Source organism: Streptomyces sp. NPDC045899 (assembly GCF_056431485.1).
Genome location: NZ_JBWKKP010000029.1, coordinates 1 through 55,227, shown reverse-complemented (window position 1 = coordinate 55,227; position 55,227 = coordinate 1). Strand labels below are relative to the sequence as shown.

Annotated in this window: 58 protein-coding genes (1 of these 58 only partly in view); 20 read left to right on the top strand and 38 right to left on the bottom strand. The window is 72.1% G+C overall.

Translation table 11 applies throughout. The annotated features are described in order from the left end of the window. On the bottom strand, positions 1-1,103 hold the 5' portion of the coding sequence (locus AC07FT_RS31435) for a rod shape-determining protein (protein WP_471203403.1). It extends 55 nt beyond the left edge of the window; 1,103 of the gene's 1,158 nt are visible here — the first part of the coding sequence; its start codon is at positions 1,101-1,103; its stop codon lies beyond the left edge, outside the window. A 532-nt stretch (positions 1,104-1,635) separates the two neighbouring features. Here AC07FT_RS31435 and AC07FT_RS31430 point away from each other — a divergent pair. Continuing rightward, positions 1,636-2,328, top strand: coding sequence for a hypothetical protein (locus tag AC07FT_RS31430; protein WP_479179378.1), 693 nt, complete (start codon positions 1,636-1,638; stop codon positions 2,326-2,328). 85 nt (positions 2,329-2,413) lie between these two features. Here AC07FT_RS31430 and AC07FT_RS31425 read toward each other — a convergent pair whose 3' ends face one another. The 4 genes from AC07FT_RS31425 to AC07FT_RS31410 all read right to left on the bottom strand — a co-directional run bounded on the left by AC07FT_RS31425 (position 2,414) and on the right by AC07FT_RS31410 (position 6,772). Then, the gene (locus AC07FT_RS31425) at positions 2,414-3,541 is read right to left on the bottom strand and encodes a GuaB3 family IMP dehydrogenase-related protein (protein WP_471203406.1); all 1,128 of its coding nucleotides are present in this window, start codon (positions 3,539-3,541) and stop codon (positions 2,414-2,416) included. A 90-nt stretch (positions 3,542-3,631) separates the two neighbouring features. Further along, positions 3,632-5,134 carry an IMP dehydrogenase gene (gene guaB, locus AC07FT_RS31420; RefSeq protein ID WP_479179377.1) on the bottom strand — a complete coding sequence of 501 codons (1,503 nt, stop codon included), beginning with the start codon at positions 5,132-5,134 and terminating at the stop codon, positions 3,632-3,634. A 126-nt stretch (positions 5,135-5,260) separates the two neighbouring features. Next, on the bottom strand, positions 5,261-5,872 hold the full coding sequence (locus AC07FT_RS31415; RefSeq protein ID WP_254743752.1) for a sigma-70 family RNA polymerase sigma factor: 612 nt from the start codon (positions 5,870-5,872) through the stop codon (positions 5,261-5,263). A gap of 288 nt (positions 5,873-6,160) precedes the next feature. Further along, on the bottom strand, positions 6,161-6,772 hold the full coding sequence (locus AC07FT_RS31410) for a response regulator transcription factor (protein WP_003948568.1): 612 nt from the start codon (positions 6,770-6,772) through the stop codon (positions 6,161-6,163). A 408-nt stretch (positions 6,773-7,180) separates the two neighbouring features. On the opposite strand from AC07FT_RS31410, the gene AC07FT_RS31405 reads away from it, so the two are divergent. Further along, complete coding sequence (locus tag AC07FT_RS31405) at positions 7,181-7,498, top strand: WhiB family transcriptional regulator (RefSeq protein WP_176181258.1); 318 nt, start codon at positions 7,181-7,183, stop codon at positions 7,496-7,498. Positions 7,499-7,550: 52 nt separating this feature from the next. Here AC07FT_RS31405 and AC07FT_RS31400 read toward each other — a convergent pair whose 3' ends face one another. Next, positions 7,551-8,459 carry a LysR family transcriptional regulator gene (locus AC07FT_RS31400; RefSeq protein WP_432587094.1) on the bottom strand — a complete coding sequence of 303 codons (909 nt, stop codon included), beginning with the start codon at positions 8,457-8,459 and terminating at the stop codon, positions 7,551-7,553. A 67-nt stretch (positions 8,460-8,526) separates the two neighbouring features. Here AC07FT_RS31400 and AC07FT_RS31395 point away from each other — a divergent pair, with 67 nt between their 5' ends. Continuing rightward, entirely contained in the window at positions 8,527-9,300 is a 774-nt protein-coding gene (locus tag AC07FT_RS31395; protein WP_471203412.1) for an SDR family NAD(P)-dependent oxidoreductase, read from the top strand. Between the two features lie 112 nt (positions 9,301-9,412). On the opposite strand, the gene groL is transcribed toward AC07FT_RS31395, so the two are convergent. From groL to AC07FT_RS31380, 3 genes are all read right to left on the bottom strand, one after another. After that, positions 9,413-11,038 (bottom strand): chaperonin GroEL, encoded by a 1,626-nt coding sequence (gene groL, locus AC07FT_RS31390; RefSeq protein WP_479179376.1) that lies wholly within the window; start codon positions 11,036-11,038, stop codon positions 9,413-9,415. Between the two features lie 94 nt (positions 11,039-11,132). Continuing rightward, positions 11,133-11,441, bottom strand: coding sequence for a co-chaperone GroES (groES, locus tag AC07FT_RS31385; protein ID WP_254743762.1), 309 nt, complete (start codon positions 11,439-11,441; stop codon positions 11,133-11,135). Positions 11,442-11,671: 230 nt separating this feature from the next. After that, positions 11,672-12,745: a polysaccharide deacetylase family protein gene (locus AC07FT_RS31380; RefSeq protein ID WP_479179374.1), complete on the bottom strand. Its 1,074-nt coding sequence runs from the start codon at positions 12,743-12,745 to the stop codon at positions 11,672-11,674. Between the two features lie 74 nt (positions 12,746-12,819). Between AC07FT_RS31380 and AC07FT_RS31375 the strand changes: the two genes are divergently transcribed. Continuing rightward, entirely contained in the window at positions 12,820-14,022 is a 1,203-nt protein-coding gene (locus AC07FT_RS31375; protein ID WP_479179372.1) for a class I SAM-dependent methyltransferase, read from the top strand. Here the strand turns inward: AC07FT_RS31375 and AC07FT_RS31370 are convergent. Further along, positions 14,012-14,491: an ATP-binding protein gene (locus AC07FT_RS31370; protein WP_471203420.1), complete on the bottom strand. Its 480-nt coding sequence runs from the start codon at positions 14,489-14,491 to the stop codon at positions 14,012-14,014. The two genes, AC07FT_RS31375 and AC07FT_RS31370, sit on opposite strands and share 11 nt — an antisense overlap. Positions 14,492-14,657: 166 nt before the next feature. On the opposite strand from AC07FT_RS31370, the gene AC07FT_RS31365 reads away from it, so the two are divergent. Both AC07FT_RS31365 and AC07FT_RS31360 read left to right on the top strand, forming a co-directional pair. After that, on the top strand, positions 14,658-15,509 hold the full coding sequence (locus tag AC07FT_RS31365) for a Scr1 family TA system antitoxin-like transcriptional regulator (protein WP_479179370.1): 852 nt from the start codon (positions 14,658-14,660) through the stop codon (positions 15,507-15,509). A gap of 66 nt (positions 15,510-15,575) precedes the next feature. Beyond that, on the top strand, positions 15,576-15,782 hold the full coding sequence (locus tag AC07FT_RS31360) for a DUF397 domain-containing protein (protein WP_479179369.1): 207 nt from the start codon (positions 15,576-15,578) through the stop codon (positions 15,780-15,782). Here AC07FT_RS31360 and AC07FT_RS31355 read toward each other — a convergent pair. Then, on the bottom strand, positions 15,745-17,259 hold the full coding sequence (locus tag AC07FT_RS31355; protein WP_479179368.1) for an MFS transporter: 1,515 nt from the start codon (positions 17,257-17,259) through the stop codon (positions 15,745-15,747). The genes AC07FT_RS31360 and AC07FT_RS31355 overlap by 38 nt on opposite strands. A gap of 92 nt (positions 17,260-17,351) precedes the next feature. Between AC07FT_RS31355 and AC07FT_RS31350 the strand changes: the two genes are divergently transcribed. The 3 genes from AC07FT_RS31350 (at position 17,352) to AC07FT_RS31340 (ending at position 19,506) form a co-directional block, all read left to right on the top strand. Next, on the top strand, positions 17,352-18,044 hold the full coding sequence (locus AC07FT_RS31350; RefSeq protein WP_479179366.1) for a TetR/AcrR family transcriptional regulator: 693 nt from the start codon (positions 17,352-17,354) through the stop codon (positions 18,042-18,044). Between the two features lie 120 nt (positions 18,045-18,164). Then, entirely contained in the window at positions 18,165-19,013 is an 849-nt protein-coding gene (locus AC07FT_RS31345) for an arylamine N-acetyltransferase family protein (protein WP_479179365.1), read from the top strand. Between the two features lie 142 nt (positions 19,014-19,155). Continuing rightward, positions 19,156-19,506, top strand: coding sequence for a WXG100 family type VII secretion target (locus AC07FT_RS31340; protein WP_479179363.1), 351 nt, complete (start codon positions 19,156-19,158; stop codon positions 19,504-19,506). 1 nt (position 19,507) lies between these two features. Here AC07FT_RS31340 and AC07FT_RS31335 read toward each other — a convergent pair whose 3' ends face one another. The 5 genes from AC07FT_RS31335 to tsaB all read right to left on the bottom strand — a co-directional run bounded on the left by AC07FT_RS31335 (position 19,508) and on the right by tsaB (position 22,905). Beyond that, positions 19,508-20,158, bottom strand: coding sequence for a hypothetical protein (locus AC07FT_RS31335; RefSeq protein WP_479179362.1), 651 nt, complete (start codon positions 20,156-20,158; stop codon positions 19,508-19,510). A 132-nt stretch (positions 20,159-20,290) separates the two neighbouring features. Then, positions 20,291-20,554: a hypothetical protein gene (locus AC07FT_RS31330; RefSeq protein WP_471203437.1), complete on the bottom strand. Its 264-nt coding sequence runs from the start codon at positions 20,552-20,554 to the stop codon at positions 20,291-20,293. Then, positions 20,551-21,675, bottom strand: coding sequence for a tRNA (adenosine(37)-N6)-threonylcarbamoyltransferase complex transferase subunit TsaD (gene tsaD / locus AC07FT_RS31325; RefSeq protein WP_479179360.1), 1,125 nt, complete (start codon positions 21,673-21,675; stop codon positions 20,551-20,553). Before tsaD ends, AC07FT_RS31330 begins: the two co-directional genes overlap by 4 nt. Next, positions 21,668-22,234 (bottom strand): ribosomal protein S18-alanine N-acetyltransferase, encoded by a 567-nt coding sequence (gene rimI, locus AC07FT_RS31320; protein WP_471203439.1) that lies wholly within the window; start codon positions 22,232-22,234, stop codon positions 21,668-21,670. The genes tsaD and rimI overlap by 8 nt, the downstream gene beginning before the upstream one ends. After that, positions 22,231-22,905, bottom strand: a complete 675-nt coding sequence (tsaB, locus tag AC07FT_RS31315; RefSeq protein ID WP_479179358.1) for a tRNA (adenosine(37)-N6)-threonylcarbamoyltransferase complex dimerization subunit type 1 TsaB — start codon at positions 22,903-22,905, stop codon at positions 22,231-22,233. Before tsaB ends, rimI begins: the two co-directional genes overlap by 4 nt. Before the next feature lie 221 nt (positions 22,906-23,126). On the opposite strand from tsaB, the gene AC07FT_RS31310 reads away from it, so the two are divergent. Further along, on the top strand, positions 23,127-23,684 hold the full coding sequence (locus AC07FT_RS31310) for a hypothetical protein (RefSeq protein ID WP_479179356.1): 558 nt from the start codon (positions 23,127-23,129) through the stop codon (positions 23,682-23,684). Between the two features lie 218 nt (positions 23,685-23,902). Here AC07FT_RS31310 and AC07FT_RS31305 read toward each other — a convergent pair whose 3' ends face one another. The 4 genes from AC07FT_RS31305 to alr form a co-directional block, all read right to left on the bottom strand. Continuing rightward, on the bottom strand, positions 23,903-24,097 hold the full coding sequence (locus AC07FT_RS31305) for a hypothetical protein (protein ID WP_471203445.1): 195 nt from the start codon (positions 24,095-24,097) through the stop codon (positions 23,903-23,905). Between the two features lie 238 nt (positions 24,098-24,335). Then, positions 24,336-24,836: a tRNA (adenosine(37)-N6)-threonylcarbamoyltransferase complex ATPase subunit type 1 TsaE gene (gene tsaE, locus AC07FT_RS31300; protein ID WP_479179354.1), complete on the bottom strand. Its 501-nt coding sequence runs from the start codon at positions 24,834-24,836 to the stop codon at positions 24,336-24,338. Positions 24,837-24,851: 15 nt separating this feature from the next. Next, entirely contained in the window at positions 24,852-26,066 is a 1,215-nt protein-coding gene (locus tag AC07FT_RS31295; RefSeq protein WP_432036578.1) for an alpha/beta fold hydrolase, read from the bottom strand. A gap of 2 nt (positions 26,067-26,068) precedes the next feature. Further along, on the bottom strand, positions 26,069-27,223 hold the full coding sequence (alr, locus tag AC07FT_RS31290; RefSeq protein WP_479179352.1) for an alanine racemase: 1,155 nt from the start codon (positions 27,221-27,223) through the stop codon (positions 26,069-26,071). Positions 27,224-27,306: 83 nt separating this feature from the next. Here alr and AC07FT_RS31285 point away from each other — a divergent pair, with 83 nt between their 5' ends. Together AC07FT_RS31285 and AC07FT_RS31280 are read left to right on the top strand one after the other, a co-directional pair. Next, positions 27,307-28,752, top strand: coding sequence for an NAD(P)H-hydrate dehydratase (locus tag AC07FT_RS31285; RefSeq protein ID WP_479179350.1), 1,446 nt, complete (start codon positions 27,307-27,309; stop codon positions 28,750-28,752). A gap of 394 nt (positions 28,753-29,146) precedes the next feature. After that, positions 29,147-29,914 carry a maleylpyruvate isomerase family mycothiol-dependent enzyme gene (locus tag AC07FT_RS31280; protein ID WP_479179349.1) on the top strand — a complete coding sequence of 256 codons (768 nt, stop codon included), beginning with the start codon at positions 29,147-29,149 and terminating at the stop codon, positions 29,912-29,914. Positions 29,915-29,930: 16 nt separating this feature from the next. Here the strand turns inward: AC07FT_RS31280 and AC07FT_RS31275 are convergent, their stop codons facing one another. The 3 genes from AC07FT_RS31275 to AC07FT_RS31265 all read right to left on the bottom strand — a co-directional run bounded on the left by AC07FT_RS31275 (position 29,931) and on the right by AC07FT_RS31265 (position 33,121). Beyond that, entirely contained in the window at positions 29,931-31,256 is a 1,326-nt protein-coding gene (locus tag AC07FT_RS31275; RefSeq protein ID WP_479179348.1) for an FtsW/RodA/SpoVE family cell cycle protein, read from the bottom strand. 75 nt (positions 31,257-31,331) lie between these two features. Further along, positions 31,332-32,231 carry a serine hydrolase gene (locus AC07FT_RS31270; protein WP_471203456.1) on the bottom strand — a complete coding sequence of 300 codons (900 nt, stop codon included), beginning with the start codon at positions 32,229-32,231 and terminating at the stop codon, positions 31,332-31,334. After that, positions 32,228-33,121: a LysR family transcriptional regulator gene (locus AC07FT_RS31265; protein WP_479179347.1), complete on the bottom strand. Its 894-nt coding sequence runs from the start codon at positions 33,119-33,121 to the stop codon at positions 32,228-32,230. The genes AC07FT_RS31270 and AC07FT_RS31265 overlap by 4 nt, the downstream gene beginning before the upstream one ends. Positions 33,122-33,283: 162 nt before the next feature. Between AC07FT_RS31265 and bla the strand changes: the two genes are divergently transcribed. Beyond that, on the top strand, positions 33,284-34,216 hold the full coding sequence (gene bla, locus AC07FT_RS31260; protein ID WP_479179345.1) for a class A beta-lactamase: 933 nt from the start codon (positions 33,284-33,286) through the stop codon (positions 34,214-34,216). Between the two features lie 30 nt (positions 34,217-34,246). On the opposite strand, the gene AC07FT_RS31255 is transcribed toward bla, so the two are convergent. Further along, positions 34,247-34,615 carry a holo-ACP synthase gene (locus AC07FT_RS31255; RefSeq protein WP_431775496.1) on the bottom strand — a complete coding sequence of 123 codons (369 nt, stop codon included), beginning with the start codon at positions 34,613-34,615 and terminating at the stop codon, positions 34,247-34,249. A gap of 10 nt (positions 34,616-34,625) precedes the next feature. Next, on the bottom strand, positions 34,626-36,473 hold the full coding sequence (glmS, locus tag AC07FT_RS31250; RefSeq protein WP_471203462.1) for a glutamine--fructose-6-phosphate transaminase (isomerizing): 1,848 nt from the start codon (positions 36,471-36,473) through the stop codon (positions 34,626-34,628). A 288-nt stretch (positions 36,474-36,761) separates the two neighbouring features. Between glmS and AC07FT_RS31245 the strand changes: the two genes are divergently transcribed. From AC07FT_RS31245 to AC07FT_RS31235, 3 genes are read left to right on the top strand one after another with little or no spacing between them, the layout of a single operon-like run. After that, complete coding sequence (locus AC07FT_RS31245) at positions 36,762-37,364, top strand: hypothetical protein (RefSeq protein WP_479179344.1); 603 nt, start codon at positions 36,762-36,764, stop codon at positions 37,362-37,364. A gap of 57 nt (positions 37,365-37,421) precedes the next feature. Beyond that, positions 37,422-38,429, top strand: coding sequence for a type I pantothenate kinase (gene coaA, locus AC07FT_RS31240; RefSeq protein WP_479179343.1), 1,008 nt, complete (start codon positions 37,422-37,424; stop codon positions 38,427-38,429). An 11-nt stretch (positions 38,430-38,440) separates the two neighbouring features. Then, positions 38,441-39,382 carry a DUF389 domain-containing protein gene (locus AC07FT_RS31235; RefSeq protein WP_479179341.1) on the top strand — a complete coding sequence of 314 codons (942 nt, stop codon included), beginning with the start codon at positions 38,441-38,443 and terminating at the stop codon, positions 39,380-39,382. Positions 39,383-39,460: 78 nt separating this feature from the next. Here AC07FT_RS31235 and glmM read toward each other — a convergent pair whose 3' ends face one another. The 4 genes from glmM to AC07FT_RS31215 form a co-directional block, all read right to left on the bottom strand. Beyond that, positions 39,461-40,819 (bottom strand): phosphoglucosamine mutase, encoded by a 1,359-nt coding sequence (glmM, locus tag AC07FT_RS31230; RefSeq protein WP_479179339.1) that lies wholly within the window; start codon positions 40,817-40,819, stop codon positions 39,461-39,463. Positions 40,820-40,971: 152 nt separating this feature from the next. Then, positions 40,972-41,475, bottom strand: coding sequence for a 30S ribosomal protein S9 (gene rpsI / locus AC07FT_RS31225; RefSeq protein ID WP_254743824.1), 504 nt, complete (start codon positions 41,473-41,475; stop codon positions 40,972-40,974). 41 nt (positions 41,476-41,516) lie between these two features. After that, a complete protein-coding gene (rplM, locus tag AC07FT_RS31220; protein WP_479179337.1) occupies positions 41,517-41,960 on the bottom strand; it encodes a 50S ribosomal protein L13 in 444 nt (147 codons plus the stop codon). Between the two features lie 276 nt (positions 41,961-42,236). After that, positions 42,237-43,856: an ABC-F family ATP-binding cassette domain-containing protein gene (locus AC07FT_RS31215; protein ID WP_479179336.1), complete on the bottom strand. Its 1,620-nt coding sequence runs from the start codon at positions 43,854-43,856 to the stop codon at positions 42,237-42,239. Between the two features lie 71 nt (positions 43,857-43,927). On the opposite strand from AC07FT_RS31215, the gene AC07FT_RS31210 reads away from it, so the two are divergent. Continuing rightward, positions 43,928-44,779 carry a hypothetical protein gene (locus AC07FT_RS31210; RefSeq protein WP_471203475.1) on the top strand — a complete coding sequence of 284 codons (852 nt, stop codon included), beginning with the start codon at positions 43,928-43,930 and terminating at the stop codon, positions 44,777-44,779. A gap of 59 nt (positions 44,780-44,838) precedes the next feature. Here the strand turns inward: AC07FT_RS31210 and AC07FT_RS31205 are convergent, their stop codons facing one another. Continuing rightward, positions 44,839-45,570 carry a hypothetical protein gene (locus AC07FT_RS31205; protein WP_479179334.1) on the bottom strand — a complete coding sequence of 244 codons (732 nt, stop codon included), beginning with the start codon at positions 45,568-45,570 and terminating at the stop codon, positions 44,839-44,841. Positions 45,571-45,861: 291 nt separating this feature from the next. On the opposite strand from AC07FT_RS31205, the gene AC07FT_RS31200 reads away from it, so the two are divergent. From AC07FT_RS31200 to AC07FT_RS31190, 3 genes are all read left to right on the top strand, one after another. Next, on the top strand, positions 45,862-47,796 hold the full coding sequence (locus AC07FT_RS31200) for a glycosyltransferase (protein WP_479179332.1): 1,935 nt from the start codon (positions 45,862-45,864) through the stop codon (positions 47,794-47,796). Beyond that, entirely contained in the window at positions 47,748-47,963 is a 216-nt protein-coding gene (locus tag AC07FT_RS31195) for a hypothetical protein (protein WP_479179331.1), read from the top strand. The genes AC07FT_RS31200 and AC07FT_RS31195 overlap by 49 nt, the downstream gene beginning before the upstream one ends. Before the next feature lie 106 nt (positions 47,964-48,069). Continuing rightward, complete coding sequence (locus tag AC07FT_RS31190; protein ID WP_471203481.1) at positions 48,070-48,717, top strand: hypothetical protein; 648 nt, start codon at positions 48,070-48,072, stop codon at positions 48,715-48,717. A 30-nt stretch (positions 48,718-48,747) separates the two neighbouring features. Here the strand turns inward: AC07FT_RS31190 and AC07FT_RS31185 are convergent, their stop codons facing one another. From AC07FT_RS31185 to AC07FT_RS31150, 8 genes are all read right to left on the bottom strand, one after another. Beyond that, a complete protein-coding gene (locus AC07FT_RS31185; RefSeq protein ID WP_471203483.1) occupies positions 48,748-50,016 on the bottom strand; it encodes a PP2C family protein-serine/threonine phosphatase in 1,269 nt (422 codons plus the stop codon). Further along, positions 50,013-51,038, bottom strand: coding sequence for a SpoIIE family protein phosphatase (locus AC07FT_RS31180; protein WP_479179329.1), 1,026 nt, complete (start codon positions 51,036-51,038; stop codon positions 50,013-50,015). Before AC07FT_RS31180 ends, AC07FT_RS31185 begins: the two co-directional genes overlap by 4 nt. Then, the gene (locus tag AC07FT_RS31175) at positions 51,035-51,466 is read right to left on the bottom strand and encodes an ATP-binding protein (RefSeq protein WP_471203501.1); all 432 of its coding nucleotides are present in this window, start codon (positions 51,464-51,466) and stop codon (positions 51,035-51,037) included. Before AC07FT_RS31175 ends, AC07FT_RS31180 begins: the two co-directional genes overlap by 4 nt. A gap of 25 nt (positions 51,467-51,491) precedes the next feature. Next, positions 51,492-51,902 (bottom strand): STAS domain-containing protein, encoded by a 411-nt coding sequence (locus tag AC07FT_RS31170; RefSeq protein ID WP_432011010.1) that lies wholly within the window; start codon positions 51,900-51,902, stop codon positions 51,492-51,494. Continuing rightward, positions 51,899-52,777: an STAS domain-containing protein gene (locus AC07FT_RS31165; RefSeq protein ID WP_479179327.1), complete on the bottom strand. Its 879-nt coding sequence runs from the start codon at positions 52,775-52,777 to the stop codon at positions 51,899-51,901. Before AC07FT_RS31165 ends, AC07FT_RS31170 begins: the two co-directional genes overlap by 4 nt. Before the next feature lie 203 nt (positions 52,778-52,980). Beyond that, a complete protein-coding gene (truA, locus tag AC07FT_RS31160; RefSeq protein WP_471203488.1) occupies positions 52,981-53,853 on the bottom strand; it encodes a tRNA pseudouridine(38-40) synthase TruA in 873 nt (290 codons plus the stop codon). 124 nt (positions 53,854-53,977) lie between these two features. Then, the gene (rplQ, locus tag AC07FT_RS31155) at positions 53,978-54,493 is read right to left on the bottom strand and encodes a 50S ribosomal protein L17 (RefSeq protein ID WP_471203489.1); all 516 of its coding nucleotides are present in this window, start codon (positions 54,491-54,493) and stop codon (positions 53,978-53,980) included. Positions 54,494-54,571: 78 nt separating this feature from the next. Further along, the coding region (locus AC07FT_RS31150) for a DNA-directed RNA polymerase subunit alpha (RefSeq protein ID WP_479179326.1) at positions 54,572-55,227 on the bottom strand (656 nt) is incomplete at its 5' end.

The following is a 55,227-nucleotide window of genomic DNA, read 5'->3' as shown; positions in this document are numbered from 1 at the left end:
GAGGCGAAGTCCTCCACACAGCGGCCGGTGCCGATGGCCACACAGTCCAGCGGGTCGTCGGCCACCAGCACCGGGATGTCCAGCTCACGGCTCAGCCGGACGTCCAGCCCGCGCAGCATGGCACCGCCGCCGGTCAGCACGATGCCGCGGTCCATGATGTCGCCCGCGAGCTCCGGCGGGGTCTCGTCCAGCGTGGAGCGGACCGCCGCCACGATGCTGTCCACCGGTTCGCCGAGTGCGTGCCGTACCTCCTCCGCGGTCAGTTCGAGCACCTTGGGGAGACCGGTGACCTGGTCACGGCCGCGGATGGTGCAGCGGTCCGGCGGCAACAGCGCCTGGGTGTCCTCGGGATCGCCGCTGTCACCCGGGAGGACGACCTCCACATTCCGCTCGGACTGCCGGACGGCGCCCCCGGGCCGGGGAGCCGGGAGCGAACCGCCCGGCGCCGCCGAGCCGATGCTCACCTTGATCTCCTCCGCGGTCCGTTCACCGATCGCCAGCGCGTAGTGCTTCTTCACATACGCGGTGATCGCGGTGTCCATGGCGTCCCCCGCCACCCGGACCGAGCGGGCGGTGACGATGCCGCCCAGGGAGACGACCGCGACCTCGGTGGTCCCGCCGCCGACGTCCACCACCATGCAGCCGGTCGGCTCGCTCACCGGCAGCCCGGCGCCGATCGCCGCCGCGATCGGCTCCTCGACCAGGTGCACTTGACGCGCACCGGCCTGGGTGGCGGCCTCCATCACCGCACGCCGCTCGACGCCGGTGATACCGGAGGGCACACAGACCACCACACGGGGCCGGGCCAGCCGACGGCTGCCCGCGACCTTCTTGATGAAGTACCTGAGCATCCGCTCCGCGATCTCGAAATCGGCGATCACGCCATCACGCAGCGGCCGGACGGCGACGATGTTCGTCGGGGTCCGCCCCATGGTCTCCTTCGCCGCCGAACCGACCGACAGCACATTGCCGTCGACCGTGTTGACGGCCACGACCGACGGCTCGTTGAGCACGATTCCCTTGCCCCGGACGTACACCAGCGTGTTCGCGGTGCCCAGGTCGATGCCCATGTCTCGTCCTGTGAACGACTTGTTCTGCGCCATAAGTTGACATTATTGCTTATGCCGGATTCTGTCCTGTCGCCGCTCCCCACCGTGGACTCAGCGGGAGCGTCCTGCACGGACCACGGGGAGCGCGGATCTCCGGGGAAACAATCGGCGTACCGCGCGCCGCGGTCCGCGCGTTCGCCGGGCAACTGATCGGCATCGCGACGCAGATGAGGGGGAGAGTTTCCGGGCTACGGCGGATACCCCGGTCGACCACTTCGGTCGGGTGGCCGATTACGAGAGGTCCCGGTGCGGAACGACACGGCACTCTCCGCCGTTACAGGTACGGAAAATTATCTCGTAGCGAAAAGGATCACCGGGAAGCACCCGGGTTGTCCAGGTATGCCGGGCGCCGTGTCTCCTTCCGGTCCCAGCCATGTCACGGACCCCAGACACAACTTGTCCCGTTGTCATGCCCTGCTGTTAGTTTAATGGCGCGAACTATTCGTCCGCGTTCCCAGCCCACCGCACCGCAGGTCAAGGCTGTCCCCGGAACGCGGATCTCCACCTTCATCCCCGGGGGATCACCATGAGCCAGAACTGGCAGCAGCCTCAGCAGCCTCAGCAGCCCCAGCAGCCCCAGCAGCCGGCCGGGTACGGCTACCCGCAGCAGCAGCCGCAGCAGCCGCAGTACGGTGGCGCTCCGCAGCAGCCCCAGTACGGCGCCCCGCAGCCGCAGTTCGGCGGCGGCTTCCCGCCGCCGGCGCCGCAGGGCCGCCCGGGGAACCCGCTCCTGGCCGTCGGTGCCGCCGTGGTCGCCGCGCTCGTGGGCGCCTTCCTCTACGCGTTCCTGCTGAGCGCGATGGCCGACACGGACGGCGCGGAGGTGGAGGTGACCCAGTTCGCCTACGCCGGTGTCGCGCTCGGTGGTCTGATCGGCTTCGTCGTCGCCAAGTTCGGCGGCCGTAACGTGGGCCTGTGGGTCGTCGGCGCGGTGCTCGCGCTGGCGGCCGTCTTCATGGGTGAGCTCCTCGGCTACTCCATGATCATGGCCGACCTGCTGGACAAGATGCCCGCCGGACAGCTCGAGGCGGCCGGGATCGAGCACACCTCCGCGCTGGAGATCTTCTTCAACCACATCACCGAGCCGCTGGTGCCGGCCGCCCCGGACAGCAGCATCCTCGATGCCTGGAAGGAGGACTCGGACGCGGTGACCTACATCTTCATGGCGCTCGCTCCGGTCGCCGCCATCGGTTCCGCCTTCCGCCTCAGCAACCGCTGACGCCCACGGCACACCACGCACATGGGGAAGGCCCCGACCGCATCGCGGTCGGGGCCTTCCCCATGCTGTGGAACGACTGGGAACGTCAGCGGTTGTCGTGCTGCGAGGGCGCGACCGTGACCTCGACCCGCTGGAACTCCTTGAGCTCCGAGTAGCCGGTGGTGGCCATCGCCCGGCGCAGCGCGCCGAAGAAGTTCATCGAACCGTCCGGGGTGTGCGAGGGGCCGAGCAGGACCTCCTCGGTGGTGCCCACCGCGCCCAGGTTCATCCGCTTGCCGCGCGGCACCTCGTCGTGGACGGCCTCCATGCCCCAGTGGTGACCGCGGCCGGGCGCGTCGGTGGCACGGGCCAGCGGCGAACCCATCATCACCGCGTCCGCACCACAGGCGATGGCCTTCGGCAGATCGCCGGACCAGCCGACACCGCCGTCGGCGATCACATGCACATAGCGGCCACCGGACTCGTCCATGTAGTCCCGGCGGGCGGCGGCGACATCGGCCACCGCGGTGGCCATCGGCACCTGGATGCCCAGCACGTTACGGGTGGTGTGCGCGGCACCGCCGCCGAAGCCGACCAGCACACCGGCCGCACCGGTGCGCATCAGGTGCAGCGCCGCGGTGTAGGTGGCACAACCGCCCACGATCACCGGCACATCGAGCTCATAGATGAACTGCTTGAGGTTCAGCGGCTCGGCGGCGCCCGACACATGCTCGGCGGAGACCGTGGTCCCGCGGATCACGAAGATGTCGACCCCGGCGTCCACCACGGCCTTGGAGAACTGCGCGGTGCGCTGCGGCGACAGGGCGGCGGCGGTCACCACGCCCGCGTCACGCACCTCCTTGAGGCGCTGGCCGATCAGCTCTTCCTTGATCGGCTCGGCGTAGACCTCCTGCAGCCGGCGGGTGGCGGTGTGCTCGTCCAGCTCGGAGATCTCCGCCAGCAGCGGCTCGGGGTCCTCGTAGCGGGTCCACAGCCCCTCGAGGTTGAGAACGCCGAGACCACCCAGCTCACCGATCCGGATCGCGGTCTGCGGGGAGACCACCGAATCCATCGGCGCGGCCAGGAACGGCAGCTCGAAGCGGTAGGCGTCGATCTGCCAGGCGATCGAGACCTCCTTCGGGTCCCGGGTACGACGACTCGGCACGACGGCGATGTCGTCGAACGCATACGCCCTGCGGCCGCGCTTGCCGCGCCCGATCTCGATCTCAGTCACGTGGGTGCCTTTCGCTGCCTGAATCTGCCGTACCAGTATCCCTGTCCCCCGCACGGACCCCGTGGGCCGGGGTCGCGCGGGGCACGGGCGTCAACGGCCGGAGTAGTTCGGCGCCTCGGTGGTCATCTGGATGTCGTGCGGGTGGCTCTCCTTGAGACCGGCCGCGGTGATCCGCACGAAGCGGCCCTTGTCCTTCAGCTCCGCCACATCGGCCGAGCCGACGTAGCCCATGGACGCCCGAAGACCGCCCACGAGCTGATGGGCGACGGAGGCCAGCGGACCGCGGTAGGGCACCTGGCCCTCGATGCCCTCGGGCACCAGCTTGTCCTCGGAGAGCACGTTGTCCTGGAAGTAACGGTCCTTGGAGTACGACCGGCCCTGGCCGCGCGACTGCATCGCGCCCAGCGAGCCCATGCCCCGGTAGGACTTGAACTGCTTGCCGCTGATGAAGACCATCTCACCCGGCGACTCCTCGCACCCGGCCAGCAGGCTGCCCAGCATCACGGTGTCGGCGCCGGCGGCGATGGCCTTGGCGATGTCACCGGAGAACTGGAGCCCGCCGTCACCGATGAGCGGCACACCGGCCGCGTGGCACGCCCGCGCGGCCTCGTAGATCGCGGTCACCTGGGGCACACCGATGCCCGCGACCACACGGGTGGTGCAGATGGAGCCCGGACCGACGCCGACCTTCACCCCGTCCACCCCGGCGTCGATCAGCGCCTGGGCGCCGTCCCGGGTGGCGACATTTCCGCCCACCACATCGACGGAGACATTGGACTTCACCTTGGCGATCATGTCGAGGATGCCCCGGCTGTGCCCATGGGCACTGTCCACCACCAGGAAGTCGGCCCCGGCCTCGACCAGCGCCTGGGCCCGGTCGTACGCCTCGTCGCCGACGCCCACGGCCGCGCCCACGACCAGCCGGCCCTCGGCGTCCTTGGCAGCGTTCGGGTACTGCTCGGCCTTGACGAAGTCCTTGACCGTGATCAGACCCTTGAGCACCCCGGCGACGTCCACCAGCGGCAGCTTCTCGATCTTGTGGCGGCGCAGCAGCTGCATCGCGTCCTCGCCGGAGATCCCCACCTTGCCGGTGACCAGCGGCATCGGGGTCATCACCTCGCGGACCTGACGGCCGCGGTCCACCTCGAAGGCCATGTCCCGGTTGGTGACGATGCCGAGCAGCTTGCCCGCCGCGTCGGTCACCGGGACACCGCTGATGCGGAACTTCGCGCACAGCGCGTCCGCCTCGTGGAGGGTGGCGTCCGGGCGGACGGTGATCGGGTCGGTCACCATGCCGGACTCGGAGCGCTTGACCAGGTCCACCTGGTTCGCCTGGTCCTCGATGGACAGATTGCGGTGCAGCACGCCCGCGCCGCCCTGCCGGGCCATGGCGATGGCCATCCGGGACTCGGTCACCTTGTCCATGGCGGCGGACAGCAGCGGAATGTTCACCCGGACGTTCCGCGAGACCCTGGACGAGGTGTCGACCGCGTTCGGCAGCACCTCGGAGGCGCCCGGCAGCAGCAGCACGTCGTCGTACGTCAGCCCGAGCATCGCGAACTTCTCAGGCACTCCGTCGACGTTGTCAGTCATGACACCCTTCCAATGGTCTTGCCCCAGCGCGGACTCCCATGCTAACGGCCATCCCGGGTGCCCCATCCCGCCCTGTGGACAACTGTGCGCACCCGCACAATGCCGCTGATCAGAGCCGGCGCGCGGTCACTGCTCGGCGAGCGCGCGCAGCCTGCTGAGGGCCCGGTGCTGTGCGACCCGTACCGCTCCGGGCGACATCCCGAGCATCTGTCCGGTCTCCTCGGCGGTCAGCCCGACCGCGACCCGGAGCAGCACCAGCTCGCGCTGGTTCTCCGGGAGATTGGCGAGCAGCTTCTTGGCCCACTCCGCGTCACTGCTGAGCAGCGCCCGCTCCTCGGGCCCCAGGGAGTCGTCCGGCTGCTCCGGCATCTCGTCCGAGGGCACGGCGGTGCTCCCCGGGTGCCGCATGGCGGCGCGCTGGAGGTCGGCGACCTTGTGCGCGGCGATGGCCACGACGAACGCCTCGAAGGGCTTACCGGTGTCGCGGTAGCGCGGCAGTGCGCAGAGCACCGCGAGACAGACCTCCTGCGCGAGGTCGTCCACGAAATGCCGGGCGTCCCCGGGCAGCCTGGACAGCCGCGTACGGCAGTAGCGCAGGGCCAGCGGGTGCACATGGGCGAGCAGGTCATGGGTCGCCTGCTCATCCCCCTCGACGGCGCGCCCGACCAGGGCGCCGATCGGCCCCGTGGCCGCCGGGGCACCGCCCGTGGGGGCCCCTGGCCTCTCGTCGTCGCGCATCCGTCCATGGTGCCTTGGGCCCGGAGGCTCCGTGGCACCGCGTCCTTGGTTGTGCGCTGAAGCGTTATGAGCAGGTGCGCCGGCTGTCGTCACGTCCTGCGCTCTCCCCTCACGCCCGACCGACTCGTCCCCGAGGAACTCCACACCATCAAGGATGCGGCATCGCGCGGGGAACTGATACAAGCCGCCGCCACAGCGGCCGCCGCACACGCTCTCGCCCCGCCCGCCACCAGGCGGGCGGGGACCGTCGCGCCCCCGCTGCGCTGCACGTCGATAGGGGCTGGTCCGCTAGCGGACCAGCCCCCAGCGGAATCCGAGGGCCACGGCATGGGCCCGGTCCGAAGCGCCGAGCTTCTTGAAGAGCCGCCGGGCGTGCGTCTTGACCGTGTCCTCGGAGAGGAACAGCTCACGGCCGATCTCCGCGTTGGAGCGGCCGTGGCTCATGCCCTCCAGCACCTGGATCTCCCGGGCGGTGAGGGTCGGGGCCGCGCCCATCTCGGCGGACCGCAGCCGCCTCGGCGCCAGCCGCCACGTGGGGTCGGCCAGCGCCTGGGTCACCGTGGCCCGCAGCTCGGCGCGCGAGGCGTCCTTGTGCAGATAGCCACGGGCACCGGCGGCCACCGCCAGCGCCACTCCATCGAGATCCTCGGCCACCGTGAGCATGATGATCCGGGCGCCGGGGTCGGCGGACAGCAGCCGCCGCACGGTCTCGACTCCGCCGAGACCGGGCATCCGTACGTCCATCAGGATCAGGTCCGAGCGGTCGGCACCCCAGCGGCGGAGGACTTCCTCGCCGTTGGCCGCTGTCGTCACACGCTCGACACCGGGCACGGTCGCCACCGCGCGGCGCAGTGCCTCTCGGGCAAGCGGGGAGTCGTCGCAGACGAGGACGGATGTCATGGCCGTCCTCCGCAGCTGATGCGCGTCACCTTGAGCCTCCAGGCTGGTACATATCGTCACCTGAGCGATTGACAGCCCCGGATATCTGTCCGAGAGCTTTACCCATCAACCGCCTCCGCACTCTCAACGACGGTCACCCGAAAGAGTTACGGGGTTCGGCGGCCACCTTCGACACTCTACGTGAGGGCTCGGATACAGAGCTGCTTCGTCGCGCCTGCCGCGCGCCAGCGCCTCTCCCCCATCGGTCTCCCCCAGGTCATCCCCTTCGGTGGCATTTGGCGACCTTGCTTCCAATTTGCCGACCTGTGTGGCTAGATTCGCAATGAGTCATATTTACATCTACTTACACCGTAGGTGCACAACCCAGGACACAGCGTCCGCAGTCGATCGCTTCGAGGAGATAAGGCAATGGCAGATTTCTCCCGTCTTCCCGGTCCGAACGCCGACCTGTGGGACTGGCAGCTCCTGGCCGCGTGTCGCGGGGTCGACAGCTCGCTCTTCTTCCACCCGGAGGGGGAGCGCGGCGCTGCCCGCAGCGCGCGGGAGATGTCGGCGAAAGAGGTGTGCATGCGCTGCCCGGTACGGGCGCAGTGCGCGGCTCACGCACTCGCCGTACGCGAGCCGTACGGCGTGTGGGGCGGACTGACCGAGGACGAGCGCGAGGAGCTCATGGGACGGGCGCGGCACCGCGCGGTGGCCACCTCGTCAGGGCCTCCCGGATCCTGACCGGATTCCGGGGCCGATCGATAGAAGAAACGTTCCATCCGCGAAGCGGACCTCAGCGGCGCGCCGCGGACTCCAGCCGGTCCAGCGTGGCCGCCACCGCGGGCACCCGCGCCAGGTCCGGCAGCGTCAGCGCCACCACCTCGCGCCGCACCGCGGGCTTGACCTCCAGCGTCACCGCGCCCTTGGCGCGCACCGACTCCAGCGCCAGCTCCGGCAGCACCGCGACCCCGAGCCCGGCCGCCACCAGCCCGATCACCGCCGGGTAGTCGTCCGTCGCGAAGTCGATCCGCGGTGTGAAGCCCTCGGACTCGCAGACCTCCACCAGATGACGGCGGCAGCGCGGACAGCCCGCGATCCACGGCTCCTCCGCCAGCTCCGCCATTCCGACCGTCCCGGCCCCGGCCAGCCGGTGCTCCCGCGGGACCACGACCACCAGCCGGTCGCTCAGCAGCGGCCGGGCCACCAGGTCCTCCCAGCCGCCGCCCGCCTCCACCGCGTCATCGGCCTGCGGATAGCGGAAGGCCACGGCGATCTCGCAGTCACCGGCCCGGAGCATCTCCACCGAGCGCGGCGGTTCGGCCTCCACCAGCGAGACCCGGGTCCCGGGGTGGGCGGCGCGCATCCCGGCGAGCGCCGTCGGCACCAGCGTGGAACTGCCGCTGGGGAACGACACCAGCCGCACCCGGCCCGCCCGCAGCCCGGCGATCGCCGCGACCTCCTCCTCGGCGGCGGTCAGCCCGGCCAGGATCCCCGCGGCGTGCCGCACCAGGGCCTCACCCGCCTCGGTCAGCCGCATCTCCCGGCCGGTGCGGATCAGCAACGGGGTGCCCGCGGCGCCCTCCAGGGCCTTCATCTGCTGGCTGACCGCGGGCTGGGTGCAGCCCAGCTCACGCGCCGCCGCGGAGAAGGAACCGGTGGCGGCCACCGCGCGCAGCACTCGGAGGTGACGGGCCTCGATCATGTCTTTGAGCATAAGCGCCCCTTGGACCCGGACCGGGATCTCCCGCCGCGGCCGATAACGTGCGGCTATGACGACTGCACTGATCACCGGAACCACCGCGGGCATCGGCGCCGCCTTCGCGAGCCGGCTCGCCGCCGACGGGCACAACCTCGTGCTCGTCGCCCGTGACGAGAAGCGGCTGCGCGACCAGGCGGCGGACCTGCACGACCGGCACGGCGTGGAGGTCGAGGTGCTGCGGGCCGACCTGTCCGAGGAGGCGGGCATCGCGGCGGTCGAGGCCCGGCTGGAGGACCGCACCCACCCGGTCGATCTGCTCGTCAACAACGCCGGGTTCGGCAACCGCGGCCGCTATCTGGAGGCGCCGCTCACCGACGAGCTGCGGATGCTGAGGCTCCACTGCGAGGCGGTGCTCCGGCTCACCAGCGCGGCCTGCGGGACGATGCGCGACCGGGGCCGCGGCGGGGTGATCAACGTGGCGTCGATCGCGGCGTTCTTCCCGCGCGGGACGTACGGCGCGAGCAAGGCGTGGGTGGTGCAGTTCACCCAGGGCGCGGCGAAGGACCTGGCGAGTTCGGGCGTCCGGCTGATGGCGCTGTGCCCCGGCTTCGTGCGCACGGAGTTCCACGCGCGGGCGGGGATCAAGCCGGACAGTGTGCCGAGCTGGATGTGGCTGGACGCGGACAAGCTGGTCGCGTCGGCGCTCAAGGACCTCTCGCGCGGGAAGTCGCTGTCCATCCCGGACCCGCGCTACAAGACGATGACGGGGCTGGCGAAGCTGGTCCCGAGGGCGGCGGTGTCGGCGGTCTCCTCCCGGGTCGGCCGCAACTACGCGCGCCGGTAGTCCACCGGGCCGGTGGACCACCGGCCGGCAGTCGCCTCAGCGGTCACCGCGCAGCGCGAAGGCGCGGCCGCCCCTCCCGGGACGGCCGCGCCTTCGTGGCGTCGGGCTCGCGTCAGTGCGCGTGGCCGTGGCCGTGGCCGCCGGCCTCGGCCTCTTCCTCGGCCGGCTTCTCGACCACCAGGGTCTCGGTGGTGAGCAGCAGCGAGGCGATCGAGGCCGCGTTCTCCAGCGCGGAGCGGGTGACCTTGACCGGGTCGATGACGCCGGCCTTCACCAGGTCGCCGTACTCCTCGGTGGCGGCGTTGTAGCCGTGGCCCTTCTCGAGCTCGGCGACCTTCGAGGTGATGACGTAGCCCTCGAGACCGGCGTTCTCGGCGATCCAGCGCAGCGGCTCGACCGAGGCGCGGCGGACCACGGCGACACCGGTGGCCTCGTCGCCGTCCAGGCCGAGGTTGCCCTCGAGCACCTTGGCGGCGTGCACCAGAGCGGAGCCACCACCGGAGACGATGCCCTCCTCGACCGCGGCGCGGGTCGCGGAGATGGCGTCCTCCAGACGGTGCTTCTTCTCCTTGAGCTCGACCTCGGTGGCCGCGCCCACGCGGATCACGCAGACACCGCCGGCCAGCTTCGCCAGACGCTCCTGGAGCTTCTCGCGGTCCCAGTCGGAGTCCGTGCTCTCGATCTCGGCCTTGATCTGGGCGATCCGGCCGGCGACGTCCTCGGCCTTGCCGCCACCGTCGACGATGGTGGTGTCGTCCTTGGTGACGGTCACGCGGCGGGCGGTGCCCAGCACGTCGAGACCGGCCTGGTCCAGCTTGAGGCCGACCTCTTCGGCGATGACGGTGGCGCCGGTGAGGGTCGCCATGTCACCGAGCATCGCCTTGCGGCGGTCGCCGAAGCCCGGGGCCTTCACCGCGACGGCGTTGAAGGTGCCACGGATCTTGTTGACGACGAGGGTGGACAGGGCCTCGCCCTCCACGTCCTCGGCGATGATCAGCAGCGGCTTGCTGGCGCCGGCCTGGATGACCTTCTCCAGCAGCGGCAGCAGGTCCTGGATCGAGCCGATCTTGCCCTGGTGGATCAGGATGTACGGGTCGTCGAGGACGGCCTCCATACGCTCCTGGTCGGTCACCATGTAGGGCGAGAGGTAGCCCTTGTCGAAGGCCATGCCCTCGGTGAAGTCGAGCTCCAGGCCGAAGGTGTTGGACTCCTCGACGGTGATGACACCGTCCTTGCCGACCTTGTCCATCGCCTCGGCGATCAGCTCGCCGACCTGCTTGTCCTGGGCGGACAGCGCGGCCACGGCGGCGATGTCGGACTTGGAGTCGATCGGGCGGGCGGTCGCCAGGAGGTCGTCGGAGACGGCCTTGACCGCGGCGTCGATGCCCTTCTTCAGGGCGGCCGGGGAGGCACCGGCGGCCACGTTGCGCAGGCCCTCGCGGACCAGCGCCTGGGCCAGCACGGTGGCGGTGGTGGTGCCGTCACCCGCGATGTCGTTGGTCTTGGTCGCCACCTCCTTGACGAGCTGGGCGCCCAGGTTCTCGTACGGGTCCTCGACCTCGACCTCACGGGCGATGGTGACACCGTCGTTGGTGATGGTCGGGGCACCGAACTTCTTGTCGATGACCACGTTGCGGCCGCGGGGACCGATGGTGACCTTGACCGTGTCCGCCAGCTTGTTGACGCCGCGCTCGAGGGCGCGACGGGCGTCCTCGTCGAACTTCAGGATCTTCGCCATGAGTTGCGTATGTCCTCTCAAACGAACCGCGTCCCGACCCCGGGTATCTGTGACACGGGCACCGGGACGCGGCTCATAGGCAAATCTTCGGTGATTACTTCTCGACGATCGCGAGGACGTCGCGAGCCGAGAGGACGAGGTACTCCTCGCCGTTGTACTTCACCTCGGTGCCGCCGTACTTGCTGTAGAGCACGACGTCACCGACGGCGACGTCGAGCGGAAGACGGTTGCCTTCCTCGAAGCGGCCCGGGCCCACGGCCAGGACGACGCCCTCCTGGGGCTTCTCCTTGGCGGTGTCCGGGATGACCAGACCGGAAGCCGTGGTCTGCTCGGCGTCGAGCGGCTGCACCACGATGCGGTCCTCGAGCGGCTTGATGGCAACCTTGGAGCTGGTGGTCGTCACGATCCGACCTCCCCCTTCGGAGATCTCACGGGGTTAACTGTCTGAGGTGGCGACCAGGTGGATCCGTCGTCGCGGGTGCCGGACCTGCCCGTCGCTGTGTGGTTGGCACTCCACACTGCCGAGTGCCAGCCTCGACATTATGACGCGGTTAGCACTCAGTCAACTAGAGTGCCAGGCGATGCGGGGACGGGCACCGATCGCCACCCCGCCGCGGGACCCGCCCGGCCCCCTCAGACGTAGTCCTCCAGCCGCGCCACCGTGAAGCCCTGCTCCTGGATCGCCCGCAGCATCGACGTGATCATGTCGGTCATGGACGCGCCCTCCAGCTGCTCCGGTCCGCGGAAGTGCGCGAGCACGATGTCCCCCGGCTGGAGCGCGCCCCCGGACCGGTAGGCCATCCCGCCCGGCTCCATCTCGGCGCGCCACAGCACCACCGTCCGCGCCCCGCAGTCCGCCGCCGCGCGCAGCGTCGTCCCGTCGTACGCGCCGTAGGGCGGGCGGAACAGCCGCGGCTCGCGGCCGAGGCGGTCGCGGAGGTTGTCCCGCTGGCCGCAGATCTCCTGCCGCTGGGTGTCGTAGTCGAGCCCGGCCAGGCTGGGGTGGGTGAGGGTGTGGTTCTCCATCGGGTTGCCGAGCCGCTGGAGCTCGTCGAAGTAGTCGTACCGGTCGCCGATCACGTTGTCGGTGAGGAAGCCGGTGAAGGGGAGTCCGAGATCGCGGGCCTGCTCCACGAAGCCCGGGTCCTTCTCGATGCCGTCGTCGATCGTCAGGAAGACCACCCGATCGGTGGTCTGCACCCGGCGGATGACCGGCGGCAGCCCCTCCTCGGACGGCTCCTCCAGGACGAGCGGCGGTTTGGCGGCGGGCGGGGGCGGCGGCTGGTCCAACGGCCGGTCCAGACCCCATCTGCGGTACGCCTCGGGGTCACCCGCCGGGGCGGAGCCGGCCCGCGAGGGGCCGGGCGCGCCGGACCCGCCGGGCGCGCCGGACCCGCCGGGGGCGCCGGACCCACCGGGGGCCGGGGACGGTGCGGCGGCCGGACCGGACGCCCCTTCCGGAACCGGGGAGACCGGCGGCGGGGAGTGGTCCGGGGCCGCGGAGATCTCCGGGGGGCGCGCCGCCGGTGGCGGTGCGGTGGGTGAACGCCCCGCGGTCTGCGGGGCCGGGGACTCCGCGGCCGTGGCGGTGTCCACGGTGGTCCGGGCGAGCGGACCGGGGCCCTTAAGGCTTCCGCAGCCCGTGAGCACGACCGCCGCGGTGGTGAGGACCAGACACCGCGAGAACCCATTCTTGATCATCGGCATATATGTGATCTTCGGCCGGAATGGGGGGAAGCGCGCGCCGCGTGGGTGCGAATACGCCCGCGGGAGCGGGGAGAATGGGCCATGTGGACGTTGACGCCTTCGACTCACTCCTCGGCGACGAGGGTCAGGAGCTGCTCACCGCGCTCCGGGACCACGACCCGGCGGACGAGCTCACCACCGCGACCCGGCTGCGCCGTGACCATCCGGCGGCGCTGGTCTCGGCGGCCCTGACGCAGGCCCAGTTGCGCCAGCGGGCGGTCGCCAAGTTCGGCGAGGACGCCCACCGGATGTACTTCACCCCGCACGGTGTCGAGCAGTCCACGCGCACCTCCGTGGCCGCCTACCGCGCCGAGCGGTTCGCCGGGTTCGGGGTGCGCGGCGTGGCCGATCTGTGCTGCGGCATCGGTGGCGACGCGATCGCGCTCGCCCGGGCGGGCATCTCCGTACTGGCCGTCGACCGGGATCCGCTGACCTGCGCGGTGGCCCGCGCCAACGCCGCTTCCCTGGGTCTGTCCGAGCTCATCGAGGTCCGCTGCGCGGATGTCGCCGAGATCGACACCACCCCCTTCGACGCGGTCTTCGTCGATCCCGCCCGGCGCGGCGGCCGGGGCCGGGTCTTCGACCCCGAGGCGTACTCCCCGCCGCTGTCCTGGGCCGTCGGGGCCGCCCGCACCACGCCGCGCGCCGCGCTCAAGATCGCCCCGGGGATCCCCCACGAGGCGGTCCCGGAGGACGCGGAGGCCGAGTGGATCTCGGACCACGGGCAGGTGAAGGAGGCCGTGCTGTGGTTCGGCACGGCCCGCCCCGGGATGCGCCGCGCCACCCTGCTCCCGGCCTCCCACTCGCTGCTGGGCACCCGGCTGCTGCCCGATCCGCCGACCGGTCCGGTGGGGCGCTGGCTGTACGAACCGGACGGCGCCGTCATCCGTGCCCATCTGGTGGCCGATGTCGCGGCCCGGATCGGCGGGCGGCTCATCGATCCGACGATCGCCTACATCACGGCGGACGAGCTGCGCCCGACGCCGTACGCCACGCCGTACGAGATCACCGACGTCCTGCCGTTCAACCTGAAGAAGCTCAAGGCGCTGCTGCGGGAGCGGGAGATCGGGATCGTCACGATCAAGAAGCGGGGTTCGGCGGTGGAACCGGAGACGCTGCGCAAGAAGCTGCGCCTGGCGGGGCGCAAGGCCTGCACCATCCTGCTCACACGTGTCGACGGCGCCCCGACGATGCTGCTGGGGCATCCGGCCGAGGTGCCCGCTCCGGCTAGCCCCTGAGCACCTCCCGTCCGGCCGGTCCGGCGTTCCGCAGCTCGAACCAGACGCCCTTGGCGTAGCCGCCCGTCGGATCGCCCTCCGCCGTCCCCCACGCCTCGGCGAGCGCGCCGACCACGCGCAGCCCGCGGCCGCGCGGCTGGTCGCCGTCCGGGAGGCGGGAGGGCACCGGGAGCGCGGCGCAGCCGTCGTAGAGCAGTACACGCAGCCGCGGGGGCTCGATCACCACGCGCAGCAGCAGCGCGTCGCCCTCGCCGTGCAGATAGGCGTTGGTGACCAGCTCCGAGGTGCACAGGGTCGCGGCGTCCACCAGGCCCTGTTGATCGGTGCAGTTCAGGACGCAGGCGACGAAGTCCCGCAGGATCTTGGGCGACGCGGGGCCGCGGCTGCCGCGCAGGGTGTAGACGCAACGGTCACCGGAGGCGGTGGGCGCGGGCGGCGGGACATCCTCGGGCTCGTGGTCGGTACCCATGGGTCAACTCCCTGCGAGGGGGCCGATGGTGCGCGTACCGTTGCGGCGATCAACGCGTGGTAGCGGTTCCGCCACCCACGGTAGGGCAGATATGGAAACATCTGCTACGGCACCGGTTAATTTCCCCGACGTCCGGCCCCTGAGGGGGAAAGAGCAACGGAGGAGCATGCCGCCCAGAAGCGCCCCCACCGCCCGTCAACTCCGGCTGGGCACCGAGCTGCGGAGGATGCGCGAGAAGGCCGGACTCGGCATCCAGGACGCCGCCGACCGGCTGGGCATCAACCGCACCCACATCACCAACCTGGAGCTGGCGCGCTTCGGGGTGAGCGAGGAGCGGGTCCGCGCGCTCGCCTCGATCTACGCCTGCCCGGACCGCGCCTACGTCGACGCGCTCGTCGCCATGGCCCGGGAGCGCAAGGGCGGTTGGTGGGAGGAGTACCGCGGCCATATCGCGACCGGCGGTCTCGACCTCGCCGAGCTGGAGTACTACGCGCGGAGTCTGCGCGTGGTCGAGCTGATGTTCCTGCCCGGTCTGCTGCAGACGGAGGCGTACGCCACCGCCGTCCTCAACGAGACGGTGCCCCCGTGGTCCCCGACGGAGCTGCGGCGCAGACTCTCCCACCGGATGAAGCGCCGGGACGTCCTCGACCGGGACGATCCGCCGCCGTGCACGTTCATCCTCCACGAGGCGTCCCTGCGGATGCGGTTCGGCGGACCGCAGCTGATGCGCGCCCAGTTGGAGAGCCTGCTGGAGGCGTCCACCCGGAGGAACGTCACCGTGCGGGTCATCCCCTTCGAGGCGGGCGGCTTCCCCGTCTCGGGGGTCTCGGTCACCTACGCCTCGGGCAGTGTGCCGCAGCTGGACACCGTGCAGCTGGACTCGGCGCACGGGCCCATGTTCCTGCACGCCGAGACCCAGCTGACCATCCACCGGGCGGTGCTGGAGCGGACGACGAAGGTGAGCCTGGCCGCCGACGCGTCACGGGACCTGATCCACGGGATCACCCGACAGCTCTGAGCCCCCGGCACCGCCCTCACCCCCGCCCCACCACTGTCCCCGTATCCATCGGCCGAAAGCACGCACATGACCGAGATGACCTGGCGGAAGTCCTCCTACTCCACCCAAGGGGACGGCAGTTCCTGTGTGGAGCTCGCCTCCATACCCGGCGGCGGGGTCGCGCTGCGCGAGAGCGACGACCCCGACACCGTCCTGACCACCACCCCCGCGCGGCTGCGGGCCCTGCTCGACGCCGTCAAGGCAGGCGCGTTCGATCACCTCGCGGCGCAGTGACGGGCGGTTCGACGGACGGTTCGACAGGCGCCTGGTCCGGGCCCTTCGCCGCCGCGTCCGCCGCGTCCGGCTCCGCCGCCACCGGTCCGCCGCGCCCCGGCAGCAGCAGCGCCGCGCTCAGGGCGGCCACCGCCAGCAGCGCACCCGCCACCCCGAAGGCCGTGGCGTAGCCGGAGACGAGGGCGGCCGGACCACCGCCGCCGTCGGCGTCCGTCGTATGCGAGGCCACCGTCGCGAGGACCGCGAGCCCCAGCGAACCCCCGATCTGCCGTGAGCTGTTGACCAGGCCGGACGCCATACCGGTCTCATGCGCCGCCACACCCGTTGTCGCGGCCGTGCCCATCGGGACGACACAGAGTCCGATGCCGACGCTCGCCACGAGGGAGGGGCCGAGGACCGAGTCCGCGAACCCGCCGTCCACCCCGACCGTCAGCCGGAACCACACGAATCCGGCGGCGCCCAGCAGCCCGCCCGCGACCAGCAGGTTCCGCACCCCGAACCGGGCCACCGTACGGGTCGCGGTGAGCGAGCCGATCACGACGCCCGCGCAGAAGGGCAGAAACGCGGTCCCGGCCCTGATCGGCCCGTACTCCAGGATCTGCTGCATATAGAGCGAGGTGAAGTAGAAGGCCGCGAACTGGCCGGAGAACAGCAGCAGCACGAAGAGGTTCGCGACCAGCACCGAACGCTGCCGCAGCAGCCCGATCCGCAACAGCGGCTGTGCCACCCGCCGTTCCACGACGACGAACGCGAGCAGCGCCACGGCCGCGACCGCGAGGGTGGTCAGGGTGGTCGGCGATCTCCAGGGATGGGCCTCGGTCCGCACGAGTGCCAGCACCAGGGCCGTCATACCGCCGGTGACCAGCAGCGCCCCGGCCGCGTCCAGCCGGGCGGGCGGACCCTCGCGCCGGTCGGGCGCCACCGAGAAGCGGGCCGCGGCCAGCGCGGCGAGCACGATCGGCACATTGATCAACAGCACCGAGCGCCAGCCCGCCCATGCGGTGAGCAGCCCTCCGGCCAGCACCCCGACGGCGCCGCCCGCCGCCGAGGCCATCCCCCACAGCCCCAGCGCCCGGGCCCGCGCGGGCCCGGCCGGGAAGGTGACGGCGATCAGCGTGAACGCCACCGGCGCGAGCGCCGCGGCGCCCACCCCCTGCACGGCACGCGCGGCGATCAGCCAGCCGGGCGAGCCCACCAGCCCGCCGCCGAGGCTGGCCAGCCCGAACACCGCGAGCCCGGCCATCAGCGTCGTCCGCCGGCCCACGATGTCCGCGAGCCGCCCGCCGAGCATCAGCAGCCCGCCGAAGGCGAGGGCGTAGGCGTTGACGACCCAGAGCAGCCCGCCCGGGTCGAAGCCGAGGTCGTCACGGATGTCGGGCAGTGCGACGTTCACCACGGACATGTCGAGCGCGACGACGAACTGCACGGTGAGCGCGACGGCCAGCAGCCAACCCGTTCTCTCCCGTTGGTCGTTCATGGTCCTCCTCCATCGGATCCCCCGGGGCCAGTCCAGTTAGTGTACGCGTATACTTAACCCGTACACCAACCCCGTGCAGGGACAATGGGCCGGTGACGAAGGAGACGGAGACAGGGACCGCGAAGGCCCGGCGGACCGGCGGACGCCCCCGCCGGCTGGAGCGGGAGACGATCGTCGCCACCGCGCGCCGCATCCTCGAGGAGGAGGGGACGGGCGGTCTGAGCATGCGGCGGCTGGCCAAGGAGGTCGGCGCCACACCGATGGCCCTCTACCGCCACGTCCGCGACAAGGACGAGCTGCTCCAGCTCGTCCTGGCCGGGACGGCGCGCACCCGCCCCCGCCCCGACCTGCCCGAGGACCCGCGCGAACGGGTCCACACGGTGGCCCTGCACATGCTGCGCACGCTCCAGGAGCTGCCGTGGGTGGTCGAGGTGCTGAGCCTCGGCGAACTCACCGACAAGGACGCCCTGTGGATGGTCGAGGAGATCATCGACTCGGCCATGGCGTGCGGGCAGAGCGAGCGCCGGGCGGTGCACACATACCGCTCGATCTGGCACTACGTGCTCGGCACGCTCGTCTTCCGCACGGCCCTCGCCCGCCGCGCGGAGGCCCCGGACCGCCGCGCGGCGTTCCCCTCCCTGCTCACCGATGCGGACCCCGCCGAGCTGCCGCGGCTGTCCGCACTGGCGGACCGCTGGGACGGGATCACGGACACGTACGACCCGGCGGAGGAGCTGCGGGCGTTCGTGAACGGCCTGCTCGACCGGACCGGGGACGGTGTGTGATCACCGCGACGCCCCGGGCGAGGAGCAGGTGATCGGCCCGAAGTCCTCGGTCCAGCGGACGAGTTGAGGTCCGCCCCCAGGCAGGAGGTACGGGGCCTCCCGCGGCGTTACCGTCGGCTCATGACCGATGCTCCGTCCCCGGCCGCACCCCGGCTGGACCTCGACGCCTATCTGACCCGGATCGGCTGGACCGGCGCCCGTCCCCCGGCCCCGACCGCGGAGACCCTGCGTGCGGTGCACCTGGCGCACGTGACCTCCATCCCGTTCGAGAACCTCCAGCCGCTCCTCGGCTCGGCGCCCTCCCTGGCCCTGCCCGACCTGGAGGCCAAGCTGGTCCGCAGCCGGCGCGGCGGCTACTGCTACGAACAGAACTCGCTGCTCTCCGCGGCCCTCACCGCGATCGGCTTCGGCGTCACCGGCCTCGCCGCCCGCGTCCGCGCGGGCGCCACCCCCGGCGCGGTCCGCCCGCGCAGCCATATGGTCCTGCTGGTCGAGATCCCGGGCGAACCGCAGCGCTGGATCGCCGACGTGGGCTTCGGCGCCATCGGCGGTCTGCTGGAGGCCGTACCGCTCGTCACCGACACCGAGCTGCAGGACGCCACCCGCCGCCACCGCTACATCCGGGAGCCCCACCCGGGAGGGCTGGAGGACCTGTTCGTCTTCCAGGCGTTCCACGACGGGGTCTGGGAGGACCAGTACGCGTTCAACCGCGAGCCCTTCGACGCGGCGGACTACGCGGTCATCAACTGGCATACGGCCACCAACCCGCGCTCGCCCTTCCAGCACACCCTCCGCGCCCAGCGCAACAGCGTCGACCTGCACCTCGAACTCATCGCCCGGACCCTGTCCGAGACCCACCCCGACGGCACCCGCAAGCAGCGCGAACTGGCCGACGACGACGAGGTCCTGCGCGTCCTCGCCGCCGACTTCGGCATCGACCTGCCCTCGGACACGGTCCTGCCCAACTGAGCCACCCTGCCCGAGCCACCCTTCGACCGGTTGCCCCGAACCGCGGATTCCGCCGAATACGCGGGTGCCGCACCGCGCCGCCGGGCCGCATGGCACGATCATCCCCCTGATGGGCCGATCGGAGGGTGGCAGGGACGGGGACATGAGCCAAGACAAGCTGTCCGTGTCGGAACGGGAACTGTCCGACCTGACCAAGGACCTCGAGGAGATGATCAGTTACCTCGAGCGGAAGATCGAGCGCCTCGACCACCTGGTCCGGTCGCTCGACGCCGACTGGAAGGGCCCCGCCGCCGCGGCCTACAAGAAGCTCCAGCGCGACGCGTATATGGACGCCGCGCGCATCAGACAGCTGATGACCTGCATCGAGGAGGCCACCAAGCGCCACGGCGGCACCCTGAGCCAGGACTTCCTGGACCTGCGCCACCGCTTCCTGTCCCTCCAGCGGTCCTCGGCGAACGACGGGGAGGACGGGCCGCACCGGGAGGACGTCTGACCTAGCGGCCCTCCGGCCCCTGTCCGGGGCCGGGTTCCGGGCCGGGTTCCGGGGTGAGTTCGCGGCTGACGAGACGGTAGTAGTCGATCGCCTTGGCCAGCCCCAGCCCCCCGGCCGCCGCGAAGACCACGGCGATGCCGATCAGCGACCCGAACCCCTCCGGGCTCAGCTCGGCCGACACCGTGGACACCCCCAGCGCCAGCCCGAGGCTGGACAGCAGGACCGACGGCAGCAGCCACAGCAGGGCGCCGCCCCGGACGCGCCAGAGCGGCAGGGTCCGGGGGTCGCGTTCCAGCCGGGCCCAGTCGCGGAGCCGCCCGCCCACGACGACGTCACGCCGGATACCGGTGGCCACGCCCAGGCTCGACGGAATCGTGGCGCCCAGCGACAGGCCCAGGAACATCACGCCCAGGATGTGTTCGACGAGCTCCCCCGTCACCAGGAACTGGAACCCGGAGACGGCCAGCACCCACCCCAGCGCGAAGACCATCGCCGACAGCCACAGCAGCAGCGCCCGGTGCGGCGCCATGTACCAGCGCGCCAACGTCCCCAACGCCCGCGCCCGTTCCTCGAGCAACCCCGCCCGGTCGCCCCACGCCCCCTGCTCCGGCACGGGCGGGGGCGGCGGCGGAAGGGTGGTGGAGGGGAGCATGGCGTCCTTTCGCCGGTCCGGCACATGGCCCGGGGGCATATGGCACAAGCGTCATGGGCGTCCAAGTCTGGCAGTTCCCGGGAGCGGCGCCCGGGCCCGCCCGGGGCCGACAAGTTCACCGACCGGTCTCGTTCAGCTCCCGTCCGCGACCGATTCGAAGCGCCAGCGGTGGACGGCGCGGCGGGTCAGATGCTCGGGGGGATCGGGGAGTTCGGGCAGGCCCGGGGTGTCGTAGGCGGCGTTCCACCAGGTGATGACCAGGACCCGGTCCTCGGGGGCGCGGAAGGTCTCGCGGCGCAGCGGGGGCGGGTCCAGGGGCTGGCGGGCGGCCCAGGTGAGCAGATCGGCTCCGGCGCCCTCGACCGCACGGGCCTCCCACATCAGGGCGACGGTCATGCGTAGAGGTTCTTCCGGCTCAGCTCGTGCACATGGTCGTGGTCGTGCGTGTGGGAGTGGGAGTGCGTATGCGCCTCGGGGTCGGGGACATGGGGGTCCGTCACCGGGAGCGAGGAGTCGGCGGACAGGTCCCAGGCGGAGGCCGAGCGGCCGCGGGCGACCATCTCCGCGCCGAGGGCCGCGACCATCGCGCCGTTGTCCGTGCACAGCTTGGGGCGCGGGACGCGCAGGGTGATGCCCGCGTCCTCGCAGCGCCGCTCGGCCAGGGCGCGCAGCCGGGAGTTGGCGGCGACGCCGCCGCCGATCATCAGGTGGTCGACGCCCTCGTCCTTGCAGGCGCGGACGGCCTTGCGGGTCAGCACATCGGCGACGGCCTCCTGGAAGGAGGCGGAGACATCGGCGACCGGCACCTCCTCGCCCGCCGCGCGCTTGGCCTCGATCCAGCGGGCCACGGCGGTCTTGAGACCGGAGAAGGAGAAGTCGTAGGCGGCGTCCCGCGGACCGGTGAGACCGCGGGGGAAGGCGATGGCGTCGGGGTCGCCGTCGCGGGCGATGCGGTCGATGACCGGGCCGCCGGGGAAGCCGAGGTGCAGCACCCGGGCGATCTTGTCGAACGCCTCGCCCGCCGCGTCATCGATGGTCGAGCCCAGCGGGCGGACGTCGGAGGTGATGTCGGGAGCCAGGAGCAGCGAGGAGTGGCCGCCGCTGACCAGCAGCGCCATGGTCGGCTCGGGCAGCGGGCCGTGCTCCAGCTGGTCGACGCAGATGTGCGAGGCGAGGTGGTTGACGCCGTAGAGCGGCTTGCCGAGGGCGTAGGCGTACGCCTTGGCCGCGGAGACGCCCACGAGCAGGGCGCCCGCGAGTCCGGGACCGGCGGTGACGGCGATGCCGTCGAGATCGGAGGCGGCGACCCCGGCCTCCTTCAGGGCCCGCTGGATGGTGGGGACCATCGCCTCCAGATGGGCGCGGCTGGCGACCTCGGGGACCACTCCGCCGAAGCGGGCGTGCTCGTCCACGCTGGAGGCGACCGCGTCGGCGAGCAGGGTGTGGCCGCGGACGATCCCGACGCCGGTCTCGTCGCAGGAGGTCTCGATGCCGAGGACGAGCGGTTCGTCAGCCATGGGTCTTCGTTCCTTGTACTGAGGGGGGCGGCACGGCCGCGGAAGGGGTCGTGGGCGCGGCCGGATCGGTCAGCCGCATGACGAGGGCGTCCACGTTGCCCGGCTGGTAGTAGCCCTTGCGGAAACCGATGGGCTCGAAGCCGAAGCGCTCGTACAGGCGCTGTGCGCGGGTGTTGTCGACGCGCACCTCCAGGAGCACCTCCCGGCACTCGAAGGCGGTGGCGGCGCCGAGGAGATCGGTCAGGAGCCGGGCGCCGAGCCCGGTGCCCCAGTGGTCGCGGGCGGTGGCGATGGTCTGGACGTCACCGGTGTGGTCGAAGACCGCGAGCCCGGCGTAGCCGACTATCGCGCCCGGCCGCGGATCCTGGTCCGTGCCGGCGCCGCCCGCTTCCGCGACCACGTAGTGACGGGTGACGTCCCGGCCCCGGGCGTGGGCGAGCTCGGACCAGAACATCCCGCGCGACCAGGCGTCGTCGGGGAACAGCTCCTCCTCGAGCGCCAGCACGGGATCGATGTCCCACCAGCGCATCTCGCGCAACGTCACGGTCGGGCCGGTCACTTGGGGGTGACCACCTTGTAGTTCGCGGGCACCTTGGCGTCGGGGCGGCGCAGGTACAGCGGCCGGGGCGGCAGCAGTTCCCCGCCGCGCGCCAGCTTCGCCGCGGCCAGCGAGGCCAGCGCCCCGGCCGACTGGTGCTCGGGCATCCCGGACGGCACCTCGGCGAAGGCGGCCGGGTAGAGGAGGGCGCCCGCGCCGACGGCGGGCAGTCCGGCGACGGGCCCGGCCTCGGTGAGATCGGCGGGGTGGTCCACGGCGGGCTCGGTCACCCGGGTCAGCGGATCGTCGTAGCGGGCCCAGTAGACCTCCTTGCGGCGCGCGTCGGTGGCCACGACGAAGGGGCCGGTCAGCCCGGCCCGCCCGGCGGCGTACGCGATCCCGTCCAGCGTGCACAGCCCGTGGACGGGGATGCCGAGGGCGGCGCCGAAGGTCGCGGCCGTCACCAGCCCGACCCGCAGCCCGGTGTAGGGGCCGGGGCCGACCCCGACGACGATGTCCGTCACCTCGGCCAGCTCGGTGTCCGCCGCCCGCAGGGTCCGGTGGACGGCGGGGAGCAGCAGCTCACCGTGGCGCCGGGCGTCGATGTCGGCGGACTCGGCGAGAACTTCGGAGCCGTCGTGCAGGGCGACCGTGACGGCGGGGGTGGCGGTATCAAGAGCGAGCAACAGCACGAGGACAGCCTACGGCGCCCCCGGAAGATCGTTCTTCGGTGTGCGGCGGCGTTCGTCCGCCGTGAACCCCCGGCCCCGGTGGCGAGTCCTTCGTACCAAGGGGGCAACAGGGCGGTGGTGGCGCGCGGTGAGCGCACTCCCGTGCCACGCGCCGGTGCTACCGTCGCCATAAGTGCGTACGGGCCGTGAGCGCGTACTGACCGCAGGAGAGGATGTCCGCCGTGCCGAGGAGCAGCACCGGGCCCGCCGTCGCCGTTCTCACCGCCGCCGCACTCGGCGCCGTCGCCTTCCTCGGCTACCAGGCCGCGGCGACCGCGCCCGACCATCCCACGCAGGCCCGGCCCGGTTCGCACTCCGACGGGTCGGAGGACCGGGCGAAGAAGACCAAGAAGAAGTCCACGGTCCTGCCCAGGAATTCGGGGACCGGCACCCGGGTCGTCTACGCGCTCGGGGACCGCCGGGTGTGGCTGGTCGGTGCGGACGGCCGGGCCACCCGCACCTTCGCGGTCGGCCCCAGCTCGGCCAGCCCGGACCCGGGGACGTACAAGGTCTCCTCGCGGAACCCGGGCGGTGTGGGGTCGGACGGGGTGCAGGTCGAGCACGTCGTCGTCTTCCACTCGGAAGGGGGCGTGGTGTTCGGTTTCAGCGCGGCCATGGACGGCACGATGCCGGACCCGGACGCGCGGAAGCGGACGGGCGCGGTGCGGGAGGCACGGGCGGACGGCACGGCGATGTGGGAGTTCGCGCAGGTCGGCACCGCGGTGGTGGTGATCGCCTAGGTCCCGTCCCGCCGGTCGTCGTGGATCAGCCCGCGGCGTCTGGTGCGGGGGCACCTCCCGGCGTTGGCCGGGGCGGATCGCACGGCGGAGGGTCGCCCTCGTACTGGGCGTACTCGGATGATCCCGGCGACGCGGCGGGACACGGTGCCGGGCGCCGCGGGCCCGCGACGACCGGCATGACAGGGCCTGGGCGGTCCGGCTGTCGGCCGGGGCGTCCGCTACGCGGCGTCGCGGCGCTCGCGCGCGGCCTCGTCCGGTTCGGACGCCGGCCGCTCGACGGCGGAGCCCGCTTCCCCGGCCGGGGGCGTGGACACCGCACTGGCCGCCGCACAGGCCGCCAGCAGGTCCCTCATCGACGGCGGGCGGCCGTCGTCGCGCCGGTCTGTCCCGACGACGGGTTCCTGGGCCGACATGGATGCCTCCTGAGGGTCCTGGGGCACTCGGACGAACAGGGAAAAATCCGAAGGTGGTTAGGCACGCCTAACCACGCTCCCCCTCCCATGTGACCACGGCCGATGCCCACAGCGCAACATCATGCCGACGGCTTGTCGGAATGTACCCCGTCAGCCGCCCGTCACCCCCCTGCGCGGACGGGGACGACAGCGAGGATGACAGCGGGGATGCGCGCGGACAGGGATGACCGCGGACGGGTCATCCGGTCAGCGACGCCAGATCCGCACCGGCCCACCGCGGCCCCACCCCGGTGACCACCACACCGCGGGCGTCGTCGGGGTCACCGGCCGCGCCGTCGCCCACCGCCCGCTCGATCACCACGTGCAGCCGGTCCTCGGACAGCCCCTCGACCTTGCCCTCGCCCCATTCGACCGCGATCACCGACTCCGGCAGCGACACATCGAGGTCGAGGTCCTCCATCTCGTCCAGACCGCCGCCCAGCCGGTAGGCGTCCACATGGACCAGCGGCGGACCGGAGCCCAGCGACGGGTGCACCCGGGCGATCACGAACGTCGGCGAGGTGACCGCGCCGCGCACGCCCAGGCCCTCCCCCAGGCCCCGGGTCAGCGTGGTCTTGCCCGCGCCCAGCTCACCGGTGAGCAGCACCAGGTCGCCGGGGCGCAGCAGCTCGGCGAGTCTGCGGCCCAGGTCCCTCATCTGCTCGGGCGAGGTGACGGTGATGCGTGTCGCTACGTCCATACCGGCCGATGGTACTCAGCCGGAGACCCCTCGCCGGGCCCGTCCCTCGACCCCGTCCACCACTCTGGCCAGCAGTTCGGTCAGATGTCCGTTGACCACTTCGGGGTGCTCGAGGATCACGAGGTGGCCGGCCTCCTCGACGATCACCAGTTCGGCGCCGGGCAGCAGCTCCGCGATGGCCTCGCTGTGCTCCATGGGCGTGATCAGGTCCTTGTCGCCCGCCAGCACCAGCACCGGCAGCCCGTCGAAGTGCGGCAGCGCCCCGGCCTTGTCATGGGCGAGGAACGCCGGGTAGAACTCCGCGACCACATCGATCGGGGTGGCCTCGATCAGCCGCTCGGCGAACCGCGCGACCCCGGGGTCCACGTCCTTGGAGCCGAACGAATAGCGCTTGATCAGCCCGGCGAAGAGATCGGCGGTGGCCCGGCGGCCCCGCTCGACCAGTTCGACCTGCCAGCCCAGCGCCTTCAGCAGCCCCGGGAGCACCCTGCGCACCGCGTTGACCCCGACGACCGGGAGGCCGAAGCTGACCTCGCCGAGACGGCCCGCCGAGGTGCCGAGGAACGCGACGCCGACCACCCGGTCCCGGACCAGCTCCGGGTACTGCGCGGCCAGCGCCATCATCGTCATCCCGCCCATGGAGTGGCCGACCAGCACCAGCGGGCCCTCGGGTGCCGCGGCGTCGATGACCGCCTTCAGATCGCGGCCGAGCTGATCGATGGTGAGGGCGTCACCGTCGGCCTGGGCGCAGCCGCGGGCCGAGCGGCCGTGGCAGCGCTGGTCCCAGTAGACGGTGCGGGCCACCTCGCGCAGCGCGGAGCGCTGGAAGTGCCAGGAGTCCTGGGCCAGGCAGTAGCCATGGCTGAAGATCATGGTGACCGGGGTGCCCGGAGCCTTGCGGCCGAACCGCCGCTTGCGCCGGGACGATGGGGGTGCCGGGCTCTCCCGGACCTCCTCCACCTCGTAGTACAGCTCGGTGCCGTCGTCGGCCACCGCCCTGCCGGGGGTGCCGCGCAGCGTGCCGTACGGGCCCTCGGCATCCAGCGCGAGGCGCGCCTTGCGCCGTACGCCGCGGCCGACCGTGAGGCGCTCCAGGGCGACGCCCGCCGCGGCTCCCGCCGCGAGGACGCCGATCGCGGCGCCCGCGAACCCGGCTCCGCGCCTCCAGCCCACGGCTGTGGCCCCCGCCGCGACCCGTGTCGCCATCTCTGCCGTGCTGTCGTCGCCCATGGTCAGATCCCTGTGCCCCCCGAATGACCTACATAAACGCGTGGCACCCGGGAACCCACACGGGTGACGATCTCGTAGGCGATCGTGCCCGCGGCACGTGCCCAGTCCTCGGCGGTCGGCTCCCCCCGGTCCCCCGGCCCGAAGAGCACCGCCTCCTCGCCCTCGACCGCGCTGTCGCCGCCGAGGTCCACCACGAACTGGTCCATGGCCACGGTGCCCGCGACCGTCCGCCACTTCCCGGCGACCAGCACCGGACCGGTGCCCGAGGCATGGCGCGGGATGCCGTCCGCGTAGCCGACCGGCACCAGGGCGAGGGTGGTATCGCCCGGGGTGACGTAACGGTGGCCGTAGGAGACCCCGTGGCCGCCCGGCACCCGCTTCACCGAGGCGAGCGAGGCGGACAGCGTCATCACCGGCCGCAGCCCGAAGTCGGCGGGCACGCCGATCTCGGGGCTCGGCGAGATGCCGTAGGTGGCGATACCGGTGCGGACGAGGTCGAAGTGGGAGGCGGGCAGGGTGAGCGTGGCCGGGGAGTTGGCCAGATGGCGCACCTCCGGCCGCAGCCCGGCCCGTTCGGCGTGGGCGAGCACCTCGCGGAAGACGGTGAGCTGGGCTTCGATCGAGGGGTGGCCCGGCTCGTCGGCGCAGGCGAAGTGGGACCAGACACCGGTCACCCGCACACTGCCCTCCGCCTCGGCGGCGCGCGCCTCGGCGACCAGGGCGGGCCAGTCGGCGGGCTGGCAGCCGCTGCGGCCGAGGCCGGTGTCGGCCTTCAGCTGGACCCGGGCGGTCCGGCCGCCGGCGCGGGCCGCGGCGGCAGCCTCCCGCAGGGCCCACCGGCCGCTGGCCGAGACGTCGATGTCCGCCTCGATCGCCTCCCGCCAGGGGCCGCCCGGCGTCCACAGCCAGCACATCAGCCGGCCGGTGTCCCCCGCCGCGCGCAGCGCGAGCGCCTCTTCCGGCGTGGCCGTCCCCAGCCAGCTCGCACCGGCCTCGCGGGCGGCGCGGGCGCAGGGCAGCGCGCCGTGACCGTAGCCGTCCGACTTGACCACGGCCATCAGCTCGGCGGTGGGCGCCGCGGCACGCAGCGCCCGAACGTTGTCCCGCAGGGCGGCCAGATCGACCACGGCTCGGGCACGCATCGGTGTCTCGTCCATCCCCGTCAGTCTCTCAGGCCCGTCCGCCGATCGGAGTGTGTGCTTCCACGCACGGAGAGCCCTCCGTTCGGGAGACTGTGACCATGAGGACTGCCTACAGCGTCGAGACCGTACGGGCCGCGGAGCGGGAGCTGATGGCGCGGCTGCCGGACGGAGCGCTCATGCAGCGCGCGGCGGCCGGACTGGCCGCGGCCTGCGCCGATCTGCTGCGCCGGGTGTCCGGGGCCCGGGTGGCGGTACTGACCGGAAGCGGGGACAACGGGGGCGACGCGCTCTACGCGGGCGCCCGGCTGGCCCGGCGCGGCGCCGGGGTCACCGCGGTGCTGCTGGCCCCGGACCGGACCCATCCGGGGGGTCTGCGCGCACTGCTGGCGGCGGGCGGACGGGCCGTACCGGCCGATGACGACCGCGCCGAGCCGGCCCTGGCCCGCGCCGGACTGGTGCTGGACGGGATCGTGGGCATCGGTGGCAAGGGCGGGCTGCGGGAGGCCGCGGAACGGCTGACGCGGGCGGTGCGCGGCACGGTCGTCGCGGTGGACCTGCCGAGCGGGGTGGACGCCGACACCGGTGAGGTGAGGGGCGCCGCGGTGCGCGCCGACGCCACGGTCACCTTCGGTGCGTACAAACCGGGGCTGCTGATCGATCCCGCCCGTGGCCACGCGGGGGCGCTGCGACTGATCGGCATCGGCCTGGAGCCGTACCTGCCGTCCGTACCCGACGCGCAGGCGCTCCAGCACGGGGACGTGGCGGCGCTGTTGCCCCGGCCGTCGGCGGAGAGCGACAAGTACCGGCGCGGGGTGGTCGGCGTGGTCGCGGGCTCCGCCCGCTACCCGGGCGCCGCGGTGCTGGCCGTCGCGGGCGCGCTGCGCGGCGGTGCGGGGGCGGTGCGCTACGTGGGTCCGGCGACCGACGCGGTCATCGCGCGCTTCCCCGAGACGCTGGTGCACACCGGTCCCCCGGCCAAGGCGGGCCGCGTACAGGCGTGGGTGGTCGGCCCCGGTCTCGGCGACGGCGCGGCCGCCCGCCACTCGCTGGAGGACGTGCTCGCCTCCGACGTCCCGGTCCTGGTCGACGCCGACGGGCTGCGCCTGCTGCCCTCCGGCGATCTCCGCGGACGTGCGGCGCCCACGGTGCTGACCCCGCACGCGGGCGAGGCCGCGGCCCTGCTCGGCGTCTCCCGCGAGGAGGTGGAGTCGGGACGGCTGACGGCGGTGCGGGAGCTGGCCGGGCGCTACGGCGCCACGGTGCTCCTGAAGGGGTCCACCACGCTGGTCACGGACGGTGCGGGGCCGGTGCGGGTGAACCCCACCGGCACCGGCTGGCTGGCCACCGCGGGCAGCGGTGACGTGCTGTCCGGACTGACCGGCTCACTCCTCGCGTCGGGCCTCGCCGCCGCCGACGCGGCCTCGGTCGGCGCCTACCTCCACGGCCTCGCCGCCCGCCGCGCGGCAGGCCCCCACGGCGCCCCGATCGCGGCCTACGACGTGGCGACGGCCCTGACCGAAGCCTGGCGCGACGTCACCGCCTGACACGGCCCGGGCCGGCGGACACCGGACAGCCGAGCGACCACCGCACGACAGACGTCCGCCCGGACACGGCACCGAGCGAACACGACTGACGGCTGAACAGGTGCGCCGACGGGCGACGGGCGGCCGGGCAGCGACCCGGCCCACCTGGCAGCAACGCGGCGATCGCCGACCCGGCAGCGAACCACCGGATCCGACAGCTGACCAACAACACCCGCCGGCCGGCGGACACCGGACGGCCCAGCGACCGTCGCACGATGGACACCCACCCGAACACGGCACCGGGCGAGCACGACTGACGGCTCAACGGGTCCGCCGACGGGCGACGGGCGGACCGGATCCTGCGGGGTGGGGAAAACCGGTGGCGGGGCTCCGGGCGGTCCGTAGCCTGACTCGTATGACCGCCCTGAGCCTGGACCGCTACGCCGCCGAAATCGTCACGCAGACCGAGCGCTTGAGGGACCTCGTCAGACATGCCGACCTCGATGCCCCGGTGCCCGGCTGCCCCGGGTGGAACCTCGGCCAGCTGCTGCGCCATGTGAACGGTACGCACCGCTGGGCCCAGGGGGCCGTCGGCTCCCGGGCGACGGAACCGGTCTCCGACGAGCTGGTCAACGACGTCCCGCGGATCGCCGGCGAGGACGCGGAGGCGCTCGGCGTCCGTCTCGGCGAGGGCGCGGCGCGGCTGGCGGAGACCCTGCGCGCGGCCGGTCCCGACATCCCGGTGTGGACACCGGGCCCGGGCGGCACCCCGATGTTCTGGGCCCGCCGGATGGCGCATGAGACAGCCGTGCACCGGGCGGACGCGGCCCTGGCGGTCGGCGCGGAGTACACCCTCGACGAGGAGTTGGCGGCCGACGCCCTCGACGAGTGGATGGACTTCGGCACCGTGCCGGAGGCCTACGCGTCCGGGCCCCCGCTGCTCGGACCCGCCCGGACCCTCCGGTTCCACGCCGTGGACACCGGGGCGCGGTGGCTGGTCGACCTCACCGGCTCCGCACCGGTCTGGCGCCGTGCGGACGAGGGGGCGGCCGTGACGGTGCGCGGTCCGCTGACCGAGCTGCTCCTGCTGCTCTACCGGCGGCCCGCCCCCGGCGTCGATGTCCTCGGGGACGGCGCCCTGCTGGAACTGTGGCTGACGCGGACCGGTTTCTGGCTGCGGTGACGGGCCGTCCGTGCGGCTATGCGGTTCCCGTGCCGCTCTCGGGCCTTCGCGCCTGGTCACTGATCTTCATCAGGATGGCGATCAGCACCCAGTTGGCCACCTGGGAGGAGCCGCCCGCGGCCAGGAACGGCAGCGCCTTGCCGGTCAGCGGGAGCAGCCCGGTGACCCCGCCCGCGACCACGAAGACCTGGAGCGCCAGCGCTCCGGACAGTCCGGCCGCCAGCAGCTTGCCGAACGGATCGCGCGCTGCCAGCGCGGTCCGCAGCCCCCGTTCGATCAGCAGCGCGTACACCAGCAGGACGGCCGTCATACCCGCCAGGCCCAGTTCCTCACCGACCGTGGTGAGGATGAAGTCCGAGCGGCCCGCGAACCCGATGAGGTCGGAGTGGCCGCGCCCCAGACCGGTACCGGTGACACCGCCGGTGCCGAAGCTGAACAGCGCCTCCGCGGCCTGCGGGGAGGTGAGTCCGGGCGGTGGGTCCGGCAGGTAGTAGTCCATGGGGTGCAGCCAGGCGACGATCCGGCCGTGCACATGGGGTTCCATCGAGCCCACGACATAGGCGCCGCCCGCGAACATCAGCAGTCCCGCCACCACCCAGCTGGTGCGCTCGGTGGCCGCGTAGATCATGATCACGAAGAGCCCGAAGAAGATCAGCGAGGTGCCGAGGTCCCGTTCGAAGACCAGCACCAGCAGGCTCAGCGCCCAGACCGCCGCGATCGGCCCGAACTGTCTGCCGCGCGGGAAGTGGAAGCCCAGTACCCGGCGGCCCGCCAGCGCCAGCGCGTCCCGGTGCGCGGTCAGGTAGCCCGCGAAGAACACGGCGATCCCGATCCGGACGAACTCCCCGGGCTGGAACGACAGCGGCCCCAGCCGGATCCAGCGCTTGGCGCCGTACAGGTCGCCGGGGAAGAACGCCGGGGCCATCAGCAGGACCAGGGAGACCAGGACGGTGACGTAGGTGTAGCGGCGCAGCAGCCGGTGGTCCCGGAGCAGCGCCAGGATCCCGAGGAACACCACGAGGCCGATGGCGGTCCACCGCACCTGGGCCGGGGCCATCGCCGGGGAGCCGTAGCGCTCGGCGTAGGAGTGGTCCAGCCGGCCGATCAGCACCAGGCTCAGCCCGCTCAGCGCGACGGCCAGCGGCAGGATCAGCGGGTCGGCGTACGGGGCGAAGCGGCGCACCGCGAGATGGGCGGTCAGGATGAGCGGCACCGCCCCCAGCGTGAACGCGGGGAGCCGGTCCGGCAGTTGCCCGTCGAGGGCGATTCCCACCGAGGCGTACCCCAGCAGGGCCAGCAGCACGGCCAGCCCCAGCAGCCCTAATTCAGCCCTGCGCCCCATGTGTTTCCCCCGTCTCGTCCGGATCCCTGAGGGGAGAGAACGCGATGGGCCCGGGCGGTTCCCGCCCGACGGCGGTCAGAGCTGTCGGAGGTGGTCCCGCAGGGTCCGGGCGACATGGGACATCAGGGCCTCGGCACCGGGCTGGCGGCTGGCGGGCACCACGGATTCGGTCAGTACGGCGACGGCGAAGCTCTGGCCGTCGGCGTGCTCGACCACGCCGATCTCATGGCGGAGGTTGAGCAGGGTGCCGGTCTTGGAGGACCAGGTGGTGGCGTCCGAGCCGAAGTCCGGCGCGAGGCGGTGCCGCATCAGGTTGTGGGCCATCAGACCGCGCACCCGCGTGGCCACCTCCGGGTGGACCGCGGACGGCGTCCACAGCGCCTGGAGCAGATCGGCCCAGGCGCGGGCGCTGCCGGTGTTGGCGCGGGTGGTGTCGAGCTGCGGCACCCGGTGACCGCGGCCGGAGGTCCCCGCGTCGATGGCGAGCGCGTGGGCGAGATGGGCCTGTGCGCCGTCGAACCGCTCCTCGGGGGTGTCGGACAGCTCCCGCATGGTGTGCCGGACGGTGATGCCGTGCAGTCCGAGCTCCTGGAGGATCCGGGCCACATGCTCGGGCGGGGTGAGTTCGAACAGCGCGTCGGCGGCCGTTCCGTCGCTGACGCAGGTGCTCAGATAGACCAGGTCGTCGACGGCGATCCGGGCGGGGTGGCGGAACCGGCTCAGCCCGGTCGGACCGGGAGTGGTGATCCGGCCGGGCCGCACCTCCACCGGTGCCGCCCCGTCGAGGTCACCACGCCGGACGCGCTCGGCCGTGGCCAGCGCGAGCGGGACCTTCACCAGGGAGGCGGACGGCAGTTGGGCGTCCGGTTCGATGCCCAGTTCCTCACCGGTGCCCAGGTCCCGCACCAGCAGATAGCCGCGCAGACCGCCGTCGCGCAGCTGTCCGCGCATCTCGCGCAGCAGCGCCTCGGTCATGCCACGACTCCCTCGGTGGACGGCGCGGCGCCCAGACAACGCGCCAGCGCGTCGCCAAGACGGTCCTGGACGTGCCGGGGGTTACCGGACGCCGCGGCGGTGACGGCGTAGCCCCGGGTGAGCGCGAGCTCGCCGATCGGCCGCCAGTGCAGGGTGAGTTCCCGGGCCTGGGCGGGTGAGCACAGCAGCAGGTCGTCGGAGCACAGCACGTCCGCCGCGGCGGAGGTGAGGTCATCGGCGACCACCAGCTGGGCGGGGCGCAGCCCGACCGCGTCCCGCAGCCGGGTCAGCGGATCGCGGATGTGCGGAACGTCGTCCTCCGGCTGGATCCGGATCCGGCGGGGCGGTCCGGGGGCACCCCGGCCCATCCGCAGGGTCTCCAGATAGACGCGTCTGACCCCGGGGTCCCCCGATCCGGCCAGCCCGAGCGGCACCGACCACAGCGCCTCGTCCGGCGGCACCGGCAGCAGGGCGGCCCGCACCTGCTGGGAGCGGACCAGCTCAGCCCGCCGGTCCGGCGGCGCGACCCGGAGGTCGAGGGTGATCCCGTGGCCGCGCGCGTCGGCCACCAGCCGGGCGAGGTCGACGGTGGAGCAGATACCGGGCATCGCCAGCCGCCACGGCTTGCGCTTGGCGGCCTCCGCCTCGTGCCGCAGTACATCGGCGGCCTGCACGAGCTGCCGGGCCGCCGGGAGCAGCTCCCGGCCGAACGGGGTGAGGACCGCCCGCCGCGAGGTGCGCTCGAACAGCGGCTCGCCGAGGTCCGCCTCCAGCGCGGCGATACGACGGCTGGCCACCGGCTGGGACATCCGGGCGGCCGCGGCCCCGACGGTGAAACTCCCGCGTTCGCTCACGCTCACGAAGGCACGGCACGCTCCCACCAGATCCACGGCTCCCACTCTAGAGGGACTGTCATGCCATTTCCTCATGGAACCGCCCAGAAGCGTATTGGACCGCATAGCCGCAGGCGGCGAGGGTGGTCAGGACGCCATACCCGTCGTTCCACCCCCCGTGTGCCCCGTCCGACGGGGCCGTTCAGGAGGTCCCGGACCATGCGCCAGACCCGCTCCCGACGCGCCCTGCGCGGTGCGCTCGCCACCCTCGTGCTCATGCCGCTCGCCGCCTGCGGCCAGGACGACTCCCCGGAGTCCTCCTCCAAGGGGAGCGCATCCGCAACGGCGGCCGCGCCCGCCGCCGCCCGCGCGTCCACCGATGAGTTCAAGAAGCTGGAGAAGGCGTTCGACGCGCGTCTTGGCGTCTACGCCGTCGACACCGGGACCGGACGTGAGGTGGCGTACCACGACGGTTCGCGCTTCCCCTTCGCCTCCACGTTCAAGGCCATGGCCGCCGGTACCGTCCTGCGCGAGCGTTCGCTCAAGGGCATGGACAAGAAGATCAGGTACACCAAGGACGATCTGGCCGCCTACTCCCCGATCACCGAGAAGCACACCGGCACCGGGATGACCCTGGGCGAGCTGTGCGACGCCGCCGTCCGCTACAGCGACAACACCGCGGCCAATCTGATCCTCGCCGAACTCGGCGGCCCCGAGGCCCTCGACGCCGCGCTGGAGAGGATGGGCGATCACACCACCCGGATGGTGCGGCGCGAACCGGAGCTCAACGACTGGGACCCGAAGGACACCCGGGACACCACCACCCCCCGGGCGTTCGCCAAGGACCTGCGCGCCTTCGTCCTCGGTGACACGCTCGACGGGCCCGAACGCGCGCAGCTCACCACCTGGCTGCGGAAGAACACCACGGGCGCGACGACCATCCGGGCGGGCGTGCCGAAGACATGGACGGTCGGCGACAAGACCGGCACCGGCAGCACCTACGGCTCCCGCAACGACATCGCGGTGGTGTGGCGGCCGGACGCGGCCCCCATCGTCGTGGCGATCATGACGAACCGCACCGCGAAGGACGCCGAGCCCGACGACAAGCTGCTGGCCCGGGCGGCCGGGGTGGTGGCCGACACCCTGGGGTAGCGGCCACCGGCCCCGTCCGGGAGACCCCGGTCATCCCTCGGCGATCACCACCGCGGAGGCCACTCCCGCGTCATGGCTCAGCGAGACATGCCAGCCGCGGACGCCCAGCTCCGCCGCGCGCGCCGCGACCGTACCGCGGACGGTCAGCCGCGGACGGCCGGAGTCCTCGGTCACCACCTCGGCGTCCGTCCAGCGCAGCCCGCCCGGCGCGCCCAGCGCCTTGGCCAGCGCCTCCTTGGCCGCGAACCGGGCGGCGAGCGACGCGATCCCGCGCCGCTCGCCGCTCGGCAGCGTCAGCTCGTCCGCCACGAACAGCCGTTCCGCCAGCCCCGGGGTACGCCGCAGGGCATCGGCGAAACGGTCGATCTCGGCCACGTCGATACCGACACCGATGATCACGGGATCACGATCACTCGACGGTCACCGACTTGGCCAGGTTGCGCGGCTGGTCGACCTCGTTGCCGCGCGCGGTCGCCAGCTCACAGGCGAAGACCTGGAGCGGCACGGTGGCCACCAGCGGCTGGAGCAGGGTCGGGGTCTGCGGGATCTCGATCAGGTGGTCGGCGTAGGGCGCCACCGCCTCGTCCCCGCGCTCGGCGATCACGATCGTGCGGGCACCGCGCGCCCGGATCTCCTGGATATTGGAGACGATCTTGTCGTGCAGCACCGAGCGCCCGCGCGGCGACGGCACCACGACGACCACGGGCACATCCTGCTCGATCAGCGCGATCGGACCGTGCTTCAGCTCACCGGCCGCGAAGCCCTCGGCGTGCATATACGCCAGTTCCTTGAGCTTGAGCGCGCCCTCCAGCGCCACCGGGAAGCCCACATGGCGCCCGAGGAAGAGCACCGTGTTCTTGTCGGCGAGGGACCGGGCCAGCTCACGGACCGGCTCCATCGTCTCCAGGACCTCTTCCACCTGGGTGGCGATCTCCGACAGCTCGCGGATCACCGAGAGGATCTCGTCGCCCCACTTGGTGCCGCGCACCTGCCCCAGGTACAGCGCCACCAGGTAGCAGGCCACCAGCTGGGTGAGGAACGCCTTGGTCGAGGCGACCGCGACCTCGGGCCCGGCGTGGGTGTAGAGCACCGCGTCGGACTCGCGCGGAATCGTCGACCCGTTGGTGTTGCAGATCGCCAGCACCTTGGCGCCCTGCTCACGGGCGTGCCGCAGCGCCATCAGGGTGTCCATGGTCTCGCCGGACTGCGAGATGGCGATCACCAGGGTGCGCTGGTCCAGGATCGGGTCCCGGTAGCGGAACTCGCTCGCCAGCTCCGTCTCGCAGGGGATCCGTGTCCAGTGCTCGATGGCGTACTTCGCGATCATGCCGGCGTGGTAGGCGGTGCCGCACGCGACGATCACGACCTTGCTGACCTCGCGCAGCACGGACGCGGGGATCCGCACCTCGTCCAGGCAGAGGCTGCCGGAGAGGTCGATCCGGCCGAGCAGGGTGTCCGCGACCGCCTTCGGCTGCTCGGCGATCTCCTTGAGCATGAAGTAGTCGTAGCCGCCCTTCTCGGCGGCGGAGGCGTCCCAGTCCACGTGGAACGGACGGACCTCGGCGGGCGCGCCGTCGAAGTCGGTGACCGTCACGCCCTCCCGGCGGGCCTCGACCACCTGGTCCTGGCCCAGTTCGATGGCCTCGCGGGTGTGCGCGATGAACGCGGCCACATCGGAGGCGAGGAACGCCTCGTCCTCGCCGACCCCGACCACCAGCGGCGAGTTCCGGCGCGCCCCGACCACCACGCCGGGCGCGTCCGCGTGCACCGCGACCAGGGTGAAGGCGCCCTCCAGCCGGCGGCACACCTGGCGCATCGACTCGGCCAGGTCATTGCAGGAGGAGAAGGACTCGGCGAGCAGATGCGCCACGACCTCGGTGTCGGTCTCCGAGATGAGCTCATGGCCGCGCTCGGCCAACTCGGCGCGCAGCACCGCGAAGTTCTCGATGATGCCGTTGTGGACGACGGAGACCCGGCCCGCGTTGTCCAGGTGCGGATGGGCATTGGCGTCGGTCGGCCCGCCGTGCGTCGCCCACCGCGTATGACCGATGCCGGTGCCGCCGCTGGGCAGCGGGCGGTCGGCCAGCTCCTTCTCCAGGTTGGCGAGCTTGCCCGCCTTCTTGGCGGAGGCCAGCCCGCCGTCGGCGAGCACGGCCACCCCGGCCGAGTCATAGCCGCGGTACTCCAGCCGCTTGAGACCGGCCAGGACGACATCGAGGGCGGACTGCCCTCCCACATAACCAACGATTCCGCACATGGAGGCAGCGTACGGCCCGCCCTCACGGGGACGGACGACGGCCCGCGCATCATGGGCGCCGTGCATAATGCCCGGATGCGGCCGGAGGCCGTCATCTCATCTTCCTGGGGGGAATAGTGAGGCGAATCACCTTATCGATGCTTGTCGTGCTGCTCGCGTTAGGCACCGGGTGCGATACGTCCGAGAAGGAAACGGCCAAGGGTGGCAGAGCCACCGGGAAGGCGAAGGCCACCAAGAAGACCTGGTGAGCGCCTCCGCGAGGCCGTTGCCAGGACCCGGCGGACCAGTGTGCGCGTCGAGGAGACCATCACGGTCCGCCGTGGCACCGAGGAGAGCATCCTCACCATCAAGGGCCCGTTCGACTTCGCCCGCGACCGGGGCGAACTGTCGGTCGCCCTGCCGGGCACCGGCCGCCGGAAAGAGACTTTCAGCGAGGGAAAGGTCTTTATGTCGCCCGTGCCGGGTCACCCCCGGGGCACCTGGAGTGTCACCGACCGTGCCGAAGCCAAGGCACACGCCCCGCTGACGGCCCCGCTGAACGACCCCGAGTACGTGCTGGAGCAGATCTCCCAACTGCGGAAGGTCTCCTATGGGGGTCTGACGGGGTACCCCCCGCACCGCGCGTACAGCTACGCGGGCTGGCTCGACTTCGACACCGCGGCGCGCCGTCTCGACCGGAGGAGTCGCGCGGTGCTCGAACGGGCCCGCCCGGCCATCGGGGACTACCCGGTATGGGCACATGTCAACGTGACCGAGGACGGGTGCGTCGAACGGATCGAACTGACGTCGATACTGGACGGTACGAGCACCGACGTCGCCATCGACTTCACCGACCACGGCACCCCCGTGACCGTCACGCCGCCGAAGACCACCGGGGCCCAGCCGGGGTGACCGACCCCACGCCCCCTCCCGCCCCACAGTTCCGGGCCCAGCCCCGACAATGAAGGTGTGATCACGTCAACCGCGCGCGAAGCGCGCACCGTGCGCGCACCGCAGCGGCGGAGCGAGGCCAGCCCGTACGTGGATCTCTCGCGCTCGGAGTGGAGCGCGCTGCGGGACAAGACACCGCTGCCGCTGACCGCCGAGGAGGTCGAACGGCTGCGGGGGCTGGGCGACGTCATCGACCTCGACGAGGTGCGGGACGTCTACCTGCCGCTCTCCCGGCTGCTCAACCTCTACGTCGCGGCCACCGGACGGCTGCGCGGCGCGCTCAACACCTTCCTCGGCGACACCAAGAAGGGCAGCGGCACCCAGCCCGGCACCCCGTTCGTCATCGGGGTGGCGGGCAGTGTCGCGGTCGGAAAGTCCACCACCGCGCGGCTGCTCCAGGCACTGCTGGCCCGCTGGCCGGAGCATCCGCGGGTGGAGCTGATCACCACCGACGGCTTCCTCTACCCCAACGACGAGCTGCACCGGCGCGGGCTGATGTCCCGCAAGGGGTTCCCCGAGTCGTACGACCGCCGGGCGCTGACCCGCTTCGTCGCCGATGTGAAGGCGGGCAAGGCGGAGGTCACGGCGCCGGTCTACTCGCACCTGATCTACGACATCGTCCCGGACGAGCGGCTGACCGTGCACCGCCCCGACATCCTGATCGTCGAGGGGCTCAATGTGCTGCAACCGGCGCTGCCGGGGACGGACGGCCGGACCCGGGTCGGGCTCGCCGACTTCTTCGACTTCAGCGTGTACGTGGACGCCCGCACCGATGACATCGAGAAGTGGTATCTCGGCCGCTTCCGGAAGCTGCGCGAAACCGCGTTCCAGGATCCGTCCTCGTACTTCCGCAAGTACACCCAGGTCTCCGAGGAGGAGGCGCTGGACTACGGCCGGATGATCTGGCGGACCATCAACAAGCCCAACCTCCAGCAGAACGTGCAGCCCACCCGGGGGCGTGCCACGCTCGTCCTCCGCAAGGGGCCCGACCACAAGGTGCAGCGGCTGTCCCTGCGCAAACTCTGAGGAGCCCGCTCGTGCTGCATCTGCGGCTGATCGTCCCGGCCGACCGCACCGACACGGTGGTGCGCACCGTGGCGGACACCGTCGGCACCACCCATCTGGTGGTGCTGCCCGGCGCCGCGCGCGAACCCGCGGGGGACCTCGTGATGTGCGACGTGGCGCGGGAGGCGGCCGATCCGCTGATCGACGCGCTGCGCGGGCTGGGGCTCGACGAGGACGGGGCGATCACCGCCGAGAACATCGACCTGTCGCTGTCCAGGCGCGCCGACGCCGCCGAGGAGGAGGCGCCGGGCGAGGGTGCGGACGCGGTGGTGTGGGAACAGCTCGCGGAGGCCACCCACGAGGAGTCCACGCTCTCCGTGACGTATCTCGCCTTCCTCGTCCTGGCGACGATGATCGCGGCCTGTGGTGTGGTGCTGGACAACGCGATCCTGATCGTGGGCGCGATGGCGGTCGGTCCGGAGTTCGGCCCGCTGGCCGGGGTGTGCACGGCGCTGGTCCAGCGCGCTCCACGGCTGGCCATGCGCTCGGCGACCGCGCTGCTGGTGGGATTCGCGGCGGCGATGGCGCTCACCACGGCGTTCAGCATGGCGATGGACGCGGTCGGGCTGTTCGGCCAGGAGATGCTGGAGGGCGACCGCCCGAACACCGACTTCATCTGGAAACCGGACCTGTTCTCGCTCGTGGTGGCCGTGCTCGCGGGCATCGCCGGAACGCTCTCGCTGACCTCGGCGAAGTCGGGGGCGCTGGTGGGGGTGGCGATCTCGGTGACCACGGTCCCGGCGGCGGCCAACGCGGCGGTGGCACTGGGTTACGGAGACATCGACCAGATGGTGGGCTCCAGCGAGCAGCTGCTGGTGAACCTGGCGGGGATCGTCGCGGCGGGCACGCTGACGCTGCTGGTGCAGAAGGCGCTGTGGGGCAGACAGCACCGGCGGACCCCGCGCCGCGGGTAGCCGCGGGGGTCCGGGAGCGGAACGCGCGGAGGGGCCGCCCGTGAACGGGCGGCCCCTCCGGGGTCTGCGGTGGTGGGACTAGCCGAGGGCCGACTTCACGGCGTCGGCCAGCCGGCCCGCCACCGAGCGGGCCTGGTCGATGTCGGCGGCCTCGACCATCACGCGGACCAGCGGCTCGGTGCCGGAGGGACGCAGCAGCACCCGGCCGGTCTCGCCGAGCTCGCGCTCGGCCTCGGCGACCGCGGCGGCGAGGTCGCCGCTGGAGGCGACGCGGGACTTGTCCACGTCCGGGACGTTGATCAGCACCTGCGGCAGCCGCTCCATGACGCCCGCCAGGTCGGCCAGGGTGCGGCCGGTGGCAGCGACCCGGGCGGCCAGCAGCAGACCGGTCAGGGTGCCGTCGCCGGTCGTGGCGTGGTCCAGGACGATCACATGGCCGGACTGCTCACCGCCGAGCGCGTAGTCATGGCGCTTCATCTCCTCCAGCACATAGCGGTCGCCGACCGCCGTCTGGACGAGCTGGAGCCCCTCCCGCCCCATGGCCAGCTTGAAGCCGAGGTTCGACATCACGGTGCCGACCACCGTGTCGTGGCGCAGGGTGCCCGCCTCGCGCATGGCGAGGGCGAGGACGGCGAGGATCTGGTCGCCGTCGACCTCACGGCCGGTGGCGTCCACGGCGAGGCAGCGGTCGGCGTCACCGTCGTGGGCGACCCCGAGGTCGGCGCGGTGCTCGGCCACGGCGGCCTGGAGTTTCGCCAGGTGGGTGGAGCCATGACCGTCGTTGATGTTGAGGCCGTCCGGTTCGGCACCGATGGTGACGACCTCGGCCCCGGCCTGGGCGAACGCCTCCGGGGAGACCCGGGAGGCGGCGCCGTGGGCACCGTCGATGACGACCTTGATCCCGTCGAGCCGGTTGGGCAGGACGCCGACCAGGTGGGCCACGTAGTTGTCGAAGCCCTCCTCGTAGTCGCGGACCCGGCCCACCCCGGAGCCGGTCGGCCGGTCCCACGGCTCGCCGGAGGCGTGGGACCGGTAGGTGCTCTCGATCCGGTCCTCCAGCTCATCGGCCAGTTTGTGGCCGCCACGGGCGAAGAACTTGATGCCGTTGTCGGGCATCGGGTTGTGGCTGGCGGAGAGCATCACGCCGAGGTCCGCGTCGAGCGCACGGGTGAGATGGGCGACCGCGGGCGTCGGCAGCACGCCCACCCGCAGGACGTCCACGCCCGCGCTGGCCAGCCCCGCCACCACGGCGGCCTCCAGGAACTCCCCGGACGCGCGCGGATCCCGCCCGACCACCGCCACCGGCCGGTGTCCCTCGAAGGTTCCCGCTTCGGCGAGCACATGCGCCGCCGCGACCGACAGACCGAGTGCCATCTCAGCCGTCAGGTCGGCGTTCGCGACACCGCGCACACCATCCGTACCGAAGAGTCGTCCCACTGGTGTCCTCCGAGATTACGAGCTGGGGGGCAGGAGCTTGCCTGTAGGTATACGCCCCCTGGTGGCGATAGCCGAACGCCCCGGGGCACGGGTGGTGCCGCCGGGGCGTTCGAATGAACAGCGAATCCGCTGGGCCGATGGGCTCGGGCGGATTAGCGCTTGCTGTACTGCGGCGCCTTGCGGGCCTTCTTCAGACCGGCCTTCTTACGCTCGGTGGCGCGGTCGTCACGGGTCAGGAAGCCGGCCTTCTTCAGCGGGCCGCGGTTGTTGTCCACGTCCGCCTCGTTCAGCGCGCGGGCGATGCCCAGGCGCAGCGCACCGGCCTGACCGGAGACGCCGCCACCCGAGATACGGGCGATGACGTCGTAGCGGTCGTCCAGTTCGAGCACCTTGAAGGGCTCGTTGACTTCCTGCTGGTGCACCTTGTTGGGGAAGTACTCCTCAAGGGTACGACCGTTGATCTTCCACTTCCCGCTGCCCGGCACGATGCGGACGCGCGCCACGGCGTTCTTGCGGCGCCCGGTACCGGCGGCCGGCTGCGGGTCACCGAAGCGGGAGGCGAGCGACTCGGAGGTGTACTCCGACTCGACCGTCTCGACGCTCTCGGTGGTGTACTCCTCGACCTCGACGGGGGTCTCGGCGGTGGTCTCGGCCACGATGCTCCTCAGATTCTTTTCGTCTTAGGGGATGGCCGGGACTACTGCGCGACCTGGGTGATCTCGAACGGGACCGGCTGCTGAGCGGCGTGCGGGTGCTGGTCACCCGAGTACACCTTCAGCTTCGAGAGCATCTGACGGCCCAGGGTGTTCTTGGGGAGCATGCCCTTGATGGCCTTCTCGACGGCCTTCTCCGGGTTCTTCTCCAGCAGCTCGTCGTAACGGACGGAGCGCAGACCACCCGGGTAGCCCGAGTGGCGGTACGCCATCTTCTGGGTCCGCTTGTTGCCGGAGAGGTGCACCTTGTCGGCGTTGATGATGATGACGAAGTCACCAGTGTCGACATGCGGTGCATACACGGGCTTGTGCTTGCCTCGCAGGAGGGTGGCAGCCTGGGAGGCCAGGCGGCCCAGAACGACGTCGGCGGCGTCGATGACGTACCACTGACGCTGGACGTCGCCGGGCTTGGGGCTGTACGTACGCACGGTCGTAGCCTTCGCTTCTCAGTGTGGGGTCTCCCCAGGTCCGCTAGGACTGAGGGGACGGGTCCTTACAAGGCCACCCGGACGATCACGACAGCCATGGCCGCACCTCGGTGACGCAACCGGGTGCTTGCCGCTGGTCATCGGCCCGATGAACCGGCGTAACGGCCTCTCACGTGAGAACGAGCAAGCCAATACGCATAACGAACAGGCAGAATACCGGCCCGCCCCCGGACGGGTCAAAACACCCCCGGTTCCACTCGGGCACACCACGGCCACTCAGCGCTTACGCGCCACCCGGGCCTCGTCCCAGACCGGCTCCGACACCTCGCGGACCCGTCCGTCCGCGCCGAAGACCAGGAAGCGGTCGAAGGAGCGGGCGAACCAGCGGTCGTGCGTGACGGACAGCACGGTGCCGTCATACCGCTCCAGCCCCTCCTGGAGCGCCTCCGCGCTCTCCAGGTCCAGATTGTCCGTCGGCTCGTCCAGCAGCAGCGCGGTGGTCCCGGCCAGCTCCAGCAGCAGGATCTGGAACCGCGCCTGCTGGCCGCCGGAGAGCTTGTCGAAGGGCTGGTCGCCCTGGCGCTCCAGCTCATAGCGGCGCAGCGCGCTCATCGCGGCGCCCCGGTCCCGGGCGTGCTCGGTCCACAGGAAGTCCACCAGGGTGCGCCCGGCCAGCTCGGGGTGGGCATGGGTCTGGGCGAAGTGGCCGGGGACGACGCGGGCGCCCAGCTTCCACTCCCCGGTGTGCGCCACGTCCTCCCCCGCCAGCAGCCGCAGGAAGTGGGACTTCCCGGAGCCGTTGCTGCCGAGCACCGCGACCCGCTCGCCGTAGAAGACCTCCAGGTCGAAGGGGTGCATCAGCCCGGTGAGCTCCAGCCCCCGGCAGGTGACGGCGCGCACCCCGGTGCGGCCGCCCTTCAGCCGCATGCGGATGTCCTGCTCGCGCGGCGGCTCCTGCGGCGGGCCCGCCTCCTCGAACTTCCGCAGCCGGGTCCTGGCCGCCTGGTAGCGCCCGGCCATGTCCGAGTTGTACGCCGCCTTCTGCTTGAAGGTGAGCATCAGCCGGCGCAGCTTGGCGTGCTCCTCGTCCCAGCGGCGGCGCAGCTCCTCGAAACGGGCGAACCGCTCCTTGCGTGCCGCGTGGTAGGTGCCGAAGCCGCCGCCGTGCACCCAGACGTCGCTGCCCGCCGGACCCGGTTCCACGCTGATGATCTTCTCTGCGGCGCGGGCCAGCAGCTCCCGGTCGTGGGAGACGAACAGCACGGTCTTCTTGGTCTCCCGCAGCCGCTCCTCCAGCCAGCGCTTACCGGGGACGTCCAGGTAGTTGTCCGGCTCGTCCAGCAGCAGCACCTCGTCGTTGCCGCGCAGCAGCGACTCCAGGACCAGGCGTTTCTGCTCACCGCCGGAGAGGGTGCGCACCTCGCGCCACTGGGCGCGTTCGTAGGGGACGCCGAGCGCGGCGGCGGTGCACATGTCCCACATCGTCTCGATCTCGTAGCCACCGGCCTCGGCCCAGTCGCTGAGCGCCTGGGCGTACGCCATCTGGGCGGGCTCGTCGTCCCGCGTCATGATCGCGTACTCGGCGTCGTCCACGGCCTTCGCCGCCTGCCGGACGCGAGGGCGGGCGACGGAGACCAGCAGGTCGCGCACGGTGCGCTCATCCCGGACCGATCCCACGAACTGGGGCATCACCCCGAGGCCGCCGCTGGCCGTCACGGAGCCGCCGTGCGGCTGGAGCTCTCCGGCGATCAGCCGGAGCAGGGTGGTCTTGCCCGCGCCGTTGGCCCCGACGAGCGCCACCGCGGCGCCCTCCCCGACCCGGAAGGACACATCCCCCAGCAGCACCCGGCCATCGGGCAGGTAGTACTCCAGGTGTGCCGCTTCCAGATGTCCCATGCCCGGATTGTGACCGCACCCCCCTCGGCGGGCCAACCGGTTTATGAGCTGGGCGGATTAAGATGCGCGCCATGAGCTTTGGGCAAGGGGGACCGTACGGGCCCGGGGGTGGGGCGCCTCAGCCACCGACACCGGACTGGAACGCGCTGGCGGATGACACCGCCGCACGCGGCAGACGCCGCAAATGGCTGCTGGCCGGTGGCGGACTGCTCGCGACCGGCGCCGTGGCGGCGATCGTGGCCATAGCGGTGACCAGCGGCGACGACAAGGGTTCGCGGTCCGACGGATCGGCGAGCCATCTGCCCACCCCGCCGGATCTGCCGAGCGGTACGCCGACCCCGGAGCCCACCTTCTCCGATGTGGCCCCGCCGGCGCCGCCGAAGCCGCTGGACATCATCTCCAGCGCCAAGCGGGACAAGGCACCGCTCGGCGCGGGGACCCTCTTCCCGGACAAGAAGGCCGTCGTCCAGGGTCGGAGCTATCCGAGGGCGGCGACCTCCGCCACCTCCAGCTGTTCCTCGGTGGCCCAGGCCGGGCTCGCCACCGCGCTGAACGGCAACGGCTGCCGCAAGGTCTTCCGCGCGACCTACACCCGGGACGGGGTCGCGGTCACCGTCGGCATCGCCGTCTTCGACACCAAGGGCGCGGCGGAGAAGGCCAAGAAGCAGGCCGAGGGCGGGGTCGCGGCCCTGAACGGGGGCGGGGTGAACTTCTGTCACGGCCCGGTGTGCCGCAGGTCCACCAACGCCATCGGCCGGTACGCCTACTTCACGATCTCCGGCTACACCTCGGGCAAGTCCGTGACCGAGTCGGACACCAAGGCGCTGCGCGCCGGCCGGGATCTCGCGGACTACGCGTTCCGCCGCATCCTGGCCCGGGGCAACGCCCAGGCGTCGGCGGAGGCCTCGGCCACCACCGGCTGACGCCCGCGCCGCCCCGGACGGGGGGCGCGGGTCAGCGGGTGGGACTCAGCGGGCGCGGGTCAGGAGGCGCTCGCCTTGGCGATCTTGGCGACCTGCGCCTTCACCAGCTCGGCCGGGACATCGGACGCGCTGGGGGACATCAGGTTCACCCCGAAGAACACGCTGAGCTGGGGACCGGTGCGCGCCACGTTGAACTTCACCACGGCCTTCTCCTTGCTCGCGTCGACCAGGCTGAAGGCGAGCGACTCATCGCCCTGCCCGGGGTCGTCCAGCGGCGTCACCTTGGCGACGTCGGACTTCTTCCCGGAGCCGTCCTTGGCCCCGAACCCGTCCTGGCAGGCCGACACCGCGGCGCGCAGGTCCTTGATGGTGCGCTCGGCGTCACCGTCCGCGTAGGAGGAGAGCCGGATCATGCCGGAGCCGCCCAGCTTCCCGCCCTTGGACTGGGCGTAGGTGCGGAAGACGGTTTCCTTGGGCGCGGGGTCGAAGGAGGCCCCCATCAGCGCGGCGATCGGCTGGCATTCGGACTGCGCGGCCTTGGCCGCGCCACCGTCGGAGATCTCCTTCTCCGACATCTTCTGGAACTCGAAGCCCTTGAGGTCGGCCTTGGTCACGGCGGCCTTGTCCAGCTCGGCCGCGGACAACTGCTTGCCCGCCGTGGACGCGTCGTCCTTGGCGCCGCCCCCCTTGGCCTTGTCATCGCCGCTGTCGCTGCCACCGCACCCGGTCACCAGACCGAGGGCAGCGACCACAGCCGCCGCCGCGACAGCAACGCGCGTACCAGACTTCATCACGATTTTGTCCATTCTTGATTGACGCCCCACCCTGTGTTTCAGAGGTCATCCAACAACGGACGGGCACGGCACACCAAGGGATTTCGCTCACGATCCGGTATCGCCACCTCCTGCGCGGACCCCCCGGCGGGCCCGACGGTTGTACACCGCGCCCGCGGTGTGGCGGACGCCCCTTCACCCCAGGCAAAAGCAACTTTTCCGGCCCGCAACGGTCTTACCGACCGACCACCGGGCCCAGCCGGAAAGGGGGCGCCGTCGCGGCGGTGGGACCGCCGCGCGGCCGGCACCATGAAGATTTCTTTTCTGCTGCACAACGCCTACGGGATCGGCGGCACCATCCGGTCGACCTTCAACGTGGCCGGGGCGCTCGCCGCCCGGCACCGCGTGGAGATCGTCTCCGTGATCCGCACCGTCGACACCCCGAGCCTCCCCCTCCACCCGGCCGTCCGGCTCAGACCCCTGACCGACCAACGCCCCGCCGCCGAGGGCCGGTCCACCGATCTCGGGCACCCGCTGCTGGAGCGGCCCAGCGCCCATGTGCCCGAGGCCGAGGCGAGGGGCACGGTCAACTTCAACGCCCTCACCGACGAGCGCATCGCCGCCCATCTCCGCGACACCGACGCGGACGTGGTCATCGCCACCCGCCCCGGTCTCGTCATCTGCCTCGCCGAACTCGGGCGGGAGGGCCGCTATCTGCGGATCGGCCAGGAGCACCGGCTCTACGGCACCCACCGGGCCGAGATCCGCGCCGCCTGCGACACCGCCATCGCCCGGCTCGACGCGCACACCGCCGTCTCCGAGGCCGACGCCGCCACCCACCGCGCCCGGCTGCCCGGGATCCCCACCCGGCTGACCGCACTGCCCAACGCGGTGCCCGCGACCGGGGTCGAACCCTCCGACGGCCGGGCCCGGCTGGTCGTGGCCGCCGGCCGGCTGATCCCCGTCAAACGCTACGACCTGCTGGTCGACGCCTGGGCCACGGTCGCGGCCGAACACCCCGACTGGCGCCTGCGGATCTACGGCCGGGGCCCGCAACAGCCCGCGCTGCGCCGCCGGATCGACGCCCTCGGGCTGGCCGGGCGGATCACCCTCATGGGCGCCCACTCCCCCATCGAGACCGAATGGGCCAAGGGCGCGGTCGCCGCCGTCACCTCGCGCGAGGAATCCTTCGGGATGACCATCGTGGAGGCCATGCACTGCGGAGTGCCCGTCGTCGCCACCGACTGCCCGCACGGACCGGGCGAGATCATCACCGACGGCCGGGACGGTCTGCTGGTCCCGCCCGGGGACGCCGACGGTATCGCCCGGGGACTGCTCACCCTGATCGAGGACGGTGCGCTGCGCCGCACCATGGCCGCCGCGGCCCGTGAGTCCGCGCGGCGCTACGCACCGGAGCGGGTGGCGGCCGCGTACGAGGAACTGTTCGCCGAACTCCGTGCCGCCCGCGGCGCCCCCGCCCCCGCCGTCGCCCCCACCCGGCATGTCACCGGCGCCTTCCTGCCCGGTGCGACGGGCTCCGGACGCGCGGCGGGCACCCCGCTGGTCTCCCTCAAGGGCGCGGTCAAGGCACTGATCCGCAAACCCCTGCGCCCCGTCGCCGACTGCCGGGTCACCCCCGACGGACGGTTCCTGTTTCGGATCGGGCCCGAAGGCGTCCACGGCGCCGGACTCGGTCTGACCCTCACCCGCCGCGGCGACGGCGACGGCGCGGAACCGGTCCGGATGCCGCTCCACCCCCCGGCCGTGCCCGCCGACCCGTGGACGGCCACCCTCGACCGCGCCGTCCTCGATCTCGCCGAGGGCCGCTGGGACCTGCACGTCGTACGCCCCTCCGACGGCGTCCGCCGACGCGTCCTCGGCCGGTACGCCGAAGGGCGCGGACTGCTCGGCCTCGACCCGCTGCCCGGTTCGCCGTTCAGCTGGTGGATCCCCTACCGGACCGTCGACGGCCATCTCTCGCTGCGCGCCTGGCACCGCCCCGCGCACGCCGAAGCCCGCGAGATCCATACCGGGGACGGCGCACTCACCGTCGAAGGCACCCTGCACGAGTGCTCTTCGGTGCCGGTTCCGCGCCACGGGCCGTCGCCGCCCCCCGCGGCCGCTGCCGCGCCCTGTCCGCCGACATCACCGTCCTGGACCGCGGACGGTTCCGCTTCACCCTGCCCTACGAGCGCGTGCACGCCGCCCGCGACGGCCGCGACGGATCCGCGACATGGGAGCTGACGCTGCGTAAGTCCCCGGACTCCACCGTCCCGATCCCCCTCGGCCGGGTCATCGGCGACATCCTCGATCGCGACCGGACCGACCTCTACCCGGTCACCCACGGGGTACGCCCGTACCTCACCCGGACCGGGGACCTGGCCATCGCATGCCCCACCACGGTGAATTGAGCACCCGAACCGAACGGAGTGTGTTTGGCGCGGACGGTGCCGGTAACACTCGGTGATATCAGCCTCGAGCGAGGAGACCTCTGCGAAAGGCATAACGATGTCAACAATGACGCTCGTCATCCTGGTGGCGGCCCTGGGGGCCATGGCTGCGCTGGTGTTCGCCCCGGCGGTCCGCCAAAGCGGCCGCAGTGGACTCATGAACCGGTTCGGCCCCGAGTACGACCGGGCCGTCTCCCGGCACAACGGCGATGAGAAAGCCGCGCAGTGGGAGCTGAGCGAGCGGGTACGGCACTACGGCGATCTGCCGATACAGCGTCTGTCACCCGAGGCCCGCGAGCAGTACGCGGCCCGGTGGGCGGGCCTTCAGGAGCACTTCGTCGACGCCCCCGCCCACGCGGTGCGGGAAGCCGACCGGCTGCTGGGTGAATTGGCCGTCGAGCGCGGTTACGACTCCGGGTCCCACGAGGAGCAGATGGACGCGATCTCCGTCCGTCACGCCTATGTTGTCGACGCCTACCGACAGCTCCACCTGATGGCCGCGCGGACGCGCGGCGACGGACAGGTCGACACGGAGCGGATGCGTGAGGTCCTGGTCTCCGCCCGCGTCCTGTTCGAGGAGCTGGTCCGCGCCCAGCCCCATGACAAGGGTCCGCGCCGCCGTCACCCCTCGCTGCGACCGGTGCTGCCGCAGCAGAACCGGGGCGGTCACCGTTCCGGCCGGATCCCGGGGCAGCGGCTGGGCCCGGCCCGGTGATCACCCGGCCGTCGGCGGCCGATCGGGTGATCAGCCGCCGGTGAGCCGGACGGCCAGCGCGAGGGTGTCGTCCGGATGGAGGATCACGGTGTGCATATCCCCGGCGACCGCGCCGGGGATCTCCTCCGTCGGACGGCCCCGATGGCTCCGCGCCGCCTCGACCAGCCGCTTCTCACCCTCGATCGGGTCACGGCGGCTCTCGGTCAGCCCGTCGGTGTAGAGCAGCAGCAGATCCCCCGGCGCCAGCCGGTCACTGACCAGCCGGTCGCTCCCGGGCAGCGGAAAGCCGATACCGCGGCCCCGGGCCTCAAGATATTCGGCTGCTCCGTCCTCCCGCAGCATCAGCGCGGGAGGATGGCTGCCGTTGGCCACCCGTAGCTCCCCGGTCGCCGGATTCACCCGTACCAGCAGCACGGTGGCCATCACATTGCGGTCGAAGGGCAGCAGGATCTCGTCGGTCCGCGCCACGATCGACTGGAGGTGATGACCCTCCAGCGCCAGGGTGCGCACCGCGTGGGTGACGTTGAGCGCGCTGCGCGTACTGGTCACCCCGTGTCCCAGGGCGTCCACGACGGTGATGTGGACCGTGCCGTCGGGCAGCACGAACCAGTCGTAGAGATCCCCGCCGGTGGGGGCGTCGGTCCCCGCGGGCGCGTAGTGCACGGCCAGTTCGAGCCCCTCGACCGCCAGCGGGGCCGGCCGCAGCGCGTCCTCGAGTTCGCGCAGGGTCTGGCCGTGGGCGGTGCGCAACTGCTCATCGCGCTCGTCGAGCTGGACGTAGAGCGCGAGAACCCCGCTGTTGGTCTCCTCCAGTTCGTCCTTCAGCCTGCGGTGCTCGGCGGTGAGCGCGTCGGCGCGGGCCATCACCGCCCGCAGCTCCTCATCGGCCAGCGCCGCGTCGTCGGCCGGACCACTGCCGTTGACGGAGCCGCCGGTGGAGCCATGGCTCTGGGACGCGGAACCCGCCGCGCGGGCGGGCAGCCGCCACACCACGTCCAGACCGTGCACCGCGTCGGCGGGCAGCGGCAGCTCGGTCACCGACCGCGGGGCCGGGGGCCGGGCCGTGCGCAGGGTCACGGTGAGCAGGCCGAGCCCGCTGCCCCGCGCATTCCGGTCCGGTTCGAACGACCAGGTCACGCTGGTGCCCTCGGCCGTCCGTACGGCCTCCGCCGCGATCTCGGACGCGGACAGCACCAGCCGCCCCCGCAGCACGGGGTCCAGGCCGTGGTCACGGGCCATCCGTCGTATGGCCCGGCTCAGCTCCGCCTTGGTGGCGCATCCAGCGGTCCGGGTGGTCATGGAAGCCTCGGTGTGTGGGGAGATCTGGTCGCCAGGACGGTCGCGTCGTCCCGCAGCCGTCGGTGCCCGTGGGCGAGTGCCGCGGACAGCAGCGACGGCGGGAGGCGCAGCAGGGACGGCGACGGGTCCCGCGCCCACCGGCAGTCGATACCGTCGCTGTACAGCACCACGGTGGCGCCCGGCGGCACCGGGAAGCCGTGGGCGCGCGGCGGCGGCATGCTCCAGCCGACCACCCCGGGCTGCCCGGTCAGCCGGTGCCGCACGCCCTCGTGGGTCACGGTCAGCGCGCGGACGTTGCCGATACCGCAGTACTCCGCGCCCCGCGGACCCAGCCGCAGCAGCCCGACGGCCGCCCCGCGGGTGCGCCGCAGTACCCGGTTCATGGCGGTGAGCAGCTCGGGCAGCGGCAGACCGGGGTCGCCGAGGAAGGACCGCAGCGCTGCCCGGGCCGCCTCGGCCGCCTGCGGACCGTGCCCCAGTCCGTCCACGACGGCGGCGGTGCGGGTCTCACCGACCTGGACGACGGCCCGCGCGTCACCGCAGTCCTCCTCGCCCTCCACCGCCAGGCACACCGAACCCACGTCCTGGAGCCCGTCCTCGCGTTCGCCCGGCGGGGTCAGCCGGGCGCACGCCCAGGTCCCGCCGCCGCTGCCGGTCCCGGTGCGGATGGTGAAGTGGGTGGCCAGCCGGCTCACCGCGCCCAGCCCCACGCCCAGCGTCCCGGCGGTGGTGTAGCCATCGGCCAGACAGCGCTCCAGCTCCGCCATCCCCGGGCCGCGGTCGGCGGCCAGGATCTCCACCCCGGTGCCCAGCGGGGTCGGCTGTATGTAGAGCGTGCCGTCGCTGGCGTGCTTGTCCAGATTGCTCGCCAGCTCCGACGCGATCACGGCAGCCTGGTCGGGCAGCGCACCCGGCAGCCCGCGCTCCCGCGCCACCTCCCGCGCGGTCGCCGCGGCCAGGTGCACCGCGCTGTGGTGGTCGACCCGCACGGTGGCGGTATGCGGTGGGCCGGTGCGGCTCAACGGGCCGTCCAGCGGGTGGCGGTCACCACGGTGCCCCCGCCGGGCGTGGTCTGCACCGTGAACTCGTCCATCAGCCGCCGGGCCCCGCCCAGGCCGTGGCCCAGACCGGAACCGGTGGTGAAGCCGTCCGTGAGCGCCGCGTCCAGGTCCGCGATTCCCGGTCCGTCGTCCTTGACCACCAACCGCAGCCCACGGGCACCGGGCCGCCGCGGATACTCGATGGTGACGGTGCCTCCGCCGCCGTGGACGTACGCGTTACGGGCGAGCTCACTGGCGGCGGTGACCACCCGGGTCTGGTCCACCAGCCCGAAGCCGACCTCCACCGTGGCCGCGCGCACCGCGTGCCGCACCGTCAGCAGGTCCTCCTCGGTGCGCACCACATGGGCGGCCGGTGCGCTCGCGCGCTCCTCCGCGGACGTGGGGACCATCGTCACCCACGACGCCAGGGCGGACTCACCGGCCGGCGCCACGTCGGGTTCCTTCCACGGGATCGGGCGCCTGCCGCCACCCCAGCGCGGCCAGCCCCTGCTCGGCGTTGAGGGCGGTCTCCACGCCGACCAGTTCGATACCCAGCTCGACCAGAGTGATGGCCACCGGCGGACGCATCCCCGCCACGATCACCCGGGCGCCCAGCAGCCTCGCCACGGTGGTCAGTTCCATCAGGGTGCGCGCCACGAAGGAGTCGATGATCTCGAGCCGTGAGATGTCGATGAGCACACCGCGGGCGCTGGAAGCCGAGATCCGTTCGGTCAGCTCCTCGGTGAAGGCGACGGCGGCGCCGTCGTCCAGCTCGTTGAGCAACCCGGTGACCAGGACGTCACCCAGCCGCAGGATCGGCACGCCCGCGAGGCGTGGCGCGGTCACCGGCTCTCTCCCTCGTCCCCGTCGGGTCCCGGACCGTCGATCAGCTTGATGGCGGCCGCCAGCGCGTCGGCCAGCGTCGCGCGGGTCAGGATGGCGGACAGATCGATCCCGAGCTGGGCGATGGTCTGCGCGATCGACGGACGGACGCCGCTGATCACACAGTCCGCGCCCATCAGCCGCACCGCGTTGACCGTCTGCATCAGGTGCTGCGCGACCGCGGTGTCCACCGTGGGCACACCCGTGATGTCCACGATCGCGACCAGGGCCTCATGGTCCTGTATGGCCTGGAGCAGGTTCTCCATCACCACCTGTGTGCGGGCGGTGTCCAGGGTGCCGATCAGCGGAACCGCCAGCACCTGCCGCCACAGCCGCACCACCGGGGTGGACAGCTCCATCAACTGCTGGCTCTGCCGCCGGATGATGTCCTCGCGGCCCTCGACATAGGTCTCGAAAGACAGCGCTCCGGCCACGTCCAGCAGCCGGTTGATGAACACCGCCGACGCGAACAGCTCCTCCGCGTCCCGGGTCTCCCGCTGCACCGCCTTGAGCAGCGCCTCCTTGAGCGCGAGCACCGCGAGCGAGGTCACCGTCGGAGTGGCCCCGCCGCGCGCGCGGCGCATCGACAGCCGCACCACCGCTTCATGCAGCCCGGTGTGGGAGGTGACCACCCGGTCCACCGGCACACCGCTCTCCAGACCCGGGACCAGCGCGTCGATCAACGCGTCGGCCTCCTCGCGGAGTTCCGCCTCGCTGATGTCCGTCCCCAGCAGCGCCTGCTCCAGCTGCAACTCCACCCAGCGGTCGGCGATTTCCGCGTCCCGCTCACGCAGCGCCCTGGTCAGGCGTTCCCGTACGGCGGCCTCACTGGTAGTCACGCGCATCCCTTTCGCGCCAGCCTTCGTTCTGTTGTCGGACGGCAAATATTATCGATCTTCCAGATGCCCCGGAAGACGATGCCCGTCCCTCCCGCCGTCCCCATACCGCCGCCTTCCGCCGCGTTCCAGTCAACTCCTGACACCATGCGCGGCGCCGAGTACCCGTGTGCGCGCACCTCACACCTGCCGGGGCGGAACGGGAATCAGCAGCACCCCGCGGCCAGGTCCACCGCGGTGGCACCCGGGAGGCTCCGCTTGTTGCGGGACGCCCGGTTACGGGCGGCGAGTTGGTCGTCGGCAGGGTATCCGACCTCTTCCAGGGTCAGTCCGTGCGGCCGGACGACATGGACGGCGGAGTCCCGCACCCCCGCGGCCAGCACCCGGCCGGGCCAGTCCGCGGGACGGTGGCCGTCGCCCACGAAGAGCAGGGCACCGACCAGGGAACGGACCATGTTGTGGCAGAAGGCGTCGGCCCGCACCGTGGCGGTGATCACACCGTCCGGACCGCGCTCCCAGCTCAGCCGCTGGAGGGTGCGGATGGTGGTCGCGCCGTCGCGGCGCTTGCAGTAGGCGGCGAAGTCGTGTTCGCCCAGCAGCCGTGTCGAGGCGGCGTTCATCGCGTCCACGTCCAGCGGCCAGTCATGCCAGAGCACATGGCCGCGCAGCAGCGGATCGACACCACCGGGGTGATCGCTGACGCGGTAGGCGTAGCGGCGCCAGATCGCGGAGAAGCGGGCGTTGAAACCGGCGGGTGCCTCGGCGACGCGCCACACCCGCACATCGTGCGGCAGCCGTCCGGCCAGCCGGCGCAGCAGCTTGTCCCGGTGCTCGGCCCACAACGGCTCCGGCAGATCGACGTGGGCCACCTGACCACGGGCGTGCACCCCCGCGTCGGTACGGCCCGCGACGGTCAGCTCATAGGTCTCGGACGAACGGGTCACCGTGCGCAGCGCGGTCTCCAGTTCGCCCTGTACGGTGCGCCGCTCGCGCTGCTTCGCCCAGCCCGAGAAGTCCGCGCCGTCGTAGCTCAGGTCCAGCCGGACCCGTACGAAGCCGGGAGCCGCCTCGTCACTCACCACAGTTCCTCTCGATCACGCGGGACATGCGGAAGGGCCCGCCCCTGTGGTGGGGCGGGCCCGTCCGTGCGGCCGTCAGACGGCTCGGGCGTCCGGCTCACCCCCGCTCGCGCGGGGAGTGGGCTCAGGCGTCCTTCGACTCCTCGGCGGGGGCCTCGGTGGCCTCCGCCTCGGCGGGAGCCTCGTCCTTCTTCAGGTCCGCGACAGCCTGGTCACCGGCGACGTCCTTGGCGGAACGCTTGGCGGCGGCCTCGGCCTCGCCGACAGCCTCCTGCTGCACGGTCAGCGCCTCGACCAGCTCGATGACCGCCATCGGGGCGTTGTCGCCACGACGGTTGCCGATCTTGGTGATACGGGTGTAGCCACCCGGCCGGTTCTCGTAGCGCGGCGCGATCTCGGTGAAGAGGGTGTGCACAACGCTCTTGTCACGGATGGACTGGAGCACCAGACGGCGGTTGTGAAGGTCGCCCTTCTTCGCCTTGGTGACCAGCTTCTCCGCGACCGGGCGCAGGCGGCGGGCCTTCGCCTCGGTGGTGGTGATCCGGCCGTGCTCGAACAGCGCGGTGGCGAGGTTCGCCAGCATGAGCCGCTCGTGCGCAGCGCTGCCGCCCAGACGGGCGCCCTTGGTGGGCTTCGGCATGTGTTTCTCCTAGGTGTCTGCACCGGCCGTATCAGGTACCGGTGTCAGTTACCGACGAGCGTGCGCCCGCCGGAGGTTTCAGTACTGCTCGGTCTCCACGAAACCGGCGTCCGCGTCGTCGTCCGCCCCGAAGGCGTCCGCGGCGGCGGTCGGGTCGAATCCGGGCGGGCTGTCCTTGAGCGCCAGGCCCATACCGGCCAGCTTCGCCTTGACCTCGTCGATCGACTTGGCACCGAAGTTGCGGATGTCCAGCAGGTCCGCCTCGGAACGGGCCACCAGCTCGCCCACCGAGTGGATGCCTTCACGCTTGAGGCAGTTGTACGAGCGGACCGTGAGCTCGAGCTCCTCGATCGGCAGCGCCAGATCGGCGGCCAGGGCGGCGTCCGTCGGGGACGGGCCCATGTCGATGCCCTCGGCGTCCACGTTCAGCTCGCGGGCCAGGCCGAACAGCTCGACCAGGGTCTTACCGGCCGACGCCATGGCGTCGCGCGGGCGCATGGCCTGCTTGGTCTCGACGTCGACGATCAGCTTGTCGAAGTCGGTGCGCTGCTCGACTCGGGTCGCCTCGACCTTGTAGGTGACCTTGAGGACCGGCGAGTAGATCGAGTCGACCGGGATCCGGCCGATCTCCTGGCCGACCTGCTTGTTCTGGACGGCGGAGACATAGCCGCGACCGCGCTCGACGGTCAGCTCCATCTCCAGCTTGCCCTTGCCGTTCAGCGTGGCCAGGACCA

Excerpts from the sequence above, each read along its gene's own strand:
- AC07FT_RS31430 (WP_479179378.1), top strand. The coding sequence starts at position 1,636 with ATGAGCCAGAACTGGCAGCAGCCTCAGCAGCCTCAGCAGCCCCAGCAG.
- guaB (WP_479179377.1), bottom strand. The coding sequence starts at position 5,134 with ATGACTGACAACGTCGACGGAGTGCCTGAGAAGTTCGCGATGCTCGGG.
- AC07FT_RS31415 (WP_254743752.1), bottom strand. The coding sequence starts at position 5,872 with ATGCGCGACGACGAGAGGCCAGGGGCCCCCACGGGCGGTGCCCCGGCG.
- AC07FT_RS31410 (WP_003948568.1), bottom strand. The coding sequence starts at position 6,772 with ATGACATCCGTCCTCGTCTGCGACGACTCCCCGCTTGCCCGAGAGGCA.
- AC07FT_RS31405 (WP_176181258.1), top strand. The coding sequence starts at position 7,181 with ATGGCAGATTTCTCCCGTCTTCCCGGTCCGAACGCCGACCTGTGGGAC.
- AC07FT_RS31400 (WP_432587094.1), bottom strand. The coding sequence starts at position 8,459 with ATGATCGAGGCCCGTCACCTCCGAGTGCTGCGCGCGGTGGCCGCCACC.
- AC07FT_RS31395 (WP_471203412.1), top strand. The coding sequence starts at position 8,527 with ATGACGACTGCACTGATCACCGGAACCACCGCGGGCATCGGCGCCGCC.
- groL (WP_479179376.1), bottom strand. The coding sequence starts at position 11,038 with ATGGCGAAGATCCTGAAGTTCGACGAGGACGCCCGTCGCGCCCTCGAG.
- AC07FT_RS31380 (WP_479179374.1), bottom strand. The coding sequence starts at position 12,745 with ATGCCGATGATCAAGAATGGGTTCTCGCGGTGTCTGGTCCTCACCACC.
- AC07FT_RS31375 (WP_479179372.1), top strand. The coding sequence starts at position 12,820 with ATGGGCCATGTGGACGTTGACGCCTTCGACTCACTCCTCGGCGACGAG.
- AC07FT_RS31370 (WP_471203420.1), bottom strand. The coding sequence starts at position 14,491 with ATGGGTACCGACCACGAGCCCGAGGATGTCCCGCCGCCCGCGCCCACC.
- AC07FT_RS31365 (WP_479179370.1), top strand. The coding sequence starts at position 14,658 with ATGCCGCCCAGAAGCGCCCCCACCGCCCGTCAACTCCGGCTGGGCACC.
- AC07FT_RS31360 (WP_479179369.1), top strand. The coding sequence starts at position 15,576 with ATGACCGAGATGACCTGGCGGAAGTCCTCCTACTCCACCCAAGGGGAC.
- AC07FT_RS31355 (WP_479179368.1), bottom strand. The coding sequence starts at position 17,259 with ATGAACGACCAACGGGAGAGAACGGGTTGGCTGCTGGCCGTCGCGCTC.
- AC07FT_RS31345 (WP_479179365.1), top strand. The coding sequence starts at position 18,165 with ATGACCGATGCTCCGTCCCCGGCCGCACCCCGGCTGGACCTCGACGCC.
- AC07FT_RS31340 (WP_479179363.1), top strand. The coding sequence starts at position 19,156 with ATGAGCCAAGACAAGCTGTCCGTGTCGGAACGGGAACTGTCCGACCTG.
- AC07FT_RS31335 (WP_479179362.1), bottom strand. The coding sequence starts at position 20,158 with ATGCTCCCCTCCACCACCCTTCCGCCGCCGCCCCCGCCCGTGCCGGAG.
- AC07FT_RS31330 (WP_471203437.1), bottom strand. The coding sequence starts at position 20,554 with ATGACCGTCGCCCTGATGTGGGAGGCCCGTGCGGTCGAGGGCGCCGGA.
- tsaD (WP_479179360.1), bottom strand. The coding sequence starts at position 21,675 with ATGGCTGACGAACCGCTCGTCCTCGGCATCGAGACCTCCTGCGACGAG.
- AC07FT_RS31305 (WP_471203445.1), bottom strand. The coding sequence starts at position 24,097 with ATGTCGGCCCAGGAACCCGTCGTCGGGACAGACCGGCGCGACGACGGC.
- tsaE (WP_479179354.1), bottom strand. The coding sequence starts at position 24,836 with ATGGACGTAGCGACACGCATCACCGTCACCTCGCCCGAGCAGATGAGG.
- AC07FT_RS31295 (WP_432036578.1), bottom strand. The coding sequence starts at position 26,066 with ATGGGCGACGACAGCACGGCAGAGATGGCGACACGGGTCGCGGCGGGG.
- alr (WP_479179352.1), bottom strand. The coding sequence starts at position 27,223 with ATGGACGAGACACCGATGCGTGCCCGAGCCGTGGTCGATCTGGCCGCC.
- AC07FT_RS31285 (WP_479179350.1), top strand. The coding sequence starts at position 27,307 with ATGAGGACTGCCTACAGCGTCGAGACCGTACGGGCCGCGGAGCGGGAG.
- AC07FT_RS31280 (WP_479179349.1), top strand. The coding sequence starts at position 29,147 with ATGACCGCCCTGAGCCTGGACCGCTACGCCGCCGAAATCGTCACGCAG.
- AC07FT_RS31275 (WP_479179348.1), bottom strand. The coding sequence starts at position 31,256 with ATGGGGCGCAGGGCTGAATTAGGGCTGCTGGGGCTGGCCGTGCTGCTG.
- AC07FT_RS31270 (WP_471203456.1), bottom strand. The coding sequence starts at position 32,231 with ATGACCGAGGCGCTGCTGCGCGAGATGCGCGGACAGCTGCGCGACGGC.
- bla (WP_479179345.1), top strand. The coding sequence starts at position 33,284 with ATGCGCCAGACCCGCTCCCGACGCGCCCTGCGCGGTGCGCTCGCCACC.
- glmS (WP_471203462.1), bottom strand. The coding sequence starts at position 36,473 with ATGTGCGGAATCGTTGGTTATGTGGGAGGGCAGTCCGCCCTCGATGTC.
- AC07FT_RS31215 (WP_479179336.1), bottom strand. The coding sequence starts at position 43,856 with ATGGGACATCTGGAAGCGGCACACCTGGAGTACTACCTGCCCGATGGC.
- AC07FT_RS31210 (WP_471203475.1), top strand. The coding sequence starts at position 43,928 with ATGAGCTTTGGGCAAGGGGGACCGTACGGGCCCGGGGGTGGGGCGCCT.
- AC07FT_RS31205 (WP_479179334.1), bottom strand. The coding sequence starts at position 45,570 with ATGAAGTCTGGTACGCGCGTTGCTGTCGCGGCGGCGGCTGTGGTCGCT.
- AC07FT_RS31200 (WP_479179332.1), top strand. The coding sequence starts at position 45,862 with ATGAAGATTTCTTTTCTGCTGCACAACGCCTACGGGATCGGCGGCACC.
- AC07FT_RS31190 (WP_471203481.1), top strand. The coding sequence starts at position 48,070 with ATGACGCTCGTCATCCTGGTGGCGGCCCTGGGGGCCATGGCTGCGCTG.
- AC07FT_RS31185 (WP_471203483.1), bottom strand. The coding sequence starts at position 50,016 with ATGACCACCCGGACCGCTGGATGCGCCACCAAGGCGGAGCTGAGCCGG.
- AC07FT_RS31175 (WP_471203501.1), bottom strand. The coding sequence starts at position 51,466 with ATGGTCCCCACGTCCGCGGAGGAGCGCGCGAGCGCACCGGCCGCCCAT.
- rplQ (WP_471203489.1), bottom strand. The coding sequence starts at position 54,493 with ATGCCGAAGCCCACCAAGGGCGCCCGTCTGGGCGGCAGCGCTGCGCAC.